Origin of the sequence: Streptomyces sp. NBC_01197 (assembly GCF_036010505.1) — a bacterium.
Lineage (GTDB): Bacteria > Actinomycetota > Actinomycetes > Streptomycetales > Streptomycetaceae > Streptomyces.
This window is the reverse complement of record NZ_CP108569.1, coordinates 3,522,044-3,579,479: the sequence shown is the minus strand read 5'-3', so window position 1 is coordinate 3,579,479 and position 57,436 is coordinate 3,522,044. Positions and strand designations below refer to the sequence as shown.

Genomic DNA, 57,436 nt, shown 5'->3' with positions numbered 1-57,436 from the left:
TCGGGCCCGGGCGGCTCATTCGGTGTCCGCGCTGTGCGCGGTTGCGGCATGCCGTGCCGGTGGGGCTTGAGCAGCAGTAGCCGCAGTGGGCCAGTAGTCGTGGCAGGGCGGCAGCAGCGGTAGTCCGTGCAGGCCGTCGGCAGGGCCGGCGGTGGCAAGATCAGCCGGGGCCGTAGGAGTGGCTTCGGTGCGGGTGCGTCGTCCGTGGTGCGGGGTGTGCGGGTCGGCCGATTGGGGCGGGGCCGCGCGGTCCCCGTATCCTCGGGGCGTGCTTCTCTCAGACAAGGACATCCGGGCCGAGATCGACGCCGGGCGCGTGCGCATCGATCCGTACGACGAATACATGGTGCAGCCCTCCAGCATCGACGTGCGGCTCGACCGCTACTTCCGGGTGTTCGAGAACCACCGGTATCCGCACATCGACCCCGCGGTCGAGCAGGCGGATCTGACGCGCAAGGTCGAGCCGGAGGGGGACGAGGCGTTCATCCTGCACCCCGGTGAGTTCGTGCTCGCCTCCACCTATGAGGTCGTCACGCTGCCCGACGATCTCGCATCCCGTCTCGAAGGCAAGTCGAGCCTCGGGCGGCTCGGGCTCGTCACGCATTCCACCGCCGGGTTCATCGACCCGGGTTTCTCGGGGCACGTCACGCTTGAGCTGTCGAACGTGGCGACGCTCCCCATGAAGCTCTGGCCCGGGATGAAGATCGGGCAGCTCTGCATGTTCCGGCTCGCCTCGCCGGCCGAGCACCCGTACGGCAGTGAGCGGTACGGGTCGCGTTACCAGGGCCAGCGCGGGCCGACCGCCTCGCGGTCCTTCCTCAATTTCCATCGGACCCAGGTGTGATATCCAGCCATGAGTGACGTACGCGAGAACCTGACATATGACGGTTTCGGGCACGCGGTGCGCGAGCTCGCGCAGACCATCGCCGACGACGGCTATGAGCCGGACATCGTGCTCAGCATCGCGCGCGGCGGAGTATTCGTGGCCGGTGGGCTCGCCTATGCCCTGGACTGTAAGAACATTCATCTGGTGAACGTGGAGTTCTACACCGGTGTAGGGACCACGTTGGAGATGCCGGTCATGCTGGCGCCCGTCCCCAACGCAATCGACTTCTCGGCCAAAAAGGTACTCATCACCGATGATGTCGCCGACACAGGGAAGACCCTCAAACTGGTCCACGACTTCTGTGTTGGTGCCGTCGCCGAGGTGCGCAGCGCCGTGATCTACGAGAAGTCGCAGTCGCTGGTGAAATGCGAGTACGTGTGGAAGCGCACCGACGAGTGGATCAACTTCCCGTGGAGCGTCGAGCCGCCCGTCGTGCGGCGCGAGGGCCAGGTGCTCGACGCCTGACGGCGGAATCGTAAATGCGGGGGAATGGTGAAGGATACGGGTGCTGACCGGCACTCGAATCCTCTCGCGGGGGCTCTCTCCGCCCCCCTCCGTCTCTGTTATGTCTCCGTTCTGTACCTGTTGTTTGTGGCGCAGTGGACTTGTTATTCCACCGGCGGGCTGCTCCGGGCCCTGAGTTCCGGCGGGTTTTGTCCGGCTTTCTGGTCTGATGCGGCCGGGATGCCGCACGGTTCGTGGAGGCAATACACCCCATCGGTCCGAGAGTTCACGGGTCTGCCGTCTCCGACCGCCCGGGGTGTGTAACGGGTCCGTTAGGGGCGTGTGAGAGGCTTTCCGGTCGGTGGTCGCCTTAATGCCGGGCTGTCCGTCTCGTGCCGATCTCGTGTAGACCCACGAATGCGGACGCACCATCAGCCAAAGGAGTGCGGACTCCGTTGATTCCGCCGGATCACGGTGTAACGCATCATGGTGTTCTGCGAGAACGTGAGGGGTTGGCCATGCGGACGTCATTAGATTCGACGGGACCTGAAGCCAGGATCCCGGTCGCCATCCACGCGTCCGACCCGCTCTCGCTGGCAGGAGCTACCACTCAGCTGCGCCAGCAGCCGGCCATCGAGCTGGTCGACGAGGCGAGCGGGCGGCCTGGAACGGTGGCGGTCCTGCTGGCGGACGCGCTGGACGAGCCCACCCTGTCGCAGCTGCGGCGGCTGGTACGGATAGACGGCACCCGGGCCGTCCTCGTGGCGGGTCTGATCCGCGAGGCGGAACTGCTTCAGGTCATAGAGAGCGGCGTCGCGGCCATTGTCTGGCGGCATGAGGCCACCGGGCACCGGCTCCTGCAGGCTGTCATCGCTGCCTCAAGGGGCGAGGGAGACCTCCCGTCCGATCTGCTCGGGCGGTTGATATCCCAGGTCGGTGCCCTCCAGCGCAAAGCCACCAGCTCGCCCGGGGCCCCCGCTTCGGGGCTCTCCTCGCGTGAGCTGGAGGTGCTGCAACTGGTCGCCGAAGGCATGGACACGGCTGAGGTCGCCCGCAAGCTCTCGTACTCGGAACGCACCGTCAAGAACGTGATGCACGGCCTCACGACCCGGCTGCACCTGCGCAACCGGGCCCATGCCGTCGCTTATGCCTTCAGGGAGGGCTATATCTGACCATTGTCGGACGGGTCCCGGCTGGTGGCGATCAGTCGGCCGGTGCCCTGCTGGTCATTCCCGTCGGTCCTCAAGGGCAAGCCTCACTTGCCCCTGGGGACCGACGGTGTTGTCCCCGGACCGTCCCTCCCATGCCTGGGGTGCCGGTGCGACCTGGGTGCAGGATGGCGGTGCGGACCCGCGACCCGGAGCGGGTGACGCCTGTGACACCGGCATCAGCGGAGGGCGCGACAGTGATCCACGAGGTGGACGAGGTCCTGAAGGGGCTGCTGTCCGGCGGCGCCCTGGCGGGGACCGGAGTGGACATCGCCTTCGAGGCCCCGACCCGCGACTGGGCGGCCCGGCGCAACTCACCGACGATCGACGCCTATCTGTACGACATCCGCGAGGACGTCAAGCGGCGTGAACGCGGCGCCATCGCGGTCAAGGACGAGCGCGGTGTGGTGCTGAAGCGGCGCCAGCCGCCGCGTTGGTTCCGGCTCTCGTATCTCGTCACGGCCTGGACCAAGCAGCCCCAGGACGAGCACCGGATGCTCTCCGCCGTACTGGCCACGCTGCTGCCCCGCGAGGTGCTGCCGCCGGAGGAGCTGACAGGGGCGCTGGCCGAACTCGGGCTCACCGTGCCCATGACGATCGCCGGGCTGCAGACCGATGCGCGGTCGTTCGCCGAGATCTGGTCGGCGCTGGGCGGCGAGCTCAAGCCGTCACTGGACCTGGTCGTGACCGCGCCCTTCCCGGCGTTCCCCGAGTACGAGGTCGGGCCGCCGGTCACCGAGGGCGCCGGGGTGCGGGTACGCGGCACGGACGGCACTCTCGACGACTCGCAGCGACGGGATCACCAGCCGCGCCACTTCGCCCGGACCGGCGCGCGCCGCCGGCCGGGCGCCGCGGGCGGGGCCACCAGTACGGACGCGAGTACAGGGACGGGCACAGGCACAGGCACGAGCACCGGCACAGGTACGAGCACCGGCACGGGAGCGCAGCCCGAGTGACGACGGACACCGATCCCGGCCGTGACACCGGGCGGGAAGCGGGGCTTCCTGATAGCACCGGCACCGGCACCCGCCCCGGTGCAGACGGGGCGGCCGACGCGCTGATCATCCGGCTGGCGCTGCTGCGGGAGCGGGTCGCGGAGCTGGTCGAGTCACGCAGCGCCACCGACCCGACCGCCGCCGATCCGCTGCGCGGGCTGTATCTCTCCGACGAGGCCGTCCAGCATCTCCTCCGGTCCGATGACAGGGCCGGTGACAGGTCCGGGGCCGCTGACGGGAGCACCGCCCTGGGCACCGGCCCGGGCCCCGGCGCGTCCGGCGGGGACGACCGGTTGCGCCGTCTCACCAGCCGGCTCGGGCTCGGCCCGCTGGACGAGGCGATCCTGCTGCTGGCCCTCGCGCCCGACCTCGACCGCAGCTTCGAGCCGTTGTACGGCTACCTCAACGACGACGTCAGCCGCCGCCGGGCGACTGTCGGGCCGGCCATCGAACTGTGCGGCCTGGCCGTGCACGACGCCGGCGCCCGTGCCCGCTTCCACCCCTCCGCGCCGCTGCTCGCCCTCGGGCTCGTTCAGGTCGAGGAGCCCGAACGCCCCTTTCTCAGCCGGTCGTTGCGGGTGCCCGACCGGGTCACCGCCCATCTGCTCGGCGACGACACCCCGGACGCCGCGCTCGCCGGACAGGTCACGCTGCTGGCGCCCCGCCCGGTGGAGTCCGCGCCGCCCGGCGGCTCTCTCGTCGAGCAGCTGGCCGGGCGGCTGACCGCCGGACGGCTGACGGTGTACCTCCGCGAGGAGCGGAACGGGGACGCCCTCTCCCTTGCCACCGCCGCGCTGGCCGCCGCGGGTCTGGAGGCCCTGCACTTCACCCCCGGACAGGGCCCTCCCGGCGCCACCGCCGCGACGGATCCGGCTGCCCCGTACCCGGCCCCGGGCGAGCAGGGCGCACCCGGGCTGCTCTCCGACCTGCTGCGCGAGGCGCGGCTGCGCGGGTGCCCCATCGTCGTGGCACCGGTACCGGAGAGCCCGGGACCACTGCTCCGGGCGCTGATGGCAGAGGGCGCAGCGCCGACCACGGCGCAGGGCACCTCGCATTCGCACGGCGTCTCCGTGCTGCTGGCCGGCGGGCGTCCGTACGATCCTGACTGGTGCGGCCGGGACCCGCTGGTCCTCGACGCCCCCCGGCAGCGCTCCGGCGATCTCGATGTCTGGTCGGCGGCCCTCGGGCCGGCGGACGGGCCGGGCTCCCTCGGCTTCGAGCTGGCGCCCGTCGTCGCCCCGTACCGGCTGGGCGGCGACCGTATCCGCCGTACCGCGCGCGCCGCGCTGGACCTCGCCGCCTTCGAAGGCGTGGAGCTGACCGCCGCGCATCTGCGGCTCGCCGCCCGGCAGCAGTCCGCGTCGGGGCTTGAGCAGCACGCCCGGCGGATCAGGCCCGACGTGGGCTGGGACGATCTGGTGCTGCCTGACCGGCCGTTGGCCCAGTTGCATGAACTGGCCCTGCGGGCCCGCCACCGCGACCGGGTGCTCGGCGACTGGCGGCTGAGTGCCGGCGGCGGGCGCGGGCGGGGTGCGCTGGCGCTGTTCGCGGGTGAGTCGGGGACCGGGAAGACGCTGTCCGCCGAGGTGGTCGCCGCCGAACTCGGCCTCGATCTCTACGTCGTTCAGCTCTCGTCGGTGGTCGACAAGTACATCGGCGAGACCGAGAAGAACCTGGAACGGATCTTCGCCGAGGCCGACCGTACGGACGCGGTGCTGCTCTTCGACGAGGCCGACGCCGTCTTCGGCAAGCGCTCACAGGTGACCAGTTCGAACGACCGCTACGCGAACCTGGAGAGCGCCTATCTGCTCCAGCGCCTGGAGTCCTTCGACGGCATCGTGCTGCTCACCACCAACCTGCGGGGCAACATCGACGAGGCGTTCACCCGGCGCCTCGACCTGATCATCGATTTCCCGTTCCCGGACGCCGCCCAGCGGCTGGCGCTGTGGCAGCACAGCCTGACGCATGTGCCGTGCGCGGAGGACATCGATCCGGGCCCGTGCGCCAAGGAGTTCGAGCTGGCGGGCGGTTCGATCCGCAGCGCCGTGGTCACCGCCGCGTATGCGGCCGCGGGCCGGAACTCCCCGGTCACATCAGCTGACCTGCTGGCGGGCGCGCAGCGCGAGTACCGCAAGGCCGGGCGGCTGGTCCTGGACGAGGGCGGCTGGTGAGCGGCGGCGCCGAGGTCGGCCGGTGACGCCCGGACGGTGAACGGTGGCGGGCGGCGGGTTCTCCCCCGCCGCCCCCTCTTTCATCACCCGCCGCTCACGGTTCGCCCGGCTCCGGACAGGACCGGACGGGATCACGAGTCCTTGAGGATCACGAGTCCTTGAGGATCACGAGTCCTTGGGGATCGCGATGAAGGACCATTCATGGGCGTCCGGGAGGTCGCACCGCCCGATCATGAGCTCGTTGTCGTCGTTGGTGCCCTGCTGGTTGTCCGGGCCGTTCTGAGTCGACTTCAGGCAGAGGTCGTTGCTCGCGTAGTTGCGGATCAAGTAGTGGTCGTCGCGCTGCTTGTCGAGCCACCACAGCTGGTTGTCGGCCTTGGTGCCGTCGCAGGTGAACTCGGCGAGCCCGGTGCCGGCCGGCCTGGGGCCCATCTCCCCCAGGTCCATGCAGAGGCGGTCCTTGATGTTGCGCATCTGGAAGAGGCTGTTGTTGTTCGGGCCGCCGTGCGGGTAGCGCACCTCCAGGTCCCAGATCTGGTTGTCCGCGTCCGTGGGGTTGCAGTCGTTCTCGATGACCCAGCCGTCGATCTGGCCCTTGTCCCGCCCGGGGAGTTCGGCGCAGAGCTTTGTCCCGTCGTTCTTGATCAGCACGTGTTTGGCGTTCGCCGGATCGGGCTTCTTCTTGGGTGCGCCGCCTCCGCCTCCGCCTCCGCCGCCTCCGTTTCCACCGCCGCTGTTGCCGGCGTCCGGGTTGGGAGCGGACGGGGAGGGCGGCGGGGGCTCGCTGGCCGCGGGCGGCGGCAGACTCGGCGTGGGGGTCGGGGCGGGGATGGCACCTGCCTGCTCGACCTTCGCCACGGCGCGGGTGGCGACGGTGGGCTTGTGCGTGAACCAGTACATGACGAAGACGATGGCGATGGCCATGAAGATCGCGAAGACGGTGGCGAGCCAGCGGGGGAGTACGCCGCGTTGGACGTAGAGGCCGTCGACGTCGTGGGGTTTGGTACCGGAGCGCTGGATGGCGAGGCGGTAGGGGCGGTCCTGTTTGCGGCCGAACCAGGTGATCTGGCGGGGGCGGAGGGTGGCGCGTACGAAGGCGGCGCGGCCGGGTTCGATCTGGACGTTGGCCGGGAGGATCTCGTACGAGAGCTGGTCACCGTTCTCGCTGCCGTTGACCGAGGCGGTGAGCTTGGTGTTGCCGAGGTTGTCGATCGCGAGCTTGGGGCGTCCGCGGAATCGGCCCTTGACGGTGTGGGGGACGAGTTCGGCGCGGATTTCGGAGAAGGGGGTGATGGTGACGTTGCCCTCGGGGACGGTGGTCGCCTCGGGGTGTTCGGTGGGGATGACCTGGACGCCGTACGGGTTGGGTCCGGCGATGGCGTCGGGGGTGCGTGGCGGGGCGAACGTGAGGTCCACGGTGCCGGTGGTGCCGGGGAAAAGTCGGATGGTCGGCGGTTCGACGGTCACGTACGGGGCCAGGTCACCGACGGGTACGCACCGGTACTCGTCGACGACGTCGCCCGTGTTGCGCAGCCGTAGCCGCACGGTGGCCGTACTGCCCGGGTCCACCGTGGTGGAAGCAGGCTCCAGAGAAGTCCAGATGCTCACGCGCCGGACACTAGTCAGCGCCATGATGCCCTGTCACCAGGCTGCGGGGCAGGACCATTGCCCCGGGCGGCATTTCCGGCTGCCCTTCGTGGCCGTCACGGGCACCGGTCGCGGCTCCACGGGCACCGGTTGTGGCTCCCGGGGGCAGCCGCACCGGGCAGCGGCCCGTGTCCGTGCGGACACCCTCGGTCCGGGCGGCCGGACCGAGGGTCGTGGGGACAGTATCGGGTGACGAGGGGGACAGCAACGGGTGACAAGAAGGCATCTGCCTGTAATCATCTGGCCGTTCACCCGTTGCCGCACCGTCACCGTGCGGGACCGCGCCACGGATCGGCGGCGGCCCCGCGAGCGCCCGGCTGCCCATCGGGGCATTCGCCATGCCCTCGGATAGGTACCGGCGGACGTTTCGTCGCCGGTTCCGGTCCCGCAGGGTGGAGAGCAGGTCGTGTCTCGTACCCCGAGGAGAGCTGAGAATGCCGTCTTACCTGTCACCAGGTGTGTACGTGGAGGAGGTGGCCAGCGGCTCCCGTCCGATCGAGGGGGTGGGCACCTCGGTCGCCGCCTTTGTCGGTCTCGCGCCCGTTGGGCCGCTGAACGAGCCGACGCTGGTGACCAACTGGACGCAGTACGTCGCGTCGTTCGGTGAGTTCACCGACGGCTATTACCTGGCGCACTCGGTCTACGGTTTCTTCAACAACGGCGGCTCGGCCGCCTATGTGGTCCGCGTCGGTGGAACCCCCGGCGGGATTCCCGGCGAGGAGGAGCAGAGCCCCGCGGCCGTCGCAGGACGTCGCGCGCCGGCCGCGCTGCCGCCGGGCGAGCCGAAGCAGCTCGGCACCTTCGCCGTGTCGGCGATCGCGCCCGGCGAGAGCGGCTCCATCAGCGTCGAGGTCGCGGACTCCGAGGGGCCCGCCGACCGCTTCAAGCTGATCGTCAAGGACGGCGAGAAGGTCGCGGAGTCCTTCGACGTGTCGGCCAAGAAGGGCAACCGCAACTACGTTGTCACGCAGGTCAAGGAGCGCTCGAAGCTGATCCTCCTCCAGGAGGACGCCGCTGCCGCGCAGGTCGCCAGGCCGGACAACCAGACGGTCGCGCTCGCCGCGCCGCCCGCCGCCCCGGCCACCCCGGCCCCCGTGGAGCAGCAGCAGACCGAGCAGGTGCGGATCGGCGACTACCTCGGCGACTCCGCCGACCGGACCGGCTTCGGCGGTCTTGAAGCGGTCGACGAGATCTCGATGGTCGCGGTCCCCGACCTGATGGCCGCCTACCAGCGCGGCGCCATCGACCTGGAGGCCGTCAAGGCCGTCCAGCTCGGTCTGATCGCGCACTGCGAGCTGATGGGCGACCGGCTGGCCGTCATCGACCCGCCGCCCGGCCTCAACGCCCGCCAGATCCGTGTCTGGCGCCAGGAGACCGCGGGTTACGACTCCAAGTACGCGGCCCTGTACTACCCGTGGATCAAGGTCTTCGACCCGGCGGGCGGCCAGACCCGGCTGATCCCGCCGAGCGGTCACGTCTCCGGCATCTGGGCCCGCAACGACTTCGAGCGCGGTGTGCACAAGGCGCCGGCCAACGAGGTCGTACGTGGCGCGGTGGACCTGGAGATGCAGATCACCCGCGGTGAGCAGGACCTGCTCAACCCGCTCGGCATCAACTGCATCAGGGCCTTCCCCGGCCGCGGTATCCGGATCTGGGGTGCGCGCACCCTCTCCTCCGACCCGGCCTGGCGCTACCTGAACGTCCGCCGGTACTTCAACTACCTGGAGGAGTCGATCCTCACAGGTACCCAGTGGGTCGTCTTCGAGCCGAACGACCAGGCTCTCTGGGCCAGGATCCGGCGGAACATCTCCGCCTTCATGGTGACTGAGTGGCGCAACGGCGCACTCTTCGGCGCTACGCCGGAGGACGCCTACTACGTGAAGTGCGACGCCGAGACCAACCCGCCGGAGTCGGTGGACCTCGGCCGTGTCATCTGCGAGATCGGTGTCTCACCGGTCAAGCCGGCCGAGTTCGTGATCTTCAGGCTGGCCCAGTTCTCCAGCGGTGGCGGAGAGCTGGAGGAGTAGCAGCGCCCGGACCCGGCGGCCAGGACCTGGCCGCCGGGTCCGGACCGCGCACCACCGGGCGCCCGCCCGCCACGGCCATCGGAGTCAGGGCGGACGGCACCGGTACCAGCACCACCGGCACTACCGACACCACGGACAGCGCGAACAGAAGGAACAGCGTCCATGAGCCTCATGCCTGGCGATTCGCTCACTTCACATAATTTCGGCCTTCAGATCGACGGCGTCATGGTCGAGTACCTCCAGGAGGTCAACGGCCTGGACATGACGCAGGACGTCATCGAGTTCCAGCAGGTCTCTTCGAACGGCCAGCCCATCACCAAGAAGCTGCCCGGCGTGAAGAAGGCGGGGGAGGCCACGGTCGTCCGCGGCATGACCCAGTCCAAGTCCTTCAACGACTGGATCAACGCCTCCGTACGCGGTGACATGGGTTCGGCCCGTAAGAACGCCTCCATCATCGTGATGGACTACCAGAACAGCCCCGTGAAGCGTTACCACCTCCGCAACGCCTGGTGCAGCAAGGTCTCGGCCAGCACGGTCAAGGCCGGCGAGGCCTCGGCCCTCACCGAGACCGTCACGATCACCTACGAAGAAATGATCATGGAGTAATGCGCAGGGGAGCAGTTGCCCAGCCCGCGCCCGCTGCCGCTTCGGTCACTCCCGAGGCGGCGGCCCCGGTCGCGGTACCGGCCGAACCACCTCCCGCACGCCGGGAGTTGCGCACCGAGTTCGCCTTCGAGCTGCCGCGCGGCTACGTGGACGAGGCGGGGAACGTACACCGCGAAGGTGTGATGCGCCTGGCCACCGCACGGGACGAGCTGATCCCGCTGCGGGACATACGGGTGCAGGAGAACCCCGCGTATCTGTCCGTCGTCCTGCTCGGCCGGGTCATCACCCGGCTGGGCAGCGTGACGCACATGCACGACGGCGTGGTGGAGAACATGTTCGCCTCCGACCTCGCGTTCCTGCAGGACTTCTACCGTCAGGTCAACGCCGAGGGCCACACCAGGGCCGGCGTGACCTGTCCGCACTGCGAGCAGCCGTTCGAGGTCGAACTCGGCGGGAGCCGCCTGGGGGAATCGTGACGTACGCGACCGAACGTGTCCACGAGGAGATCGCGTACATCGCCTACCACTTCCACTGGAGCCTGGAGGACATCCTGGACCTCGAACACCGCGACCGGCGCCAGTATGCAGAGCAGATCGCCACGCTCGTGACCCGCGCGTCGGCGGAGCGGTAAGGAGGCGGGAGCACCGTCATGGGATTCCTCGACCGGCTTCGGGGCCGTACGGACACGAGCTCGGACACGTCTGCGCGCAACGCTCAGGCGCCCTCCGGCCCGGCACCTTCCGGCCCGGTTTCTTCCGGCCCGGCTTCTTCTACGCCGACGCAGGCCGCGCCGGTCGCGGTGGGGGCTTCCGGGCGCGACTGGAACAACCTGCCCGAGATCCAGCGGGCGACCGACCGCACGGCGGGGCACGCCGTGGCGACCGCCGACTTCGCCTCCCGGCTCGCCACTTGGCAGAACCCGTCCTTCTCGGGGTCGCTCTCGCACGCCGTGCTCGACGGCGCTCCCGGCGGGCTGCTCCGTGACGCCCTGACGCCCGCGGCCGCTCCTTCCGGGGCCGGCTTCGGGCTGCCCGCGCTGTCGCTGCCGGTCGCGGCGTTCGATGACGGCGCCGACCTCGCGGACGCGGGGCCCAGCCCGTACGAGGGTTCCGGCCTGCTGCCGGGCTCGCCGGTCCAGCGGGCGGTCGCCGCCGCGCGCCCCGCCGGTCCTCGCGTCGCGCCCGTACAGAAGGCTGCGAGCCGCCGGGCTCCGCTGACGAAGGCGGCTCCGCCTGCGGTGCAGCGGCGGGTGCTGCCTGCTTCGGCAGCCCGTCCGGCGCAGGCGGGTGAGCCTCCCGCCAGGGAGGCGGAATCTCCGGCTCCGGCCAGGTCTGAGTCTTCGTCTGCTGAGTCTCCCAGGGCGGTTGGCGCTCCTGGGGCTCCTGCGTCTGCCAGGACTCCCGCGTCTTCCGAGGCTTCTCGGCCCTCCGGGGCTTCTCGGCCCTCCGGGGCTTCGCCCGTCCCCGCTCCGGGTCCGGGTCCGGGTCCGGCGGGGGGCGTCGACCCTGGTGCGCGCCCCGTCCAGCGCGCGAGCACTGCGGCCCGGCCCCCGGCGCGGGGTGCCGCCGGCCCCGCCGCTTCCGGGCAGGCCGGGGACGTGCCGGGAAGCGCGGCAGCAACGTCGGGAGCACCGGTACGACGGTCAGCGCCCGCGCCGTCCACGCCTGTGCCGTCCACGTCCGCGCCGTCCACGCCTGTGCCGTCCACGTCCGCGCCGTCCACGCCTGTGCCGTCCACGCCTGCGCGGCCTCCCGTACAGCTGTCGAAGTCGAAATCTCCGTCGAAGTTGCCGTCCCGGCCTGCCGGTTCGGCTGGTTCGTCTCCGGCTGCGGCGCCGTCAGGTCCGGCGGGTTCGGCGGGGCCTGTGCCGTCCTCCGCGCCGTCCGTGCCGCCCGCTGGTCCTGTCGGGCCGGTTGCCGGGGGCGCAGTGCCGAGGAGCACGCCCACGCCCGATGAGGCCGGCGTCAGTGGTACGGAACCGACCGGGAGCCCCGCGGCGGGAAGTGCCGTGCCGGAACGTGACGTTCAGCGGTCCATGGCTCCCGATCGTGCGGTAAGGGCGCAGACCGGTCCCGCCGCCGTTCAGCGCGCGGCGACCCAGGGGCCCGGCCGCGCCTCCGGGCTCGGTGCGCCGGTACGGAGTGGTGCGGGGGGCGGCCCGGGAGTGCCCGAGACGCCACAGCCGGTCCGCTCCAGCAGGCTCGGGCCGCCCACGTCGGCCCCGGAGCCGCAGCGTTCGACGCCGTCCGGCCCGCCGGTCGAGGCTTCCCGGCCCCAGTCCCAGGCCCGGCCTCAGGGCCGGCCGAAGGCCCAGAGCCCGGCTGACTCCCAGCCCCAGTCGCAATCGTCGTCCGTCCCCGTACAGAAGCGTGCGACCGGGAGCGGAAGCGGGGCCACCGGGACCGGCAGCGGGGCCGGCACTGCGGCCACGCCCGCCTCGCCGTCCTCCGCTCCCCGTCGCAGGCCGCTGCTCGGCGCGCCGCTGGCCGGGCCGCCGGACGGGGCTCGGCCGGTCGGGGGCGAGGTGAAGGGGCCAACTCCGTTGCAGCGTAAGCAGGGAGGCGCTCCGGGTGGCAATGCTGTTCCGGCGCCCGTACAGCGGTCGGCCACGTCCTCCGCTGCTCCGGCTCCGAGCCGTCAGGATGCCGGATCCGCCGGGAGCGGCGTGGGGGGCGCGGAGGTCGTAGCGCCAGCACCCGCGTCCGCACCGGCGCCCCCGTCCATGTCCGCTTCCACGCCCCCCTCCGCAGCTGTACCGGTTGGCCGGGCAGCCGCCGACGCGCCTTCAACCCCCGCCCCCGGCAACGATGTCGGGCCGGTAGCGGCCCCCCGGGTCGTGCAGCGCGCCGCCGGTGGGCCGACCCCCGCCGCCACCGCGCCGCCGGAGCGCCGGACCCCCAGTGCGCCCCGTCCGGCCGTACGCCCTCTGGCGTCAGCCCGCGCCGTGCGGCCGCCGGCCGAGCCGTCGGGCGCCGTGCAGCGTCGGAGCGCTCCGGGCGCCGCCGCCCCGCTCCGCTCCGTCGCGCCCGAAACGCGAGTCCCGGAACTCGCAGTCCCGGAACTCGCAGTCCCGGAACTCGCAGCCCCGGGCTTCCCTGTGCCGGGCCGCTCTGTCCCTTCCCTCCCTGTCCCGGCTCTCCCGTTGCCGGATGACCGCTCGGTGTCCGGCACTGCGCCGGCCGTCCAGCGTTCCGCCGCGCCCGGTATGCCCGTACCGCACGCCATGCCGGAGCCGAACCGTGCCCCGGTGCCGGAGCCGAACCGCGCCCCGGCGCCGGAGCCGAACCGGGCCCCGGCGCCCGGGAGTTCCGCAGCGGCTCACCCCGTGGTCCGGCCCACCCGCTCGGGTGAGCCGGTGGTCCAGCGCCGCGCCGTGTCCCTGCCGGGATCCGGTGGGACCGCACCGCTGGGCAGCGCGGCCGCTGCGGCCGACGTGCCTGCTGCGGGCGCCGCTACGACTCCCGTGGTTCGTCCCGTTCAGCGCTCGGCCGGTCTGTCGGGCCCGGTGCCTTCGGTGGCTCTTCCCGGTGGTCCGTCCGCCCGGCAGTCCGCCCAGCAGTCCGCCGCAGTGCCGGTGCCGCAGGCCCTGCAGCGCGCATCGGTTCCGGGCGGCCCCGTGACTCCCGTACCGCTGGGACCGGCGGCCGTGAGCCGTGCCCCGGACTCCGTCCGCCAGGAAGGTGCTCCGGCACGGCACGGCGTCGACGGCCTCGGGGCCGGCGGTGTCGCCCAGGCCCTCACATCCCTGCCCGTGCAGCGCGCGGCCGCTCCACAGAGCACCCAGAGCACACCCTCCGCACCCACCGCACCGGCCATGCCCGCACCGCCGGCCCCGCTCACGGCCCGGACCACGCTGCCCACGCCGGGGGCCGTACCGGTACCGGACGCCGCAGGGCGCCAGGCCGCCACGCGCGTGGTCGGTCTCGGCAGTGCGTCCGCCGGGCCCGCGTCCGCCGCGCTGCCGGTGCAGCGGGCGCCAGGCGGCCCTCCCGCACTGGTCAAGCCATCCGTGCCCGCGCCGCCGCAGCTTTCGGCCGTCAATGTCACTGCCCACAGCACATCGGGCGGCAGCGGCAACGGCGGCAGTGGCAGCGGCAACGGCGGTGGAGGCGCACCTCCGCCCCCGTACACCGAGCGGCCCGACAGCCCCCCGCCGTACAGTGCGGTTCCGCCGATCCTCAACAATGGTCCCCGCTGCGACGGTTCCACCGAGGCGTCCGGGAACAGGTTCGACGCACGGGAGTTGTCCGACGGCCAGGTGGACGAGCTCACCCACCGGTTGATGGGCCCGCTCACCCGGCTGCTGAGGACGGAGCTGCGCATGGACCGTGAACGGATCGGCAGACTCCGGGACCCCCGGCGCTGACGGCGACAGCAACCGCACCACTGAGGACCACAGCACCACCCGGCAGCACAGCAGCACCGCACCACCCGCACCGACCCGCAGGAAGGAAAGCCGCACCCGATGCCCCAGGACCAGGATCCCGGCTCCACCATCTTCTTCAGCCTGTCCATCGACGGAGAGAGCCTGGGCACGTTCAACGGCTGCGAAGGGCTCTCCTCCCAGGTGGAGATCGAGCAGCGGCAGGAGGGCGGCAACAACGGCTTCGTCTGGCAGTTGCCGTCCCGGGTCACTTTCTCCAACATCACGCTGACCCGCCCGCTCACCCCGGACACCTCGAAGGTCGCGGCCTGGATCTCCTCCATCACCACCGGTGTCACCCGGCCCACCGCGCAGATCTCCGCGCTGCGCGCCGACGGTTCGCTGGTGGCCCGCTGGGGACTGATCGATGTGCTGCCGGTGAGCTGGCGGGGTCCGTCGCTGAACCCGTCGAACCCTTCGGTGGCCGTCGAGACGCTGGAGATCACCCACCACGGATTCACGGACTAGGGGGCAGCGCAGATGGCGAGCACCGGAGGCAAGGGCGGTAAGGGCGGCGCGGGCAAGAGCCTGGTACGTGCGACGCTCGCGATCCACCAGCCGCCCGTCGGCTACAGCACCACGCCGGGCGGGCTGATCCGCACGTTCAACTTCGACTTCAACCCGTCCCAGCTGGCGCTGAGCCGCCGCGCCCAGTGGAAGACGACCCCCACGGCGGCGGTGCGCGACGGCGCTGTGCCGGAGTTCATGGGGCCCGAACCCCGTGAGATGACCGTCGAGGTGTTCCTGGACACCTCGGACGAGCCGGACAGCAACGACGTCCGCAAGAACGTCGAAGCGCTCTTCTCCTGCTGCGAGGTCACCTCGGCCAGCATCGCGGCGAAGCAGCCGTCGACACCGTGGGTGGTCTTCCAGTGGGGCGCTTTCTCCACCGCGCGCTTCACCGCGTACGTCAGCTCGGTCGACGCCTCGTACAGCCTCTTCAGCACCACGGGTGTCCCGATCCGCGCCACCTGCCAGGTGCATCTGCACGAGATCCCGAGCAAGACCGCCGGGCAGAACCCCACGTCGGGCGCGCTCACCGCACGCCGGGTGCACCGGGTCGTCGCGGGTGACTCGCTCCAGTTCCTCGCCTGGCGCGAGTACGGGGACGCCACCGTCTGGCGGACCATCGCCGAGGCCAACGGCATCGACGACCCGGGGCAGTTGAGCCCGGGCACCGAACTCATGCTCCCCGCCGCCGAAGAGGTCGGCCACTGATGACCAAGATCGGCTACTCCAATGTCCTCCATGTCACCATCGGCGGGGCGCCGTTGACGAAGGAGCTCGCATCGCTCCTCGTCGCCGGGTGGGTCGACTTCGGTGCGGGTGTGCCAGGCTCCTTCCAGCTCACCTTCCGCGACCCCAAGAAGAAGGTGCTCTCCGACTCCGGCGCCGACATCGGCAAAAAGATCGTCATCGCGCCGGTCGCCGACGGCCAGGGGGCCCAGTCCCCGCTGATCACCGGTGAGATCACCGGCCTGGAGGTCGACTACGACGGCACCGGCACCATGACGGTCATCCGTGGCTACGACGGCGGCCACCGGATGCTGCGGCAGCGGCGGGTGGTCGGGTACCGGAACATGACCGCGTCCGACATCGCGCGCAAGCTCGCCGGTCAGGACAGTCTGAAGATCGGCAAGATCGACGCCACGAAGGGCATCTACGAGTACATCACCCAGGCCAACGTCACCGACTGGGACTTCCTGTGCCGGCTCGCCGACGAGAACGAGCGGGTGATGTCCGTCGACTCCGAGGGCGAGTTCCAGTTCGCCAAGGCCGACAAGGCGTCCGGCGCCCCGCCGGTCAGCACGCCGAGTGAGAAGAGCCCGTACGTCCTGGAGTCCGGGGTCGACATCCTGCGCTGCCGCGCCGCTGTCACCTCCGCCGACCAGGTTGCCACCGCCGAGGCGCGCGGCTGGGACGTGACGGCCAAGCGCGACATCGTCGGCAAGTCGCCCGCCACGTCCAACCCGGGGATCTCCATCGGGACCACGCCCGCGAAGGCCAGCAGCAAGTTCGGGCCCGCGACCATCGTCGAGACGGACACCCCGTACGACAAGCAGAACGAGGTGAAGAACGCGGCTTCGGCCCTCGCCGACGACATCACCGCGGCCTTCGCCGAGCTGGAGGTGACGGTCCGCGGCAATCCCAAGCTGCGGCCCGGCGTCCCGGTCGCGCTCGCCGATGTCGGCGACCCGTTCGAGGGCAAGTACACGGTGACCGCCGCCCGCCACTCGTTCGGCGACGGCCGGCACTACGAGACGTTCCTGACGGTCAGCGGCCGCCAGTGGCGTTCGCTGTACGGGCTCACATCGGGCGGCCAGAGCCCGTCGGCCCGGCTGCCCAGCGTCGCCAACGCGCTGGTCACCGACATCAAGGACCCGCTGAAGCAGGGCAGGGTCAAGCTGCGCTTCCCGTGGCTCGACGACACGTACACCAGCGACTGGACCCGTACGGTGCAGTTCGGCGGGTTCAAGGGCGGCGGCATCATCGCGCCCGACGCCGGTGACGAGGTGCTGGTGGGCTTCGACCGGGGCGCCCTGGACCACCCGTTCGTGATCGGCGGCCTCTACAACGGCAAGGACAAGCCGGGCAGCAACGACGTCCAGCCGTACGACCGCACCAGCGGCCGGGCCACCCGCCACACGCTGGCCGACCGCAACCGCAACCGGGTCGACCTGCTCGACGAACGGGTGGGCGGCAAACGCGGGGTCCGTATCAGCAGCGGCGACGACCGGCTTACCATCAACCTGGACCGCACCAAGACCGAGATAACCATCGACAGCAAGGGCTCCGTCACCATCAAGGGCACCCGGTCGGTGTCCGTCGAGGCGGGCAAGGACCTTTCGTTGAAGGCGGGCGGCAAGATCTCGATCAGGAGCGGGGGCATCCTCGACATGCAGGGGTCGATCATCAATGCCAAGGCCGTCGGCGCGTTGAACATGGAAGCGGGAGGCGAGTTGGGCCTGAACGCCGTCGGCCTGGCCACCATCTCCGGTGAGGGCAGCCTCCAGCTCAGCGCGATCGCGAACATCGGCATCAAGGCCGCCACCGTGATGATGGCGGGCGTCGTCACCGCCAACGACCTGCCGGTGGTCTGACATGGCAGAGCAATTCGTCGGCACCGGCTGGGCGTTCCCGCTCCGTATCGGCCCCACCGGTGGCATCGCCATGGTCAGCGGGGAGCGCGAGGTCGAGGAGGCGATCCGGCTCGTCCTCGCCACCGCCCCGGGTGAACGGCCGATGCGCCCCGACTTCGGCTGCGCCATCCACGACATGGTCTTCGCCCCCGTCAACGAGGCGACGGCCGGCCGCATCCAGCACGAGGTGTACGTGAGCCTCGACCGCTGGGAGCCGCGCATCGAGGTGGAGGACGTGGAGGTCAGCGCCGGAGACCAGCAGGGCGTGCTCTTCATCGACGTCCGGTACTCGATCCGCGGCACCAACAACCCGCGCAGCCTGGTCTTCCCGTTCTACGTCATTCCCTCCCACGACGAGCCGTCCTCGGATGCGGGACCGGCCACCGAAAGCGAACGCTGATGGCACTGCCCTCTCCCCACCTCGACGACCGCCGCTTCCAGCAGTTCGTGGATGACGCCAAGCGCTACATCCAGCAGCGCGCCCCGGAGTGGACGGACCACAACGTGTCCGACCCCGGGGTCACGCTCGTCGAAACGGTCGCCCACATGGCCGACCAGATCGTCTACCGGCTCAACCGCGTCCCCGAGAAGAACCACCTCGCCTTCCTCGACCTGATCGGCATCACCCTCTTCCCGCCGTCGGCCGCGCGCACCGACGTCACCTTCTGGCTGTCGGCGCCGCTGGAAGATGCGGTACGGCTGCCCGTGGGCACAGAGGTCGCCACCGCCCGTACGGAGAGCGAGGAGGCCGTCGTCTTCGCCACCGAGCGCGAACTCACCATTTTCTCCTGCGAGTTGGCCTACCTGGTGGTCCACCGCACCGGCGAGACCGCCGTCGACCGTACGGACGAGCTGGCCGAGGGCAAGGACCTGCTCTGCTTCTCCGAGTCGCCGAAGCCCGGTGACTGCCTGATGTTCGGGCTCACTTCGGCCGTGCCGCACTGCGCCGTGGCGCTGACCCTCGACAGCCGCGTCGACGGTGTCGGTGTCGATCCCCGGCAGCCCCCGCTGGTCTGGGAGGCGTGGACCGAGGACGGCTGGACCGCCTGCGAGGTGGACCGGGACGGCACCGGCGGCCTCAACCGCCCCGGCGAGGTCGTCCTGCACATACCCGGTGGCCACACCAGGTCCCGCAGTGGGCGCCGCGAGGCGGGCTGGCTGCGCTGCCGGGTCACCGAACCCGTCACCGGGCAGCCCTTCTACACCACTTCGCCCACCGTGCGGTCGGCCGAGGGGTTCACCATCGGCGGCACCACCGGCGCCGTGCACGCGGAGACCGTGAGCGACGAGGCGCTGGGGGAGTCCACCGGGCTGCCCGGCCAGCGGCTGCGGCTCGCCGCCGCCCCGGTCGTCGGTGACGTACCGCCGCTGAACCTCCAGATCGCCGAGCGCGACGGCTGGACCGACTGGCACGTCGTCCCGCACTTCGCCGCGTCCGGCCCGGACGACCGGCACCTGACGCTCGACGCGGCCACCGGCGAGATCGCCTTCGGCCCCTCCGTACGCGAGGCCGACGGCACCCTGCGCCAGTACGGTGCGGTGCCGCCGAAGGGCGCAGTCATCCGTGCCCGCGCCTACCGGACCGGCGGCGGACGGGCCGGCAACGTCGCACGCGGTGCCGTGCAGGTGCTGCGCAACTCCGTCCCGTACGTCTCCGAGGTCATCAACCGCGAGGCCGCCAGGGGCGGTGTCGACGGGGAGACCGTCGAGGAGGCCAAGGCCCGCGCGCCGATCACGCTTCGCGCCCAGGACCGCGCGGTGACCCTGCGCGACTACGAGGAGCTGGCCCGGCGCGCGGCCCCGGAGACCGCCCGGATCACCTGCCTCGAAGGCGACTCCGACGAGCACGGCGCGCACGCCGTACGTGTCCTGGTCGTGCCGCAGGCGGTGCCGGACCCCGGCGGCTGGCTGCGCTTCGAGCAGCTCGTGCCCGGGGACGCGCTGCTGGAGCGGATCACCCGCTATCTGGACGAGCGGCGGCTGCTGGGCACCCGGCTGGCCGTGGGCCCGCCCTACTACCAGGGCATCACCGTCGTCGCGACCGTGCACGCGTTCCGCGGCGCCGACACCGACAAGGTCAGGCGGCAGGCGCACGAGGCGCTCTACCGGCACCTCGACCCGCTGACCGGCGGCGCCCACGGCACCGGGTGGCCGTTCGGGCGTCCGGTGCAGTCCGGCGAGATATTCGCGGTCCTGCAACGGGTGCCGGGCGTGGAGCTGGTGGACCAGGTGCTGCTGCACCCGGCCGACCCGCTGACCGGCAAGCGCGGCGACGCGACCGAGCGGATCGACCTCGAAGCCCCGGCGCTGGTCTTCTCGTTCGACCACCGGGTCCGGGTCATCGGGGACGGATCATGAGGGGCTCGGTCGACGGCCTTGGCTCCTCGGCGCCGCTGGGCCTGATGCTGCCCGCGGTCTTCGCCGACGACGACCTCGCGCAGCGCTTCGTCGCCGGTCTCGACGAGGTGCTCGCCCCGATCCACAACGTGCTCGACTGCCTCGACTCCTACTTCACCCCGTCGCTGGCGCCCATCGACTTCGCCCGCTGGCTCGGGGACTGGGTCGGCGCCGAGACGGAAGGCGCCGAACGCGCCGGAGGCCCGGAGGGCGAAGCCGTACTCCGGGCCGCCGTGGCCGCCGCCGCCCATCTGCACCGCATCCGTGGCACCCGGCGCGGTCTCGCCGAGGCGGTCCGGCTGACGTTCGGCGTCGAGCCGGTGATCACCGAGAGCGGCGCGGCCGACTGGGACGCCCGCCCGCTCGGGCCCGTCCCCGGCGGCCGGCGTCCGAGCCTGCGCGTGTCGCTGGTGCTGCCCGACCCGGCCCCCGGCGACCAGCACCGGCTGGAGAGCCTCGTAGAAGCCGCACGCCCCGCCCATATGCCCTTCACGGTCCAGGTGACCGCGGCCGAAAGGACCCCCGGCAAATGACCACTCAGCCCCCAGGCGCCGACCCGGGACAAATGCGGGAGCGGACCCGCACATGCGCCGAGTGCGGTACGCCTTCGACTCCCGGCCACTCCTTCTGCGAGGGCTGCGGCGCCGTCCTCAGCTGGTCCCCGGGCGAACGGGCAGCCGCCGCCGCGGACCCGCCCCCGGCCGCTGCGGCCGACGACGACGATGAGCCGAGCACCCTGCCGACCCCGGCCGTACGGGATGGCGGCAGCGCGCGGCAGGACGCACCGGGCACGCCCGGCGCGGGTGACCGTGCGGCGTCGGACGACCGTGGTGCCCAGGGTCCGCCCGCACCGGCCGGCGGGATCCCGTCCCAGGGAGCCCCGAGCCAGGGAGCCCCCTCCCAGGGCGCCCCCGACTACGCGGCCCCGCACAACGCAGGTGCGGCCACCGCGGGCCAGGTCCCCCCGGCGCCCGGCCCTGACGCGCAGGCCCCCGCCTGGGACCCGCACGCCGCGCAGGACGAGGCGGCCCGGGCCGCCGCGGAGGCGGCCGCGAACGAGCGCGCCCGCGCCCTGCTCATCCCGGTCGCCGACCCGGAACGGCGTACGCCGGGGGCACCCACCGTCTCGCCCGTGCTGCCGGGCCGCCCGGAGGCCGCGCGGCCGCTCGTCCAGGGGCCCGCCGCCGCGCCCGACGGCGACGGCGGCTACGGCTGCCCCTGGTGCGGCACCGGCAACCGGCCCGACCGGCACTTCTGCCGCCGCTGCGGTATGAGCATGGCGGAGCGTCCCGAGGGTCCGGCCAGGCTTCCGTGGTGGCGCAGGCTGTTCCGCGGGAACCGCGAGGTGCCGTGGGCCGGTGACCGGCCCAGGCTGCGCAGCGGGTTCGGCTGGATCCTGCGCTGGCTGGCGGGCGCCGCCGCCCTCGGGCTCATCATCTGGGGCGCGCTCAACACCGGCACGGCGGTCCAGGCGATCGGCGACCACTTCGCCAAGCGGGCCCCCCTCACCCCCGACTCCTACAGCGCGTCCAAGTCCTTCACCGGCCACAGCGCGTCGAAGGCGTTCGACGAGCTCAACAACACCTACTGGGAGCCCGGCGTCTCGCAGGACGGCAGGGGCGAGTGGCTCCAGGCCGGCTTCCAGAACCCGGTCCGGCTGCTCGACATCATCATCACCCCCGGCATCTCCATCCAGGCCGCCGACCTCGCGCACTCCGCCCAGCCGCACCGTCTGGACGCGTACATCACCCAGGCGAACGGCAAGATCGCCGAGCGGCACATCAACCTCGACCAGGGCAGCGGCCCGCAGCACATCGAGTTCCGCGTCGGATCGGTCTCCGCGGTCCGCTTCGTCCTGCGTACCGGCTACGGGATCTCGGCCAAGAAGCAGGTCGCGATCGCGGAGGTCGAGTTCTTCGGACGCGCCAGCTCCGGCTCCTCCGACTCCGCTTCCTGAAACGCTCCGTACCAGCACCGACAGCCGTAACAGCACTGAGGCCACCCGGAGCGGTACCGGGTGGCCTCAGTGGTGAGCGGGCAGGGCGAGAGCCCTCAGAGCGTGCCGAGCTTCAGCAGCGACAGCAGCGCGATCAGCTGGATCGACGAGGCGGCCAGCGCCTTCGGCCAGGGCAGGTCGTGCGACTTGCTCACCATGGACGTGAACAGCGCGCCCGCCGCGATCCAGGTCGCCCAGCCGAGCACCTGGACGAAGCCGTTCTCGCCGCCCAGGAAGACCGCGAAGAGCAGCCGCGGTGCGTCCGTGATCGACATGATCAGCATGGAGAGGCCCACGGTCGGCTGCCACGCGCCGTCGCCACCGAGCTGGCGGGCCAGCGTATGGGTCACCACGCCCAGCAGCAGAGCGCCGATGACGAAGGCGACACCGGTCGTCAGGACGTACGGGACGGCGTTGGACAGCGTCGCGTGGACGGCGTCCTCACGGGCCTGGTCGAACCCGAAGAGCGCGAGCAGCCCGTAGATGAACGTGACGGTGAGCGCGGGGCCCCACATCTTGTGGTCGCGCATCTGCCAGAAGGTCGGGCCCGGGCGCATCACGATGCCCCGCAGCAGTTCCTTCCAGTGCAGGCGCGGACCAGCGGGCGGGGCCGCGGTCTGCCCGGCCCGGTAGGTGTTGCCGTCGCCGTACGGGTCCTCGCCGATGCTGAAGGCCTGCGTGTGACCGGGGTTGTCCGCGCTGTTCGCATACGGACCCGCGGGGGGCCCGCCGTACCCGGCCTGCCCGCCCTGGTACGGGTCACCCGGCCCCTGCCCCTGGTACGGCTCTCCGAAGTACTCCGGCTCGCCGTAAGGCTGCTGGGCCTGCGGGGGCCACTGGTGCTGCTGCGCACGCTGAGGCGACGGCTGGGGCGCCGTCGGGCCGCCGTACGGCGGAGGCGGTGCCTGCCTGCCGTACGGCTGCTGCTGCGGTCCCCGCTGCTGCTGCCGCTGCGGGTGCTGTTGCGACGTGCGGTTGTCCCGGCCGCGTCCGATCCTGAATCCAGCCACGCTTTCGAACGTACCTGCTTCCGGTGGGCGGGGTGCCGGACCTGGGAGAACAGGCCGGGCTTTGCGGCCGACCTGTGACATCCCCTAAGGGAGAACCCCCCGGGGCCGGGCGGGGTCAGCCCGCCATTCCGAAGCCCAGCAGAGGAGTACCCGCTGCCGACACCTTGGCCGCGGTCAGGCCGTAGCCCTTGCCGGTGGCGGCCAGCTTCGTGCCGTCCGAGTTGAACGTCACGAGGTAGCCGTCCCCGTTGTTCTCGTGCGGGGTACCGACCGTCAGGTCCGCCTTGCCGTCGTTGTTGGTGTCGGCCAGGTAGATCTCCTCGCCGAAGCCGTCGCCCTTCTCGTTGTCGCCCGGGACGCCGGGGCTGTCCTGGGCCAAGGACTGGGCGCCGGTGGCGGCGAAACCGTCCGTGGAGCCGTAGAGGACGGTCACCATGCCGGCGTCGGCGATGCCGTTCAGGTCCTCGCCGGGGGCGCCCACCACGACGTCGTCCTTGCCGTCGCCGTTGATGTCGCCGAGCGAGAGCTCGTAGCCGAACGCGTCGTTGGTCTCACCAGCTCCGGGGACACCGGGGGAGTCCTGGTTGACCGAGTCCTGGCCGCCGTCCGGGCCGCCCGCGGTGCCGTAGACGACCTTGACGACGCCGCCCTTGTGCGCGCCGGGGATGTCCTTGTCCCAGTGGGCGCCGATCACGATGTCGCCGTAGCCGTCACCGTTGACATCACCGATGTCGGAGATGATGCCCGCCGGAAGCTTCTGGACGCCGGTGCGCGTCAGCCCGGACGCGCTGCCGGGAAGGTAGTAGTTGGCGTTCCACCCCTCCTGGCTGTCGGTCTCGTACCCGTCGACGACGAGGTCCGTGCGGCCGTCGTGGTTCACGTCGCCGGGGGTGAGGTTGTAGAAGTCCGTACCCGGGACCTTCCGAACCGGTGCGGTGACGGCGTAGTGGCCACCGGTGCCGCCCGTTTTCGTGAAGCCGCCGCGGTAGATGTCGACCACGTTCTGGTCGGACCCGATGGCGAGGTCGGCCCTGCCGTCGCCGTTGTAGTCGCCCGCCGCGATGAGCATGCCGAAGTGGTCATGGCTGCCGCCCGACGGGTCCTTGACGTTGGTGCCGCCGGAGAGACCGCCGCTCGTGCCCCAGAGGATGGTGACCGAGCCGCCGTCGACGTCCGAGCCCACGTCCTCGCCGTGCGCGCCGACCGCGAGGTCCGCGTACCCGTCGCCGTTGAAGTCACCGGCCGAGACCGCCCCGGCGAAGGTGTCGTCCTTCTCGGCCGTGCCGGGGACCCCGGCGCTGTCCTGGCTGACCGTCTGGATCTTGGCGGCGCCGGCGCCGGCCTTCGAGCCGTACAGGATGGAGACGGAGCCCGCGCCCGACTTGCCGTTCACGGTGGCGAGCGGCGCGGTCACCGCGATGTCCCGGTAACCGTCGCCGTTGAAGTCCCCCCGGGTGCCCGAGGGCGTGGCCGCGGTGGCGGTGCTCGCGGTGACCACGAGCAGCCCGCCGGTGAGAGCGGCGGCCGCGGCGGTGGCAAGGGCGGTACGGAGCTGTCTGTGCATGCGGGTCTTCTTCTCCTGCGCCATACGGGGTGCGCGGTGCACCGAGTCGGAAGGGGCGCGGACCCCCGTGCCGGAAATGCGGCAATAACCGCTGTGGGTACGGGTGTTCGGCAGAGGGAAGGCCGCCGGTGGGGTCGCATGGTTGTACGGGATGCGGGGGAGATGTGATGCGGGAGTGGCCTCATGGTGAATACCGGGCCCGGGGATACCGCGGGGTGGGGCGGGAACAGAGAGGGCCGGGAACAGAGAGGGCCGGGACCGCCCAACGGCGTTCCCGGCCCTCTCCGCGTACTGCGTCCTCCGTACCGCGTTACTTCACCGGCTCGGGCTCCGGTGCGTCCTCGTCGGCCGGGTCGTCGGCCGGGTCCGCGGGGAGCTTCACCGAGTCGAGCAGCAGCTGCGCCACGTCGACGACCTGGAGCGACTCCTTCGCCTTGCCGTCGTTCTTCCTGCCGTTGACCGAGTCGGTCAGCATGACGAGGCAGAACGGGCAGGCGGTGGAGACGATGTCCGGGTTGAGCGAGAGCGCCTCGTCGACGCGCTCGTTGTTGATGCGCTTGCCGATGCGCTCCTCCATCCACATCCGCGCGCCGCCGGCCCCGCAGCAGAAGCCACGCTCCTTGTGCCGGTGCATCTCCTCGCTGCGCAGGCCGGGCACCTTCGCGATGATCTCGCGCGGCGGTGTGTAGACCTTGTTGTGGCGGCCCAGGTAGCAGGGGTCGTGGTACGTGATCAGACCCTCGACCGGGGTGACGGGGATGAGCTTGCCCTCGTCGATGAGGTGCTGGAGCAGCTGGGTGTGGTGGATGACCTCGTACTCGCCACCGAGCTGCGGGTACTCGTTCGCGATGGTGTTGAAGCAGTGCGGGCAGGTGGCGACGATCTTCTTCGTCGCCTTGGGCTTCTTGGCCGACTCGTCTTCCCCTTCCTCACCTGGGGCGGACTCGCCGTACGCCATGTTCAGCATCGCGACGTTCTCCTGGCCGAGCTGCTGGAACAGCGGCTCGTTGCCCAGGCGGCGGGCGGAGTCACCGGTGCACTTCTCGTCGCCGCCCATGATCGCGAACTTGACGCCCGCGATGTGCAGCAGCTCGGCGAAGGCCTTCGTGGTCTTCTTCGCGCGGTCCTCCAGGGCGCCCGCGCAGCCGACCCAGTACAGGTAGTCGACCTCGGTGAGATCCTCGACGTCCTTGCCGACGATCGGGACCTCGAAGTCGACCTCCTTGGTCCACTCGACGCGCTGCTTCTTGGCGAGCCCCCAGGGGTTGCCCTTCTTCTCCAGGTTCTTGAGCATCGTGCCCGCCTCGGACGGGAACGCGGACTCGATCATCACCTGGTAGCGGCGCATGTCGACGATGTGGTCGATGTGCTCGATGTCGACCGGGCACTGCTCCACGCACGCACCGCAGGTGGTGCAGGACCACAGGACGTCCGGGTCGATCACGCCGTTCTCTTCGAGCGTCCCGATCAGCGGGCGCTCGGCCTCGTCCAGCGCGGACTGCGGAACGTCCTTGAGCTGCTCGGCCGTGGCCTGCTCCTCGCCCTCCATGTTCTTGCCGCCGCCGGCGAGCAGGTACGGCGCCTTGGCGTGCGCGTGGTCGCGCAGCGACATGATCAGGAGCTTCGGCGAGAGGGGCTTGCCGGTGTTCCAGGCCGGGCACTGCGACTGGCAGCGGCCGCACTCCGTGCAGGTGGAGAAGTCCAGCAGGCCCTTCCACGAGAAGTGCTCGACCTGCGAGACGCCGAACACGTCGTCCTCGCCCGGGTCCTCGAAGTCGATCTCCTTGCCGCCCGAAGTCATCGGCAGCAGCGCGCCGAGGGCGGTGCCGCCCTGCGCGTCGCGCTTGAACCAGATGTTGGGGAAGGCGAGGAAGCGGTGCCAGGCGACGCCCATGTCCGTCTTGAGCCCGACCACGATCATCCAGATGAAGGACGTACCGATCTTGGCCATCGCGGTCAGGTAGATCATGTTCTGCAGCGTGCTGACGCTGGTGCCGCGAAACGCCGCGACCAGCGGGTACGAGAGGAAGTACGCGGCGTCGTAGCCGTGCACGCCGGCCAGCGCGCCCTCAAGTCCGCGCAGCGAGTAGATCGCCAGGCCGATGATGAGGATGACGGCCTCGACGAAGTACGCCTGGCCGAAGTTGGAGCCCGCGAAGCGGGACTTGCGGCCCGGCCGGTCCGGCTTCGACAGCTGGCGGATGGTGATCAGGACGAGGATGCCGAGCGTCGTCATCACACCGATGAACTCGACGAACATCTCGTACGGCAGCCAGTGACCGATGACCGGCAGCACCCAGTCGGCCTTGAAGAGCTGGCCCAGGGCGTTGATCAGGGTCAGTACGAGCGAGAAGAACCCGACCGCGACGAACCAGTGCGCGAACCCGACGATGCCCCAGCGGTTCATCCGGGTGTGGCCGAGGAACTCCTTGACCACCGTGATCGTCCGCTGGACGGGTTCGTCGGTGCGGGTGCCCGCGGGCACGTTCTGACCGAGTCGCACGGAGCGGTAGATCTGGGCGATGGCTCGGGCGAACAGCGCGACACCGACCACGGTGAGTACCAGCGACACAATGATCGCGGCGAGTTGCATGGGGGCTCCTCGGGCCTGCGAGGTGGGGATCCAGCGGTTAACGGGTGATTCTCAAGTGATTACTAAGCAGTAACTTAATGCAGTTCCTGCTGAGGGTACCCACATATCGCACTGCGATGTACCAGATCAAGCGGTGATCTGCGTCGCTCAGGGTCTCCTCATCGGATGTCTTCCGTCCAATCGTGTTATTCGCCGCATAGTGGTGCATAACGAACTAGCTTGTGGATCGTTCGAGCTGGATGCCCCGGTGGCATCACCCCGATACCGCAACCGATGGGCGGCGCATGAGCCAGGCGATCCCCCGTACCCACGGCCATCCGGCCCCGCCCGCCGACGGCCTGCCCCGCCCGGTCCGCTGCGCCGGTATCCCGCTCACCCCGCTCGCCCCCGGGCCGGCCGCGGATGCGCTCGTACGCCTCGCTCTGCGGGGTGCGGCAGCGGACATCCACCTCTGCGGCGCGGACACCCTCGCGCACGCCGTTCGCGTCCCCGGGCTCCAGCGGCTGCTGCGCTCGGCGACGCTGAACCTTCCTGCCGGGCGCGGCCCGGCCCGGGCGGCGCGGTCCGGCGGACGGCCGGAGGCGCAGGTGTACGGACCCGATCTGCTGCTCGACACCGTCCGGGCCGCACAGCGCGAGGGACTCAGCCACTATCTGCTCGGAGCGGAGAGCGGCGGGACGGGCGGACCAGCCGCGGGCGCCGGACGGCCGGGCGAGGAGCTGACTGCCGGACTGCTGACCGCCGAGCTTCTGGTCCGCTACCCAGAAGCGCGGGTCGCGGGCGCCGAGCCGCTGCCCGGCCGGGCGGCCACCGCCGACGTATGGATGGCGCTGGCGGCCCGCATCAGGGAGAGCGGTGCCCGGCTGGTCTGGATCGGCGGGTCCGGCGGTGCCCGGCAGCACAGCGCGGCCGCCCGTCTCGCCGCCGCGCACCCCGCGGTGTACGTCGCGGCGGGCCCGGCCTTCGCCCTCATCCGCGGCGGCGCCCGCCGCGGGCGGTTGCGCGCACGGTGGCAGCGGTGGCCGACGGGGGTGTGGGGCTACGCGCGCTTCCTGCGGGCAGCAGCGCGGGAGCGGTGCCGGGGCCGCGGCCCGTACCACGAGCTCGTCCAGCTGCTGGCCGACGCCGAGGTCGACCTCGTCCTGGACGCGGGCGCGGACGCCGGTGGATATGTGGCGGGGCTGCGCCGGGCCGGGTACCGCGGGCGCGTGGTCTCGTTCGAGGTGCGCCCCGGGCCGCGCGCGCATCTGCTGCGGTGTGCGGCGGACGACCCCGGGTGGTCCGTCCTGCCGTACGCGCTGGGCGACGGGAACGGACCCGACGGGGGGTGCCGGCTCGACGCGCTGTGGCACGCGGTGACCGCGCCGGGCGAGCGGCTGTTCGTACGACTGCGGGCACCCGGCCATGAGGAGCGGCTGCTCGCCGGCGCCGGGCGGTACGCGGCGGAGTGCGTCGGCCTGCAGACAAGGGGGGAGTGGGGTGGCCCGCCGCCCGGGTACACGGCGGCGCCGCCGACGGTGCCCGGCGACGTGGTGCTGTTCCGGCGTAGGTGAGGCACCGGGCCCCCGGGCACGGACCTGAAGAAGCCCCGGAGGCAGCTCGCGCTGCTACCGGGGCCACTTCAGTGCTCCACCAGGACGTCAGTGTCCGGAGGTCGGAGGAGCGGCGGTGATCAGCGGCCGTTCCCGGCGCCGTTGCCCGAGAGGATCGGGATGTTGTCCAGGAGGTGCGACAGCGCCTCGTCACCCTTGGCCTGGGTGGAGTTCTCGGTGCACTGCTGGGTCTGCGGCGAGGACAGGATCGGGATGTCCTGGACGGAGATCGGGACCACGCCGATGAGGGAACCGACGTTGGCCTTGGCCGGCAGGGCGATGCAGGGCTTGTTCAGCGAGCCCTGGATGAGGCCGATCTGCGGGCTCATGTTGCCGTACGTGGCGGAGTTGCCGAACGCCTGCTGGGCACCGTTGCCACTCAGCGACGTGGTGCCGCCGTCGTGGCCGACTGCCATGGCCGGAGACGCCATCATCGCGCCCGCGCCTGCCATCGTGAGGGTGGCCGCCGCAGTGGCCACAGCCTTCTTGATCATATCGCGTCCTTCTGTTGTCGCACGAGTGCCCGCTTCCGGAGCGCTCTGATCAACTGCCGGACCGGCGATTGGTTCCGGCGCTTCACTCATATGGCTTCCTTGTCGCAGGCGCGCGACAAGCGGGTTGACGCACCTGGCGGCCGGGGTCCTTGTCCATTGGGCCGAACAGGTTCCTTGGGCCACCCGGCCGTGTCGCTGCCGCCCACCGTTCGTTGCGAATCGAGTGAGTCCTGATTCAGGGCACAACATCGAAGAGAAGGTGCAACTCCCATGAACACTGCCAAGAAGGCAGCTCTCGTCCTTGCCACCGCGGGCCTCGCCGCCGGCGGCGCCGCCGGCTCCGCGTTCGCCGACGCCGGCGCCGAGGGTGCGGCCGTGGGCTCGCCGGGTGTCCTGTCGGGCAACCTGGTCCAGGTCCCGGTCCACGTTCCGGTCAACGTCTGCGGCAACACCGTGGACATCATCGGTCTGCTGAACCCGGCGTTCGGCAACACCTGCGTCAACCACTGACGTTCTGATCCGGCTCGTCCGGTGAAGCCCGGTCCCCGGACCGGACAGCAGAAGTGGCGGTATCCGCGGATGATGCGGGTACCGCCACTTTCGCGTCGCGGCAGGATGCCGGGGCTGCTACTGGCCGCCCAGCTGCACGCCGCCCAGCATCGGGGTGGCCTGCCGGGCGAGGCCCATGACCTTCTCGGGGGCGTCGGCCTTGCCCGTCACCACGCTGGTCGCGGTGTCGGCGAGCGCGGCCACCGGGACCGCCGCCCCCTGCTGAAGTGACTGCGTGGCCTGGTCGAGTCCGCCGTTGAGGCTCATGGGGGGCATGGCGGGCGGCTCGGCGGCGAACGCGGGGGAGGCCGCGGCCGCGCCCGCGCCGATCGCCATCATGGAACCGGCGACGACTGCGGCGGCCTTTGCGTACTTCATGTCGAATACCTTTCTCCGGCGGCGCTGTTCACAGCTGCGACTCTCGCGCCACGGCACCGTCAAAGAGGGGTACCGGTGCGCCGCCTTCACCGTGGCTAACGATCGCTCCCCGTGCGGGAAACCCCGGGGTGGTGAACGTTTCTGCGCCTGTTCAGCCGACTGCGGGGAAGTGGGACGCACAACGAAGTGGCCCCGCCGGTCCGTGCGAGACCCGGCGGGGCCACTTCAACGACTCGCCCTTGCGGGAGAGCCGTACGTCACTTGTTGACGCAGGTGTTCCCGAACGCCGGGTTCAGCAGCGCGATGACGTTCACAGTGTTGCCGCAGAGGTTCACCGGAATGTGAATCGGAACCTGGATGACGTTTCCGGAGAGGACGCCGGGCGAGCCGACGGCCGCACCCTCCGCGCCCGCGTCGGCCATGGCGGGCGCAGCGGCGCCCAGGGCCATCATGACGCCGGCGGCGAGAACAGCAGCCTTCTTGAACTTCATGTCGATCCTTCCCGCAGCGGTGTCTCCCGCATCCACGACCATCGCGACGCGTGTCCAGTTGCCTTTTCATGAACACCACTGCAGGACTGCTAACGACCGGTACGCCCTGGGGAAACTCCGTTCGCGGTGCCCGACGCCAACTCAACCCGAATGCTTTCCGGAACGGGAACGGGAACCCGTCGGGGTGCGGACACACGCGTGGCCGCCGCAACGTCCTGTCTGCGGCGGCCACGTGGGAGCAGCGAGGCGATCAGCCCTCGTTCGCCGCACCGTTGCCCGAGAGGACCGGGATGTTGTCCAGGATGTGCGACAGGGCCTCGTCGCCCTTCGCCTGGGTGGAGTTCTCGGTGCACTGCTGGTTCTGCGGCGAGGACAGGATCGGAATGTCCTGGACGGCGATCGGGATCAGGCCGATGAGGGAGCCCACGTTGGCCTTGACCGGCAGGCCGACACACGGCTTGTTCAGCGAGCCCTGGACCAGGCTGAGCTGCGGGCTCTGGTTGCCCTTGGTGGCCGAGTTGCCGAAGGCCTGCTCGGCGCCGTTGCCGCTGGCGGAGTTGGTGCCGTTGTCGTTACCGACGGCCAGGGCCTGCGGGGCCAGAGTCGCGCCGGCGCCGACGATCGAGGCGGTGACGGCGGCGGTGGCCAGAATCTTCTTGATCACTGTGGTCCCTTTTCTGCATTTTTGCCCGGAAGTGGAGCACCCTGATCAACTCCAGGGGTCGAGTTTGGTTCCGCCTGTTCACTCGATTGCCGTAGCGCACGAGTGCGGTGGTCCGTCGGAGTGAGCCCCTTGCGCGCGGGGTGCGCCGTGCTGTGCGGGTTCCGCCGGCGGCGGCTGCTGCTACGGGGGGAGCGGGCTGCTCGTCGTTCGGTTCGGCTTCTGCATTCGCGTGGTCCCGTATTTCCCCGTCGTTTTCCGCACGCGTTTAACGAATGCCTCTCCCGCGGGGTACGCGCCGTCACCCATTGGGGAGCTTCGTGGGTCCTTCCCGAGGACACAACCCACTGCCACAAGGGAATTCGACGCATTCGGTTGATCCGCCGTACGGCGGTATGCGCGCGGACAGCATGATTTCCACCCTGCTTTCTGACAAAGTGCACTCCTGCTTGGGCCGCTTGGGCCGCTTGGTTGCAATTGTCATGTTGAGACGGGAGGGCAGTCATGCGAAAGACGACGGGTCTCGCTGTGCCGTACGGCTCGGGCGCACCACCGGGCGCGGTGCGTTCCTTCATCTCTCTTCCGGCGGGCCGCGTCTCCGGTGCATTCGGTCCGAAGCCCGTACTCGCCTGGGGCGCCGGCCGGCCGGACTTCCAATTCGCCGACGAAAGCCGCGGGTCTTTTCCCGGCGTGCTCCTCGTGCAGACGGATTCGCGTCGCTGAGCCTTCCGCTCCGCGCACCCCGGGGAAACCGATCTCCGGGTCAGGTACGAAGAGAGCCGCACACGTGCTGCCAGAAAACATTTCCCCCGGACGCCGGCTGACGGTATTCCACCTCGTTCAGCCGGTGGAAGGCGGAGTCGCCCGCGTGGTCACCGACCTGGTGCGGGCGCAAGTGGCCGAAGGAATCAGAGCAGTTGTGGCCTGCCCCCCCGGCGACGGTCTGGCGTCGGCGCTCGCGGGGTCCGGCGCGCATGTCCGTCCCTGGCGGGCCGGCCGGGCGCCGGGGCCCGGGCTGGCCGCCGAGACCGCTGCCGCCGCCCGGCTGATCCGGGCATGCCGCCCCGACGTGGTGCACGCGCACAGCTCCAAGGCCGGTCTGGCCGCACGGCTCGCCGTGCGCGGGCGCGTGCCGACGGTCTTCCAGCCGCACGCCTGGTCGTTCGACGCGGTCGCCGGCGGCACCGCACGGCTCGCGCTGGCCTGGGAGCGGTACGCGGCCCGGTGGGCCGAGCGCGTCCTGTGCGTCAGCGAGGCCGAGCGGCGGGCCGGTGAGGCGGCCGGGATCGCCGCCCGGTGGGAGGTGATCCGCAACGGCGTCGATCTCGGTGAGTTCAGCGCCGACTGCGGCTCCGGGCCCGAACCGGGCTCTGGCGTAAGGCCGTTGGGCCCCGGCCCGGTCGTCGTCTGTGTCGGCCGGTTCTGCCGCCAGAAGGGGCAGGACGTACTCCTGCGGGCCTGGCCAGAGATTCTCCGTGCGGTGCCCGGGGCCCGGCTGGTGCTGGTCGGGGACGGCCCCGACCGGGCGGCCCTGGCCAGGACCGCGCCGCCCGGTGTGCTGTTCACCGGAGCGGTCGACGGGCCGCGCGACTGGCTGCGGGCCGCCGACCTCGTCGTCCTGCCGTCCCGCTGGGAGGGCATGGCGCTGGCCCCGCTCGAAGCGATGGCCTGCGGGCGGCCCGTCGTCCTCACCGACGTGAACGGCGCCCGGGAGAGCCTGCCGCCGGGCCATGACCGGCACGGGCTCGTCCCGCCGGACGACCCGCACGCGCTGGCCCGCGCGGTCGGGAAGCTGCTGGCCGACGCCCCGCTGCGGGACGCGCTCGGCCGCGAGGCCGGAGCCCACGCGCGCGCGAACTTCGATGTCCGGCACACGGCCACCGCGGTCTCGGAGCTGTACCGCCGGCTCCTCGGCCTGCCCCGACCCACGACGAGGGAGCGCACACGCCGATGACGATGGACAGCGCACATGCTCCCCATGCGGGCCACGGCGTTGGCCCCGCGACGGCCGTGCAGCGGCCCGCGCCTGCGATCCACCCGCCGCGCAGCGCGGACGGACCGCGGCCGGAACCGGTACGGCCGGCGGGGCTGCGGCGGGGCCGCGGCGCGGCCCCGCTGATCGCCGGTGACACCCTCGCACTGGTCGCCACCGGTGCGCTGGTGCCGGGGCTGCGGCCGGATCCCCTGGTCCTCGTACCGCTCCTCGCGCTGCATCTGATCCTGCACCTCCGCGGCGGGCTCTACCGGCGGCGCCTCTCCCCGTCGGCGCTGCTCGAACTGCCCGCGCTGCTCGGCCACGCACTGGTCCTGTGGTGCACGGCGGCCGCGTGCCTCGCGGCCGTCGGGCCCTGGCGGGTCCTCGACTGGACGGCGCTGGCCACCGCGGTCACCGCGCAGACCCTCACCGGCTGCGCGGTCCGCGGCGCGGTCCACCAGCTGGTGCGTATCACCGCCGCCCGGCGCGGCCACTCGGCGCTGATCGTCGGCGGTGGCGCCGCCGCCCAGCAGATCGGCGCCGCGCTGTACGCGCACCCGGCGTACGGCATGAGGCCGGTGGGCCTGGTGGAGACCGGCGCCGGTACCGGTACCGCCGCCGAGACCGGATCCGTTGCCGGGGACGGGAGTTCCGTACTGCCCGTGCTGGCGACCCACGAGGACATCGGCCGGGCCGTCATCCAGAACGCGGTCCGCCACGCGCTGTTCGTCGGCCCCGGCCGGGCCGCCGCCGACGATCCCGCGCTGGTACGGCTGCTCGGCGGATACGGCGTGCGCCTGTGGCTCGTCGACGCGTCGGGGCCCGGGTGCCGGAGGGACTCGGCCGACCATCTGTGGGGGTTCGCCGTCCGCCCGCTGGCCGTTCCCGGACACCGGGTGGGCCGCTGGGGCAAGCGCGCCCTCGACGCCTCCCTCGCCTGCCTCGCGCTGCTCGCGGCGGCGCCCGTGATGGGGCTGTGCGCGCTGGCCGTACGGATCTCCGACGGGCCGGGCGTCCTCTTCCGGCAGGAACGGATCGGCTTGGACGGGCGGGCCTTCACACTGCTCAAGTTCCGTACGCTGCGCCCGGCCGACGACCACGAGTCGGCGACCCGGTGGAGCGTCGCGACGGACCACCGGATGCGCGCCGTCGGCAGCCTGTTGCGCCGGACCTCGCTCGACGAGCTGCCGCAGCTGTGGAACGTACTGCGCGGGGACATGAGCCTGGTCGGGCCGCGGCCCGAACGCCCGTACTTCGTGACGAAGTTCTCCGGCAGCCACCCCGGCTACCGCTCCAGACACCGGATGCCCGCCGGGATCACCGGGCTCGCCCAGGTCAGCGGATTGCGCGGGGACACCTCCATCGAGGACCGGGCCCGCTTCGACAACCACTACATCGACAGCTGGTCGCTCTGGCAGGACATCTGCATCCTGGTCAGGACCGCGGGCTCGCTCTTCCGGCTTGGGGGCAGCTGACCGTGACGGTCCTCACCCCGGCCCCCGCGCTGCCCCGGCCGCGTACCGGACCGCCCGCCCCACCGCTCTCCGGGCGGCTCGCCCGCTGGTGGCCGGTGCTGCCCGCGGCCGCGCCCGTCGTGCTGCTGGCCGTGCCCTTCGAGTACGGGAACGGGTCCAGCACCTCCACCAACATCTCGGTGTCCGACGTGGCTTCGGCGTTCCTGGTGCTGTTCTGCGCGGTACGGCTGCTGCGCGGAAGGACGCGTCCGCTGAGCCCGGCCGCCGCCGCTGTACTGGGCGTACCGGTGGTGGGGCTGGCCGTCGCCACCGTGACCGCCGCCGACCCGGTGGCCGCGCTCCCCGGTTTCGTGCGCTACCTCCAGGTGTTCGTGCTGGTGCCGGCGGCCGTCGTACTGGTGCTCAGGGACGCCCGCGACTTCCGGTTCGTGGCCGGGGCGTTCGTCGTACTCGCCCTGGTCCAGGGCGGGTTCGGCGTCTGGCAGTACGCGACCCGCACCGGCGCCTCCTACATGGGCTCCGACATCCGGGCCGTCGGCACCTTCGGCCCCACCGACGTCATGGGCATGGCCACCATCGTGGCGTTCGGGATGGTCGTCACCACCGGGCTCGCGCTGCGCCCGCCGCCCGGCGCGCCCCGCTGGTCCCGCCCCGCCACGCTCGCCGCCGCGATGGCGCTGGTGCCGCCCCTCGCGTTCTCCTTCAGCCGCGGCGCGTGGATCGCCACAGTGGTCGCGGTGCTCGCCGTGGTGCTGCTCGCCGGGTTGCGTACGGCCGTGCGCGCACTGGCCGCCGTGGTCGCCGCAGCCGTGGTGCTGGTCGGCGGGTTCGGGGTCGGCTCTCAGCTCATCACCGAGCGGCTCGGCTCGATCACCCAGGTCACCGCCGCCCCCGACCAGTCGGTCACCGACCGGTACACGATGTGGGCGGCGGCGGTCGGCATGTGGCGCGACGAGCCCGCGACGGGCGTCGGCCTCAAGGGATTCCCCGCCTACCGTGACGGACACGCCTCGCTGGGCCTCTCGTCGGGCTCCGACACGGCGGGCGCGGGCCACGCCTTCCAGCGTCAGCCGCTGCTCTCGCCGCACAACATGTATCTGCTGGTCCTCAGCGAACAGGGCCTCGTCGGGATCACCGCGCTGGCCGGCAGCTGGGCCGCTCTCCTGGCGGGCGGGGCGCGCCGTCTGTACGTGGCGCGGAGACGGCGCGCAGCGGCCGCCGACTGCGGGCTCGTGGCGGTGGGACTGATGCTCTGGCAGACGGTCGACTTCCTGTACGCGGACATCGGCGGTCCCTCCACCGCACTCACCGGCATCGTCTTCGGCCTGATCGCCTGGTGGGCACTGGCGGGGCCGGTACCGGGCCCGGCGGTTCCCGGCACCGCCCGGACGCCCGGCTCCGTACGGCCGGGCGCCGTATGAACCGAATGAACGAGACGGCCACCGGCACCGGCCCGCGCGCAGAGGCCCGTACCGCTGTGCCGGTACCGCCCGTCGCGGTCCACGCGCCGCCAGTGCCGCAGCAGGGACCGCCACGGCTCGGTAAGGTACTGGCCAGGGCCGCCGCGATCACCGCGGCGCTCACCGTCGCCGGGTCGGTGCTCGGTCTGGTCCGGGACCAGAGCATCGCGCATCTCTTCGGCGCGGGCAGCGACAGCGACGCGTTCCTGATCTCCTGGACCGTGCCGGAGATGGCGTCCACGCTGCTCATCGAGGACGCGATGGCACTGGTGCTCGTACCGGCCTTCAGCCACGCGCTGGCCCGGCGCGCCGCCGGGGAGCACCCGGACCCCGTACGGAGTCTGGTCTCGGCCACCCTGCCGCGCCTGCTCGTGCTGCTCGGCTGCACCACCGGGGCCCTCGTGCTGGGCGCCCCGCTGATCGTGGAGCTGCTGGCGCCCGGCCTCGCCGAGCCACAAGTGGCCGTCCAGTGCACGCGGTTGACCGCCCTCACCGTGGTCTCGTTCGGGATCACCGGCTATCTCAGCGCTGCACTGCGGGCGCACCGCAGCTATCTGCCGCCCGCCACGATCTATGCCGCGTACAACGTCGGCATCATCGTCACCATGCTGGTGCTGCACTCTCTGTGGGGGGTGCGCGCCGCCGCGGCCGGAGTCGCCGTGGGCAGCGTCCTGATGGTGCTGGTCCAACTGCCCGCCTTCGTACGGCAGCTGGCCGTACGCCCGATCGACGGCGGTGCCCTGCTCACCGGCACGACCCCCGCCGCACGGCCCGCTCTGCTCGGCCTCGGCGTGCTGGCGCCCGTCATCATCTTTACCGTCTGCCGCCAGTCCCAGGTGCTCGTCGAGCGGTTCCTGGCCGCCTCGCTGCCCGCCGGGGCGATCTCGCATCTGAACTACGCGCAGAAGATCGCGCAGGTGCCGATGATGCTGTCGCTGATGATCTGTACGGTCACCTTCCCGGTGGTCGCCAAGGCCGTCGCCGACGGCGAGGGCGATCAGGCGCGGCGCCGGGTCGAACGCGATCTGGCGCTGGCCGGGGTGGTGGTGCTGGCCGGCACGGCGGTCGTCGTCGCCTACGCGCCGCAGATCGTCGAAGTCCTCTTCCAGCGCGGTGCGTTCAGCGCGGCCGACACCGCGACCACCGCCTCCATCATGCGGGTCTACGCCCTCGGGCTGCTCGGGCAGTGCCTGGTCGGCGCACTGGGCCGGCCCTTCTTCTCGACGGTGCGCCCCACCTGGTTCCCGGCCGCCGCGATGGCCGCGGGACTCCTCGTCAACGGGGTCGCCGGTGCGCTCGCCGTCGGCCCGTGGGGGGTGTACGGCATCACCGCGTCCAATGCCCTGGGGATCACCGTCACCGCCGCGCTGCTGCTCCGCGGGCTCGGCTCGCGGGTCGTCTCCATCCATGTACGAGGTGTCGCGCTGACGCTCGCCAGGCTGTCCGCGGCGGCCGTCGCCGCCTGCGCTGCGGGCCTGTTCGCGGCGCCGCTGATCCGCTGGGCTCCGGCGAGCCTGGCCGTCGGCTGCCTGCTGGTGCCCTGTGCGTTCGCGGCGGCGGCACTGGCGCTGCGTGCCCCCGAAGTCGTCGGCCTGTTCGATCTCACCAAGCGAAGGTTCCGCCATGTCCGCTGACACCGCGTCACGTGACGCCGCCCCGCCCGCGCCCCGGTCCCGTATCCAGCCGTGGATCCTGATGTACCACTCGGTGGCCGACCCGGCCGACGACCCGTACGGCATCACCGTCTCGCCCGAGCGTCTCGGCCACCAGCTGCGCTGGCTTGAGCGGCGCGGGCTGACCGGCGTCGGGGTCGGGGCCCTGCTGCGGGCCCGCGCCGAGGGGCGCGGGCGCGGTCTGGTCGGGCTGACCTTCGACGACGGCTACCGCGACTTCACCGACCACGCGCTGCCGCTGCTGAAGCGCCACGGGTGCACGGCCACCGTGTTCGTGCTGCCCGGCAGACCGGGCGGCGAGAACGCCTGGGACGCGCTCGGCCCGCGCAAGCCGCTCCTCACCGAGGACGGCATCCGGGCCGCCGCGGGGGCCGGCATGGAGATCGGCTCGCACGGCCTGTACCACCAGGACCTCACCGAGGCGTCCGACGAGGAGCTGAGCCAGGAGACCCGGGGGAGCCGCGAGCTGCTCCGCCGGATCACCGGGGCGGCACCGGAGGGCTTCTGCTACCCGTACGGCACCTTCGACCCGCGGACCGTCGAAGCGGTGCGCGACGCCGGGTACGCCTATGGCTGCGCCATCGCCCCCGGGGCGGCGGCCGGCGACCACGCGCTGGCCCGCACCCACATCAGCCATGCCGACCTGGGCCTGCGGCTGGGCACCAAACGGGCGCTGCACCAACTGCGCCAATTGCGCCAATCACGGCAGCTGACGCCGGGAGGCAGCCGGTGAGGGTCCTGCACATCATCACCGGGCTCGGTGTGGGCGGCGCAGAGCAGCAACTACGGCTGCTGCTACGCCGGTTGCCCGTCGACTGCGACGTGGTCACCCTCACCAACCCCGGCCCGGTCGCCGACGGGATGCACGCCGACGGGGTCTCCGTCACACACCTGGGGATGAGCGGCAACCGTGACCTCACCGCGCTCCCCCGGCTGACCCGGCTGATCCGGCGCGGCCGTTACGACCTGGTCCACACCCATCTGTACCGCGCCTGTGTGTACGGCAGGATCGCCGCCCGGCTGGCCGGCGTCCGCGCCACGGTCGCCACCGAACACTCGCTGGGCGAGCGGTACATCGAGGGCCGCCCGCTCACCCGGTCGACCCGCGAGCTGTATCTGCGCACCGAGCGGCTGGGGTCCGCGACGGTCGCTGTGTCCGCGACGGTCGCCGACCGGTTGCGCGGCTGGGGCGTACCGGCGCGGCGTATCCATGTCGTACCGAACGGCATCGACGGAGCGCGGTTCAGGCACGACTCGCAGGTACGGGCCGCGACCCGGGCCCTGCTGGACATCCCGTCCGGCGCGTTCGTGGTGGGCGGCGTCGGCAGGCTGGTGCCGGGCAAGCGGTTCGACCTGCTGGTACGGGCGGTCGCCGCGCTGCCCGGGGTCCGGCTGCTGCTGGCCGGGGACGGGCCCGAGCGGGGGGCGCTGCGGGCGCTCGCCGGGCGGCTCGGGGCCGGTGACCGCGTCCACTTCCTGGGCGAGTGCGACGCGCTGCCCGACGGGCCGCACACCGGTCCGACCGTCCCCGCCGTCCTGGACGCGGTGGACGTCTTCGTCTCCGCGTCCGATGAGGAGTCCTTCGGGCTCGCCGTCGTCGAGGCGCTGGCCGCTGGTCTTCCCGTCCTGTACGCGGCCTGCCCCGCGCTCGACGACCTGCCCGCGGAGGCGGTGCCGGGCGCGGTGCGGGTGCCGGGCGGCGCCCGGGAGGTCGAGGCGGCACTCCGCCGCCAAATCGCCCTGGGTGTACGTCGGTTGGAGCCACCGGCGGTGGTCGGCCGCTACGACATCGCGCGCAGCGCCGACAGTCTGCTCGGGGTGTACGCCCGCGTCGTCGCGGCCGCACCGGTGATCCCTCGCGTACGCCCTCCGTTCGTGATGCCAGTTCCGTGAGCCCCGTTCCGTAAGCCCCTTCCCACGAAGCCACCCGGCGCAGACCCCGACGAAGAAGTGAGCCCCATGCCTGATTCGCCCCGCGAAGAGCACCACGCCATCTCCCGGACCACAGGACGGACCACAGCACGGACCACAGGCCGGATCGCCGGGCGGGCCATCCGCCGCCGCGCTGCCGCGCTGCCGGCCTGGTGGCCGCTGCCGCTGTGCGCACTCGTCGGTGTGGTCGGCGGTGCGTCGTACGGAGCGCTCGCGGCGCCCGACTACGCCGCCACCAGCTATGTCGTCGCGGCGCCCGCCAAGGGCACCGACCCCGCAACCGCCCTCGGCTTCGCCCAGGCGTACGGCCGTATCTCCACCAGTACGTCGACCCTCGCCGCGGCGCACGCAGCGGCGGGCGTCCCGGTGCGGACGCTGGGGCGACACGTCCGGACGGAGACCTCGCCCGAGTCCCCGATGATCGGCGTCACCGGCACCGCGACGCGCCCCGGCACGGCCGCCGACATCGCCAACGCGGTGGCCGCAGCACTCACCACCGGCGCCAACAGCGCGGCGGAAAGCACCGGCGTCCGCCTCGTCATGTTCTCGAAGGCCGTCGCGCCGTCGGCTGCCGTCTCGCCGTCGGTGCCGGTCAGCGTCGCCGTCGGCGGCTGCGCCGGCGGCCTCGTCGGTGCCCTCGCGCTGCTGGTCCGCCCGCGCCGCAAGCAGTGGCACACCGGCACCGCGCTCCCGGCGCCCGCCCAGGCCACCGGGTCCGACGCGCTCGCCGAGCCCGCTCAGCCCGCTCAGCCGAAGGAACACGTCTGATGGCGGTGGCCACCGGGACTGCGGCCGGAACTGCGGCCGGGCCCGGGGCCGGGCCCGGCCTGTCCGCGACGCTGTGCCGTGACGAACGGCAGTTTGCCGCGCTGGAGACCCAGTGGACGGCGCTGCACCGCGGCTGCGCCACCGCCACCCCGTTCCAGAGCCACTCCTGGCTGCACTCCTGGTGGCTCTCGTACGGCACAGCGGGGCGGCTGCGGGCGGTGCTCGTACGGCGCGGCGGGCGGCTGGTGGCAGCCGCCCCGCTGATGCTCGTCCACCGGCCGCTGCCGCTGCTGGTCCCGCTGGGCGGCGGCATCTCCGACTTCTCGGATGTCCTCATCGACGGCTCGCAGCCGCCCGGTACGCTCACCGCGCTCGCCGAGGGGCTGCGCCGGGCCGCCCGGCACGCGGTGATCGACCTGCGCGAGGTACGGCCGGGAGCCGCGGCCGAGCAGCTCTACGCCTGCTGGCCGGGGGCGCGGCGCAGGCTCAGCGACTCGGTCTGCCTCGAACTGCCCGCCGAACCCATCGACGAGCTGGTGAAGCGGCTGGCCTCCGCGCGGGCCCAGCGGGCCCGTGCCAAACTGCGCAAGCTCGACGCGCTGCGGATCGAGGAGCGCGCCGTCGCGGAGCACGAAGTGCCCTGCGCCGTCCGGGAGTTGCTGCGGCTGCACGAGCTCCAGTGGCGCGGGCGCGGGGTCACCCCCGAGCACCTCAGGCCCCGGTTCGCCGAGCACCTGACGCGCGCCACCCAGCGCATGGTGAGGGACGGCGACGCGGCGCTCACCGAGTACCGGCTGGACGGCGCGGTGGTCGCCGCCAATGTCACGCTCCAGTCCGCACAGCTCAGCGGCGGCTATCTGTACGGGGCCGACCCCGAACTCCGTAAGAAGAAGGTCGACGTGACGACGATGCTGCTGCGCCGCGACGCCCGGCACGCCGCGGAGAGCGGCCGGACCGTCATCAGCCTGCTGCGGGGCACCGAGCCGTACAAGAGCCACTGGCGCCCTGACGTGGTGACCAACCAGCGGATGCTGCTCGCACCGGCCGCGCTCGCCCCGGCGCTGAACCTGTACGCGGCCCAGCTGGCGGTCCGGGACCGGGCGGCCGACGTGGTGCGCTCCCTCGGGCCGGTGGCGCGCGAGTGGCGCATCCGGGTCGGCGGCCGGGCGGGCGACGGCGGCCGGTGACCGCCCCGCCCGCCCCGCCGGTCCGGCCGGCCCGTCAGTCCTTCGGCAGGGTCCAGCAGATCTTCCGGGGTTTGAACCAGGTGCTGGCCCAGTCGCCCAGGTCGATCCGGACGCACCACCGCTTCTCACCCGCCGGCTCCGGCTGCGCGGGCGGTTCCACACCCGGCTCGGTCGGCTTCGGCTCCGTGCTGGGCTGCGTACTCGGCTCGGTGCTCGGCTCGGTGCTCGGGCTGTTCGGCTCCGGCTCGGTCTCCTGGGACACCGTGGTCCGGAAGATCTTCGACGCGTCGGGGTTCTCGTCGCACTGCCACACACCGTGCGGGCAGTAGTCCGTGATGGTCTGGTACAGCGGTTTGTGCGCGTCGAACCAGGCCAGCATCCCGCGCATGTAGTCCGCGTTGTCGCCGTTCCGGTAGAGCCCCCACTCGGGGTAGGAGATCTGCTTCTTGTGCGCGGCGGCGAAGTCGACCTGCGCCTGGAGCCCGTACGGACCCTTCACCTGGTCCTCGAAGGTGTCGCCGGGCGGCTGGTCGTACGAGTCCATCCCCACGATGTCCACTGTGCGGTCGCCCGGGTAGCACTGCGTCCAGGGGATGTCGTCCCGGCCGCGGTTGGGGGTGAAGTCGAACTTGAACTTCTGGCCGGGGACGGAGCGCATCGTGGTGACGATCCGGTTCCAGTACGTCTTCCATCCCTGCGGGTCGGGACCGCAGCGCTGGGTGTACGTCGTGCCGTTCATCTCCCAGCCCAGCACGATCACCGTGTCGGGCACCCCCAGCTGCACCAGCCGGGTGGCCAGCTTGCGGTAGTGCTCGTCGAAGTCGCCGCGGGCGCCCTGGCCGATGAGGTCCCGGACCTCGTCATCCGACAGCTGGTCCTCGTTGTGCTCCTGCATGGGCACGTTGAGCACGAACATCCGGTCGGGGCGGGCGCGACGCCACTTCGCCCAGGAGCTGAGGAAGTCGGGCTGCCCCTCGATGTTCGACCAGACATCACCCGGCAGGTAGGTGTGCCCCACCCGCAGCTCCGCACCGCCGAGCCAGCGCGAGAGGTCCGCAATCCGTGCGACGCCCTTGGGGCCGTAGTCCAGATACGCGCCCACCGCGGGCACGGAATCCTTCTGCGCCGCGGGCAGCGGGCTCTTCGGCACAAGGGGTACGGAGTCCTTCGGTACCGCGGGAGCGGGCCCGGTGGGAGACGGGGGGGACGGCGCGGGAGCGGGCCTGGCCGTTCCGTACGCGCCCCCCGCACCGGTCAGGAGAAGACCGGTGGCCACGCCCGCGATGCAAGCGCCCCTCAACCGACGGCGTGGATGCGGCATTGGCCTCTCCTCGTGAACTCGTGAACTCGTGAACTCGTGAAAGTTGTGAACTCGTGAAGATGACGGAATACGCGGACTCCTGAGCGATTGGTCAAACCGTCCACCCGATGGGCCGCACGGGCGCGCTGCGCTGGGCCATCAGGGCGGTCGGTGACCCCCAGTCAGCTCCATCCAGGTGAAAGACGCGACGTCCTGCCACCGGGCCGGGGCCGGTGACGAATGCGCCGGGAGGTCGTTGACCACTGCGTCGCACGGGGAACGAACGTTTCCCAGCCGACTGCCCAGGACCCGCCAGGGCCTGGGCAGTCCGGTCCCGCCGCCGTACGCCCCGGCTTACGCCCTGACTGATGGTTTGCGGCGCCCGGTTCAGCCGTCCGGGTGAACGACCACCGTGGGCGCCCGGGCCCGCCACTAGGGTGCCGAGCCATGACCGCATCCCACACCGCCACAAGCAGTGTCCAGCGCGACCATTTGGGCACCCTCTCCGTGCTCGCCTGGTCCGGAGACCCCGAAACGAACAACACGCCCTATCTGCTGGCCTATTCACTCGGTGACGGCAAGGACGGTGCCGAGGGGGGCGAGGCCGCCGTACGCACACTCTTCGGCGAGCTCGGCATCCCGCTGGGCAGCTCGCTGGCCGACGGCTCCCGGCCCGGCTTCCCGGTCAGGCTGCTCGTCGAGGGCGGCCAGGCCGCAGTCAACATGCCGTATCTGAGCGCCCAGTGCCCGGTCCCGCCGGAGTGGCTCCGGGCCGTGGCCGAGCGCGGCGAGGTGCACTTCATGTTCGCGACCAAGCCGTGGCCGCAGGCCGTGCCGGGCAGGCCCGTCTCCGAGGAGGTCCTCAGCGCCTTCGTCGGCGACGCGGACATGCTCTCCACCGCGGCCCACTGCATGCTGCCGGTCACCCAGCTGCGGCAGTAGCCCGCGGCCGCAGGGCCGACGGAGCGGGGCGGGGGAGGTACGAATCCCCGGCCCCGCCCCGCTGTCATGCGCTGGTCTTCGGCCCGCCGGCTGTCACTGCGCGGGCGGGTCGAAGGCGAACCGAAGCGCCCGCACCCTGTTGTCGAAGTTGGAGCCGGCCAGCTCGGGGAGACCCACCGCGCGGAGCGCCACCGGACGGCTCAGCAGCTCCCGGAAGAGCGCCTTGATCTCCTGCCGCGCCAGGTGCGAGCCCAGGCAGAAGTGCGGACCGCCGCCGCCGTACCCCAGATGCGGGTTGGGGCTGCGGGTGATGTCGAAGGCGTCCGGGTCGGTGAAGACCGCCTCGTCGCGGTTGGCCGACGCGTAGTAGAGGACCACCTTGTCGCCCGGCCGGAAGATGCGCCCGCCCAGCTCGTACTCGGTCCGTACCGTCCTGCGGAACTGGATGATCGGCGTCGAGTGCCGTACGACCTCGTCGACCGCCCCGTCGGCGTACCGCTCGAAGTCCGACGTGAGCAGGGCCCGCTGCTCCGGGTTCTCGGTCAGCAGCGTCAGCGCGTGGGTGATCGCGTTCCGGGTGGTCTCCACCCCGGCCACCATCAGCAGCGAGAAGAACGAGCCGAGGCTGCGGGCGCCGAGCCCCTGTCCGTCGACGTCGGCGCGCACCAGCGCGGAGATCAGGTCACCGGTGGGCCGGCGCCGCCGCTCGCGGCCGAGTGCCGCCATCATCAGATGCATCCGGGCCAGCGCCCGCAGCCCGCGCCCGGGGTCGCGCAGCCGGGCGCCGATGCCGCGCTTCACGCCCGCGTTCTCCGACGCGTGGTCGACACGGCCCGCGATGTCGGCGCGGTAGCGCTCCGGGATGCCCATGAGGTTGCAGATGACCTCGAACGGCATCCGCGACGCCACCGACGCCACGAACTCACCGGGCCGCTGCGCGATCATGTCGTCCACGACGCGCCCGGCGACCCGGCGGATGTCCTCGTCGGCGGCGGCGAGCAGCCGCGGTGTGAAGGCCCGCGAGACCACCCGGCGGAGCTGGGTGTGGTGCGGGGCGTCCAGGTTGACCATGGACTCGCCGAACAGGAACCTGACCCAGCGGGCGGGCTCCGGAGTGGTGACACCGGGGGCGCTGGCGAACACCTCGGGCAGCCGGCTGGCCCGCACCACGTCGGCGTGGCGGACCAGTGCGTAGAACCCCTGCTCGGGACGGTGCCAGGTGGCGGGACGCTCGATGAAGTACGCGGGCCGGTCCAGCTTCCGGAGCGCTGCGAAGGCGTCCAGCCGTACGGTGCGGGGCAGTTGCCAGAACGACGGGGCCGCGAGATCCGCCTCCGCGGGGTGAACCGTGTGCCGCACGGCCGACTGTGCCGGGACCCTCATCCGTCGATGTCCTTCCCCCGGGCCGAACGGCCCTGGTCCGGCGGTCATCGTGGCGCATCCACGGCGACGCCGGCCGTCCCTGCCGGGCCGGGCGGGCAAGTTACCGCCCCGGCGCTGGACATTCCCCCCGTACGGCCGAACGGCCGCCGGTCCGGGAGCAGCGGAGTGAGCCGGAACGGCTGGTCGGCGCGCCGGTGCGGTCACTTGTCTGAAGAACTGTTTCCTCGTGCCGTCGTTGTCACCGAGGCGCGGCCCGGCGCGCATCACGCGTGGCGGGCCGCCCTGACCAGCGGGGTGAATCGGAGGAGCCAGCATGAGAACGTCCACGCGCGGCACGGCGGGGAGGGAGCGGTGGGGAGGGCGAGTACAGCCGGGGCAGGCAGGACCGGCCGACCCGACGGAGCGACCGGGGCCTGTGAACCGGCCGGGGCCGGAGCTGCTGTCCCGTCGCGGTGCGCTGCGCGCCCTGTTCGCGGTGGGGGCGGTCGGCGGTACGGCGGTGGCGCTGGCCCCGATCGTGCGGTCCGCTGCCCCCGACCGCGAGGGTGACGACGGGAAGGGCAACCCGTCGCCGAGGCCGCCGCAGGAGCCGCGGGACGTGTTCGACGAGGTGTACCGGGGCCGGCGCATCCGGGGCGGCACGGTGGGCCACGAAACCGAGGTGACCGTCGACGGCAGGCCGCTGCACCTCATGCGGCGGGCCGACGGCAGCTATCTCAGCATGGTCGACCACTACGAGTCGTACCCGACGCCCCTTGAGGCGGCGCGCGCGGCGGTCGATGAACTGGGCGCGGCGCAGCTGTCGTTGACATCCATCCCGCAGCTCTGACCGGAGAGGTTCCTGTCCGTGTACACCCGCAAGAACCAGAAGAACCTCACGGCCTCCGAGAAGAGGCGGTTCGTCTCCGCCGTCCTGGAGGTCAAGCGCTCCGGCCAGTACGACGACTTCGTCCGGACGCACGGCGAGTACTACGTGCCGGACGGTTCGCGGGGGAAGCGGGTCGCTCATATGGCGCCCACCTTCTTCCCCTGGCACCGGCGCTTCGTGCTGGAATTCGAGCGCGCCCTGCAGGCGGTCGACCCGGGTGTCACCGTGCCGTACTGGGACTGGACGGTCGACAACACCCCGGCGGCCGGGCTCTGGGGCGACGACTTCCTCGGCGGCAACGGCCGGAGCTCCGACCAGCAGGTGATGACCGGGCCCTTCGCGTACCGCGAGGGGAACTGGGAGGTCAGTGTCGGCGTGACCGAGAACCGGTTCCTGACCCGCGACTTCGGCCGCCCCGCCCGCCCCGTGTCGCTGCCGAGCCGGGCCGATCTGGCCCGTGCGATGAGGGAGCCGCTGTACGACGCGGCCCCGTGGGACTCCACCGTGCCGAACGGGTTCCGCAACACCTTCGAGGGCTGGTCGGTCGGCGACGGCCCGGCCTGGCGCAACCACAACCTGGTGCACCGCTGGGTGGGTGGCGCGATGAACACCGCGACCTCGCCCAACGACCCGGTGTTCTGGCTGCACCACTCCTTCTGCGACCTGGTGTGGGACCGCTGGCAGAAGGCGCATCCGCACGCCGGGTTCGTTCCCGCGAGGAAGCTCGCTCCGGGTGATCCGCAGCGCGGCCGGATCTCCAGCCTGGACGAGCCGATGGAGCCGTGGGGGGTCAGACCGTCGTCGCTGCTGAGCCACGCGTCGCTCTATCGGTATGCGTGATGCCGGTACGCCTGCGATGCCCGTACGACTGAGACTTCGGTACACCCGGGACTTCGGTACGCCTGAGACTTCGGTACGTCCCGGACACACCTGCGGCCACCCCCTCCGAGGGGGTGGCCGCAGGTCGCGGGGGGCGTTGCCTCCCGCCGTTTCAGCTGGGTCGGACCGGTGAACCGGTCTCTCAGTGGCCGTCGTCGCCGTAGCCGCCGTGACCGTGGTCGCGGTCGTGGTGGTCGGCGTTGACGCAGGTATTGCCGAACGCCGGGTTCAGCAGGCCGATGACGTTGACGGTGTTGCCGCAGAGGTTCACCGGGACGTGCACCGGGACCTGGACCAGGTTGCCGGAGATGACACCCGGGGAGCCGACAGCGGCACCGTGGGCTCCGGCGTCGGCGGCGGCCAGACCGGCGGAGCCGGCCAGGACGGCGCCGGTGCCCGCGAGTACGGCAGCGGCCTTCGCGATACGCGACATTGCGTTCTCCTTGGAACATTGGAACGGGAACATTCAGGGCCAGCCGCAGCGATTCACGGTCTGACGTGTCGTTCAACGCCACAGCGCACCGGCGGTAACGGATGACGATCAAAGTCACCGGGGTTCGGACGCGGGACCGGCGGTCCCGGCGGAAGCGGAGTCGGACCGGGCGACGGCCCATTCCGGGCTATAGGCTCATTCGTGACATCCGCGGTGCCGTCCGCGGTGCCGTGCTTCTCCGGGGCTCCCCCGTGCCGGGCCCCCGTGAGCCTCCGTCGAGCCCGGCCGCACCCGCTCCCACCAGGACCTCTTCTGCATTGCGCATAAGGTCGGGATAAAAGTTGAGCGGCCTCGACTCAGGTCGGTTGACTCCCCGGGATCTGTCGTGCACTCTTGAGCCAGTTCCACTCAAGTCAGCTGGAGGATTCACCATGGCACGTGCGGTCGGCATCGACCTGGGCACGACTAACTCCGTCGTCAGCGTTCTCGAAGGCGGCGAGCCCACCGTCATCACCAACGCCGAAGGCGCCAGGACCACGCCGTCCGTCGTCGCCTTCGCCAAGAACGGCGAGGTGCTCGTCGGCGAGGTCGCCAAGCGCCAGGCAGTCACGAACGTCGACAGGACCATCCGGTCGGTCAAGCGCCACATGGGCACCGACTGGAAGATCGACCTGGACGGCAAGAGCTTCAACCCGCAGCAGATGAGCGCCTTCATCCTGCAGAAGCTGAAGCGTGACGCCGAGTCGTACCTGGGGGAGAAGGTCACCGACGCGGTGATCACCGTCCCGGCGTACTTCAACGACTCCGAGCGCCAGGCGACGAAGGAGGCCGGCGAGATCGCGGGTCTGAACGTCCTGCGCATCGTCAACGAGCCGACGGCCGCCGCTCTGGCGTACGGGCTCGACAAGGACGACCAGACCATCCTCGTCTTCGACCTCGGCGGCGGCACCTTCGACGTGTCGCTCCTGGAGATCGGTGACGGCGTGGTCGAGGTCAAGGCCACCAACGGTGACAACCACCTCGGTGGTGACGACTGGGACCAGCGCGTCGTCGACTACCTGGTGAAGCAGTTCGCCAACGGTCACGGCGTGGACCTGGCCAAGGACAAGATGGCTCTCCAGCGTCTCCGCGAGGCCGCGGAGAAGGCGAAGATCGAGCTGTCGTCCTCGACCGAGACCACGATCAACCTGCCGTACATCACGGCATCGGCCGAGGGCCCGCTGCACCTGGACGAGAAGCTCACGCGCTCGCAGTTCCAGCAGCTCACCGCCGATCTGCTGGACCGCTGCAAGAGCCCCTTCCACAACGTCATCAAGGACGCGGGCATCCAGCTCTCCGAGATCGACCACGTCGTTCTCGTCGGTGGCTCGACCCGTATGCCGGCCGTCGCGGAGCTCGTCAAGGAGCTCACCGGTGGCCAGGACGCCAACAAGGGTGTGAACCCGGACGAGGTCGTCGCGATCGGCGCCTCGCTCCAGGCCGGTGTCCTCAAGGGCGAGGTCAAGGACGTCCTGCTCCTCGACGTGACGCCGCTGTCCCTCGGTATCGAGACCAAGGGAGGGATCATGACGAAGCTCATCGAGCGCAACACCACGATCCCGACCAAGCGTTCCGAGATCTTCACGACGGCCGAGGACAACCAGCCGTCCGTGCAGATCCAGGTCTACCAGGGCGAGCGCGAGATCGCGGCGTACAACAAGAAGCTCGGGATGTTCGAGCTGACCGGTCTGCCGCCGGCCCCGCGCGGTGTGCCGCAGATCGAGGTCGCCTTCGACATCGACGCCAACGGCATCATGCACGTCGCTGCCAAGGACCTCGGCACCGGCAAGGAGCAGAAGATGACCGTCACCGGTGGCTCCTCGCTGCCGAAGGACGAGGTCAACCGGATGCGCGAAGAGGCCGAGCAGTACGCGGACGAGGACCACAAGCGCCGCGAGGCCGCCGAGTCGCGCAACCAGGGCGAGCAGCTCGTCTACCAGACCGAGAAGTTCCTCAAGGACAACGAGGACAAGGTCCCGGGCGACGTCAAGACCGAGGTCGAGGAGGCCCTCACCGAGCTGAAGGAGAAGCTCAAGGGTGAGGACACCGCCGAGATCCGTACGGCCACCGAGAAGGTCGCCGCGGTCTCGCAGAAGCTCGGCCAGGCGATGTACGCGAACGCCGAGGGCGCCGCTGCCGCCGGCGGTGCGCCGGGTGCCGAGGGCACCGAGCAGGCCACCGAGGCTCCTGACGACGTGGTCGACGCCGAGATCGTGGACGACGAGAAGGACGGCCGTCAGGGAGGCGCCGCATGACGGAGGAGACTCCGGGCTTCGAGGAGGAGCCCGACGTCCCCTCCGGCGCGACCTCCGAAGACGCCGCGTCGAAGGCCGCCGGGCCCGACTCCGGGAAGGAGTCGGAGCCGGCGGCCCCGGCAGGGGACGCAGAGAGCAAGCAGAACGGCCAGGAGACAGCACTCACCGCCCAGCTGGACCAGGTCCGCACCGCGCTCAGCGAGCGCACCGGGGACCTCCAGCGGCTCCAGGCCGAGTACCAGAACTACCGCCGCCGGGTGGAGCGGGACCGGGTCCAGGTCAAGGAGGTCGCCATCGCGGGCCTCCTGTCCGAACTCCTCCCGACCCTCGACGACATCGGCCGCGCCCGGGAGCACGGCGAGCTGGTCGGCGGCTTCAAGTCGGTGGCCGAGTCGCTGGAGACGGTGGCGGCGAAGATGGGTCTCCAGCAGTTCGGCAAGGAGGGCGAGCCCTTCGACCCGACGATCCACGAGGCCCTGATGCACTCGTACGCGCCCGACATCACCGAGGACACGTGCGTGGCGATCCTGCAGCCGGGGTACCGGTTCGGCGAGCGCACCATCCGCCCCGCGCGGGTCGCGGTGGCCGAGCCCCAGCCGGGCGCGCAGGCCAAGGACGACGCGCCGGACGAGGAGAGCGGTGGCCCGGACGAGGGCTGACATCAGTAAGGGCTGGCATCAGTATCAGTAGCGACCGGAAGGAGGGACGTCGGGGATGAGCACCAAGGACTTCGTCGAGAAGGACTACTACAAGGTTCTCGGCGTCCCGAAGGACGCCACCGAGGCCGAGATCAAGAAGGCGTACCGGAAGCTCGCCCGCGAGCTGCACCCGGACGCCAACAAGAGTGACGCCAAGGCCGAAGAGCGGTTCAAGGCGGTCTCCGAGGCGAACGACGTCCTCGGCGACCCCAAGAAGCGCAAGGAGTACGACGAAGCGCGTGCTCTCTTCGGCAACGGCGGCTACCGGCCAGGGCCCGGCGCCGGCGGCGGCTCCTTCAACTTCGACCTGGGGGACCTCTTCGGAGGCACCCCGGGCGGAGCGGGGCAGCCGGGCGGCGCGGGCGGTTTCGGCGGCGGACTCGGGGACGTGTTCGGCGGGCTGTTCAACCGGGGCGGCGGTCCCGGTACCACCCGCACCCAGCCGCGCCGCGGCCAGGACATCGAGTCCGAGGTGACGCTCAGCTTCACCGAGGCGGTCGACGGGGCCACGGTCCCGCTGCGGATGTCCAGCCAGGCGCCGTGCAAGGCCTGTTCGGGTACCGGCGACAAGAACGGCACCCCCAGGGTCTGCCCGACCTGCGTCGGCACCGGCCAGGTCTCGCGCGGCAGCGGCGGCGGTTTCTCACTGACCGATCCGTGTGTGGACTGCAAGGGCCGCGGGCTCATCGCCGAGAACCCCTGCGAGGTCTGCAAGGGCTCCGGGCGGGCCAAGTCCTCCCGGACCATGCAGGTCCGGATCCCGGCCGGGGTCTCCGACGGCCAGCGGATCAGGCTGCGCGGCAAGGGCACCCCGGGCGAGCAGGGCGGCCCGGCCGGTGACCTCTATGTGATCGTCCATGTCGACGCCCACCCGGTCTTCGGCCGCAGGGGCGACAACCTCACCGTCACCGTGCCCGTCACCTTCACGGAGGCGGCACTCGGCGGCGAGGTCAAGGTACCGACGCTCGGCGGGCCCCCGGTCACGCTGAAACTGCCCGCGGGTACGCCCAACGGCCGTACGATGCGGGCCCGGGGCAAGGGCGCCGTACGCAAGGACGGCACCCGGGGGGACCTGCTGGTCACCGTCGAGGTCGCCGTACCGGCGGATCTCAGCGACAAGGCACGGGAGTCGCTGGAGACGTACCGCGAAGCGACCGCGGGGCACGACCCGCGCGCGGAGCTCTTCCAGGCCGTGAAGGGAGCTTGAGATGAATGGCCGCCGAGGACGCCGTGACCCCGCCATGGGTTACGAACTGACCGACGAGACCCCCGTGTACGTCATCTCGGTCGCCGCTCAGCTCTCCGGCCTGCATCCGCAGACGCTGCGCCAGTACGACCGTCTCGGCCTGGTCTCACCGGGCCGGACGGCCGGCCGGGGCCGGCGGTACTCGGCCCAGGACATCGAGCTGCTCCGTACGGTGCAGCAGCTCTCCCAGGACGAGGGCATCAACCTCGCGGGCATCAAACGCATCATCGAGCTGGAGCACCAGGTCGCCGCGCTCCAGGCCAGGGTCGCCGAGCTCTCGGCGGCGGTGGACGGCGCGGCGGTGGCCATGCAGCAGCGCGAGGCGCAGGTCCACGCCTCGTACCGGCGCGACCTGGTCCCGTACCAGGACATGCAGCAGACCAGCGCACTGGTGGTCTGGCGGCCGCGGCCGAAGCGGTCGCCGGAGTAACAAGCACGATCACGAACGCGGAGGGCGGCCCACCGGCACTGCTGGTGGGCCGCTTTGCGTGTTTCCGGGGCCGCAGCCAGGGGCCAGGGCCGGATCACGGATCGAGGATGCCGGACCGCGCGATGAGGTAGCCGAGCTGGGCGCGGCTGTTGCTGCCCAGTGCCGAGCTGAGTTTCGCTATGTGCGCCCGACAGGTGCGGACGTTCATCCCGAGCCGGCGGGCGATGGCTTCGTCGACGTGCCCCTCGACGAGCAACTGGGCGATGGACAGCCGGACGCCCGATATCCCCTCGGGGTTGGAGTGGTACGGGATCGGCTCCTGCAGCGGTACGCCACGTCTCCAGAACTGCTCGAAGACCTTGACGAGGTACTCGACCATGCCCGGGTGGCGGAGCTCCAGCGCGATCTGGCGGTCGTCGGTGGCCGGAATGAACGCCACGGTGTGGTCGAAGATCATCAAGCGCTCTATGAGCTCTTCGAGTGTGCGGATCTCCACCTTCCCGTCGGCGACGAGGTCCACGTACGCCAGCGTGCCGCGGCTGTGCCTGACCGTGTGCTGGTACAGCGTCCGCATGCTGATGCCGCGGTCGAGCAGCGGCCTGCCGCGCTCCAGGGCCTGAGTGAGTTCGTGCTCGCTGCGGGCACCCCCCGGCTGGATCGTCAGCACTTCCGTCTGGCACGCCGCGGTGGCGAGATCGAGCGCCGCGTTGATCCTCCCGAAGCCCTCCAGCACGGTGATGGCGTGAGTGGGGGGCGGGTTCTGCGCGCTGATGGTCATGAACGGCTCGAAAGTGTCGGTCAGTTCCACCGAGTGTCGTCTACGGTCCTGAATCTCCCGCTCGATCGGGTGGAGACGCTGCGTGAGCGCGGCCGACGGCGGTACCGGGCGGAGCCAGCCCGCGTCGTCGGGGTCGGGGTGGAGCAGCGCGAACTCCAGCAGACACGGGGCGGGGCCCACCTCACTGCGCGGGATCTTGCCAAGACTCAGCGCGCTGGCGTAAAGCCGCGCACCCTCGTCGCAAAGTTCGGTAATGGCGTGAGGATGTGTCATGTTTGCGTAGCTTGTGGTCAATTCTCCACCCCCCAGGAACATGAATGTGCAGGAACATGATGCATCGTCCCTGTGGCGTTGACGTGCCTGGATGAGCAATCGTCTAGGAACGCGGGGGAGAGGAAAACATCAAGTGAGGACGAAGCCCACTATGAAGAAAAAGATGCTTCGCTCGGTGCTTGCGGCAGTCTTCTCCGCAACTGTGCTTTTTGGTGCAGTAAGTTCTGCAGATCTTGGGTGGGGCAGTGCGCAGGCTGCTGCCGTTCCTTCGGATCTCGGCTGGGGAAGCGTGCACATGGCGGCCCCGCTCGACCTCGGCTGGGGCAGCACTTCGGCATCGGCGAGCGCATGACCGTCCCACCGGATGACAGAGTCTTCCAGCGCGAGATGGCTGTCGCCTACCGCTCCGGGTGGCATTTCATCGACCTCGTCACGGCGATCCCGCACCGTGGTGACTCGTTGATGGTCACCCTGTTCGGTGAGCCGGTGGTCGTCGTACGCGAGGACGACGGTGACGATGGTGACGTCCGCGCCTACCGGTGTCTGCGCAAGCCCCGGGGCGCCCCACAGCCTGTTCGCTGCGCCGTTCGCTACGGCATGGTGTTCGTGAACCTCGACCGGCGTGACCACCAGTTGTTCGACGCCGAGCCGACCGCAGCTATCCCCCGCAGTGCCTGACGCGATTCCCCCGTCGTAACAGATCGCTCAGGTGCTTCCCCCACACAGCGGCGCCACCGTGACCTGAACACGGTGGCGCCGCTGTGCTGTGTACGTGAGCGATGCGTACGTGAGGGTCGCGTACATGAGCCGCCGCCGCCGGTCAGGCGCGGCCCATCGCCCGCTCGACGGTGATCTCGATCAGGACCCGGTCCGGGTTCTCGGTCGGTGTGCGCCCGTAGCGCTCCGCGTAACGGCGTACCGCGTCGGCGATGACGTCCGGCTCCGTACGTATCCTCGCGCGCCCTTCCAGCGTCGCCCAGCGCCCGGGTGCCACCTGGCAGACCGCGACCCGTGCGCCGTCGGGCCCCGCGGCCAGGATGTTGGCGACCTTCCGCGACTTCTTGTTGGTGATGACCCTGGCGATCCCGGCCTCCGGTTCCCACGTCACGCCGACCGGCACCAGATGCGGTGAACCGTCCGGGCGCGGGGTCGTCAACGTGCAGCGATGGAATTCGCGCCAGAAGCTGAGGTAGGGCGGATCGGGGTTACGTGGGTCAATGGCCATGGGCGCGAACCTACCCGGGCCCCGCCGTCCCGCCGTTCCGGGTGTGGCAGAGATCCTGTCGGCCATGGGGTGGCGGCCCTGTCCAAGACATGTTGAGTGGAATAGACTCAACTTTTATGCACGTTGCCTGAGTCTAGGCAGACTGGGCCCCTGCGCCAGGTCACCACCTGGTCGTGGCGCACAGTCATCGCACCGAGTCACTGCAGGGACGGACCCGCCCCGCGAGGAGGAGAGCGCACACGTGGACGCCGAGCTGACCAACAAGAGCCGGGACGCGATCACCGCGGCGAACAGCCGCGCCGTGTCCGACGGCAACCCGGACCTGACTCCCGTACATCTGCTGCTCGCTCTGCTGGAGGGGCAGGACAACGAGAACGTCGTCGACCTGCTGGCCGCCGTCGAAGCGGACCAGGCGGTCATCAGGTCCGGGGCCGAGCGGCTGCTCGGCGGGCTGCCCAGCGTGACCGGTTCGACGGTCGCGCCCCCGCAGCCCGACCGCGAGGTGCTCGCCGTCATCGCGGACGCGTCGCAGCGTGCAAAGGATCTGGGGGACGAGTACATCTCGACCGAGCATCTGCTCATCGGGATCGCCGCCAAGGGCGGCCACGCGGGTGAGCTGCTGACGCAGCAGGGCGCCGGCGCCAAGGAATTGCTGGAAGCGTTCGAGACGAGCAGGGGAGGGCGCCGGGTGACCACACCCGACCCCGAGGGTCAGTACAAGGCGCTGGAGAAGTTCGGTACGGACTTCACGGCCGCCGCACGTGACGGCAAGCTCGACCCGGTCATCGGGCGGGACCACGAGATCCGCCGGGTGGTGCAGGTGCTGTCCCGGCGGACCAAGAACAACCCGGTGCTCATCGGCGAGCCCGGGGTCGGCAAGACGGCCGTCGTGGAGGGCCTCGCCCAGCGGATCGTCAAGGGCGACGTGCCGGAGAGCCTCCGGAACAAGCGGCTGATCGCACTCGACCTGGGGGCCATGGTCGCCGGTGCCAAGTACCGCGGTGAGTTCGAGGAGCGGCTGAAGTCCGTCCTGGCCGAGATCAAGGAGAGCGACGGCCAGGTCATCACCTTCATCGACGAGCTGCACACCGTCGTCGGCGCGGGCGCGGGCGGCGACTCCGCCATGGACGCGGGCAACATGCTCAAGCCGATGCTGGCCCGCGGTGAGCTGCGCATGGTCGGCGCGACGACCCTGGACGAGTACCGCGAGCACATCGAGAAGGACGCCGCCCTGGAGCGGCGCTTCCAGCAGGTGCTGGTCGCCGAGCCCTCCGTCGAGGACACCATCGCGATCCTGCGCGGGCTCAAGGGCCGGTACGAGGCCCACCACAAGGTCCAGATCGCGGACGCGGCCCTGGTCGCCGCCGCGACCCTCTCCGACCGCTACATCACGTCCCGCTTCCTGCCCGACAAGGCCATCGACCTGGTGGACGAGGCCGCGTCCCGGTTGCGGATGGAGATCGACTCGTCCCCCGTCGAGATCGACGAGCTCCAGCGCTCCGTCGACCGGCTGCGGATGGAGGAGCTGGCCCTCAAGAACGAGTCGGACGCCGCGTCCAAGCAGCGCCTGGAGAAGCTGCGCCGCGACCTCGCCGACCGCGAGGAGGAGCTGCGCGGACTCACCGCACGCTGGGAGAAGGAGAAGGAGGGCCTCAACCGCGTCGGTGAGCTGAAGGAACGCGTCGACGAACTCCGCGGCCAGGCCGAGCGCGCCCAGCGCGACGGCGACTTCGACACCGCGTCCAAGCTGCTGTACGGGGAGATCCCCGGCCTGGAGCAGGAGCTGGAGGCGGCCACCGAGGCCGAGGAGGAGGCCGCCAAGACCGCCGACACGAAGAGCACCATGGTCAAGGAGGAGGTCGGCTCCGACGACATCGCCGATGTGGTCGGCTCCTGGACCGGCATCCCGGCCGGCCGTCTCCTGGAGGGTGAGACGCAGAAACTGCTGCGTATGGAGGACGAGCTGGGCCGGCGCCTGATCGGCCAGACCGAAGCGGTCCGCGCGGTCTCCGACGCCGTACGCCGCACCCGCGCCGGCATCGCCGACCCCGACCGGCCCACCGGCTCGTTCCTCTTCCTGGGCCCGACCGGCGTCGGCAAGACCGAGCTGGCCAAGGCGCTCGCCGACTTCCTCTTCGACGACGAGCGGGCCATGGTCCGTATCGACATGAGCGAGTACGGCGAGAAGCACTCGGTGGCCCGGCTGGTCGGCGCGCCTCCCGGCTATGTGGGGTACGAGGAGGGCGGCCAGCTCACCGAGGCGGTGCGCAGGCGCCCGTACAGCGTGGTGCTGCTCGACGAGGTGGAGAAGGCCCACCCCGAGGTCTTCGACGTGCTCCTCCAGGTCCTGGACGACGGACGCCTCACCGACGGCCAGGGCCGCACGGTGGACTTCCGCAACACCATCCTGATCCTGACCTCGAACCTGGGCAGCCAGTACCTGGTCGACCCGCTGACCAAGCCCGATGAGAAGAAGAAGCAGGTCCTCGGTGTCGTACGGGCCTCCTTCAAGCCCGAGTTCCTCAACCGCCTCGACGACCTGGTGGTCTTCTCCGCGCTCTCGGGCGACGAGCTGGCGCACATCGCGGGCCTCCAGATCGACCGCCTGGCCGCGCGCCTCGCCGACCGTCGGCTGACCCTGGACGTCACCCCCGAGGCGCTGGCCTGGCTGGCCGAGGAGGGCAACGACCCGGCGTACGGCGCCCGGCCGCTGCGCCGCCTGATCCAGACGGCGATCGGCGACCGGCTCGCGAAGGAGATCCTCGCGGGCGAGGTCACCGACGGCGACACGGTCCGGGTCGACCGGGTCGGTGACGGGCTGATCGTGGGGCGCGCGGAGTCCCCGGTCGAGCGGGTGGGCTAAGCCCGGAGCGGATACTGGCCGATAGTGCGGGGCGGGGCTTGCCATGCCCCGCCCGCCATGGGAGAGGATGGTGGAACTCGTA

50 protein-coding genes are annotated in these 57,436 nt (G+C 71.2%); 37 read left to right on the top strand and 13 right to left on the bottom strand.

What is annotated here, in order from left to right; genetic code table 11:
* Positions 1–268 precede the first annotated feature (268 nt).
* From dcd to OG452_RS16240, 5 genes are all read left to right on the top strand, one after another.
* Complete coding sequence (dcd, locus tag OG452_RS16260; protein WP_327296315.1) at positions 269–844, top strand: dCTP deaminase; 576 nt, start codon at positions 269–271, stop codon at positions 842–844.
* A 9-nt stretch (positions 845–853) separates the two neighbouring features.
* Positions 854–1,351, top strand: a complete 498-nt coding sequence (locus tag OG452_RS16255; RefSeq protein WP_327296314.1) for a phosphoribosyltransferase — start codon at positions 854–856, stop codon at positions 1,349–1,351.
* A 497-nt stretch (positions 1,352–1,848) separates the two neighbouring features.
* Positions 1,849–2,502 carry a helix-turn-helix transcriptional regulator gene (locus OG452_RS16250; protein ID WP_266855038.1) on the top strand — a complete coding sequence of 218 codons (654 nt, stop codon included), beginning with the start codon at positions 1,849–1,851 and terminating at the stop codon, positions 2,500–2,502.
* Between the two features lie 233 nt (positions 2,503–2,735).
* A complete protein-coding gene (locus OG452_RS16245; RefSeq protein WP_327299657.1) occupies positions 2,736–3,494 on the top strand; it encodes a DUF4255 domain-containing protein in 759 nt (252 codons plus the stop codon).
* Entirely contained in the window at positions 3,491–5,704 is a 2,214-nt protein-coding gene (locus OG452_RS16240; protein WP_405562013.1) for an ATP-binding protein, read from the top strand. The genes OG452_RS16245 and OG452_RS16240 overlap by 4 nt, the downstream gene beginning before the upstream one ends.
* Positions 5,705–5,869: 165 nt before the next feature.
* Here OG452_RS16240 and OG452_RS16235 read toward each other — a convergent pair whose 3' ends face one another.
* Positions 5,870–7,312: an RICIN domain-containing protein gene (locus tag OG452_RS16235; RefSeq protein WP_327296313.1), complete on the bottom strand. Its 1,443-nt coding sequence runs from the start codon at positions 7,310–7,312 to the stop codon at positions 5,870–5,872.
* A gap of 473 nt (positions 7,313–7,785) precedes the next feature.
* On the opposite strand from OG452_RS16235, the gene OG452_RS16230 reads away from it, so the two are divergent.
* From OG452_RS16230 to OG452_RS16175, 12 genes are all read left to right on the top strand, one after another.
* Positions 7,786–9,378, top strand: a complete 1,593-nt coding sequence (locus OG452_RS16230) for a phage tail sheath family protein (RefSeq protein WP_327296312.1) — start codon at positions 7,786–7,788, stop codon at positions 9,376–9,378.
* A gap of 162 nt (positions 9,379–9,540) precedes the next feature.
* Entirely contained in the window at positions 9,541–9,984 is a 444-nt protein-coding gene (locus OG452_RS16225; RefSeq protein WP_327296311.1) for a phage tail protein, read from the top strand.
* Positions 9,984–10,460 (top strand): hypothetical protein, encoded by a 477-nt coding sequence (locus OG452_RS16220; protein ID WP_327296310.1) that lies wholly within the window; start codon positions 9,984–9,986, stop codon positions 10,458–10,460. Before OG452_RS16225 ends, OG452_RS16220 begins: the two co-directional genes overlap by 1 nt.
* Positions 10,457–10,615, top strand: a complete 159-nt coding sequence (locus OG452_RS16215) for a DUF6760 family protein (RefSeq protein WP_327296309.1) — start codon at positions 10,457–10,459, stop codon at positions 10,613–10,615. Before OG452_RS16220 ends, OG452_RS16215 begins: the two co-directional genes overlap by 4 nt.
* A gap of 2,529 nt (positions 10,616–13,144) precedes the next feature.
* Positions 13,145–14,350: a hypothetical protein gene (locus OG452_RS16210; RefSeq protein ID WP_327296308.1), complete on the top strand. Its 1,206-nt coding sequence runs from the start codon at positions 13,145–13,147 to the stop codon at positions 14,348–14,350.
* A 99-nt stretch (positions 14,351–14,449) separates the two neighbouring features.
* Positions 14,450–14,875 (top strand): phage tail protein, encoded by a 426-nt coding sequence (locus OG452_RS16205; RefSeq protein ID WP_266855031.1) that lies wholly within the window; start codon positions 14,450–14,452, stop codon positions 14,873–14,875.
* Positions 14,876–14,887: 12 nt separating this feature from the next.
* Positions 14,888–15,625 (top strand): CIS tube protein, encoded by a 738-nt coding sequence (locus tag OG452_RS16200; protein WP_327296307.1) that lies wholly within the window; start codon positions 14,888–14,890, stop codon positions 15,623–15,625.
* Positions 15,625–17,508, top strand: a complete 1,884-nt coding sequence (locus tag OG452_RS16195) for a VgrG-related protein (protein ID WP_327296306.1) — start codon at positions 15,625–15,627, stop codon at positions 17,506–17,508. Before OG452_RS16200 ends, OG452_RS16195 begins: the two co-directional genes overlap by 1 nt.
* A gap of 1 nt (position 17,509) precedes the next feature.
* Complete coding sequence (locus OG452_RS16190; RefSeq protein ID WP_327296305.1) at positions 17,510–17,947, top strand: GPW/gp25 family protein; 438 nt, start codon at positions 17,510–17,512, stop codon at positions 17,945–17,947.
* Positions 17,947–19,905 (top strand): putative baseplate assembly protein, encoded by a 1,959-nt coding sequence (locus OG452_RS16185; protein WP_327296304.1) that lies wholly within the window; start codon positions 17,947–17,949, stop codon positions 19,903–19,905. The genes OG452_RS16190 and OG452_RS16185 overlap by 1 nt, the downstream gene beginning before the upstream one ends.
* The gene (locus OG452_RS16180) at positions 19,902–20,477 is read left to right on the top strand and encodes a phage tail protein (RefSeq protein WP_327296303.1); all 576 of its coding nucleotides are present in this window, start codon (positions 19,902–19,904) and stop codon (positions 20,475–20,477) included. The genes OG452_RS16185 and OG452_RS16180 overlap by 4 nt, the downstream gene beginning before the upstream one ends.
* Positions 20,474–21,901, top strand: a complete 1,428-nt coding sequence (locus OG452_RS16175) for an NADase-type glycan-binding domain-containing protein (RefSeq protein WP_327296302.1) — start codon at positions 20,474–20,476, stop codon at positions 21,899–21,901. Before OG452_RS16180 ends, OG452_RS16175 begins: the two co-directional genes overlap by 4 nt.
* 95 nt (positions 21,902–21,996) lie before the next feature.
* Here the strand turns inward: OG452_RS16175 and OG452_RS16170 are convergent, their stop codons facing one another.
* The 3 genes from OG452_RS16170 to OG452_RS16160 form a co-directional block, all read right to left on the bottom strand.
* A complete protein-coding gene (locus OG452_RS16170) occupies positions 21,997–22,950 on the bottom strand; it encodes a Yip1 family protein (protein ID WP_327296301.1) in 954 nt (317 codons plus the stop codon).
* 115 nt (positions 22,951–23,065) lie between these two features.
* Positions 23,066–24,514 (bottom strand): FG-GAP-like repeat-containing protein, encoded by a 1,449-nt coding sequence (locus OG452_RS16165; protein WP_327296300.1) that lies wholly within the window; start codon positions 24,512–24,514, stop codon positions 23,066–23,068.
* Between the two features lie 310 nt (positions 24,515–24,824).
* Positions 24,825–27,107, bottom strand: coding sequence for a (Fe-S)-binding protein (locus OG452_RS16160; protein WP_327296299.1), 2,283 nt, complete (start codon positions 27,105–27,107; stop codon positions 24,825–24,827).
* Positions 27,108–27,391: 284 nt separating this feature from the next.
* Here OG452_RS16160 and OG452_RS16155 point away from each other — a divergent pair, with 284 nt between their 5' ends.
* Positions 27,392–28,660, top strand: a complete 1,269-nt coding sequence (locus OG452_RS16155) for a WecB/TagA/CpsF family glycosyltransferase (protein ID WP_327296298.1) — start codon at positions 27,392–27,394, stop codon at positions 28,658–28,660.
* Positions 28,661–28,779: 119 nt separating this feature from the next.
* Here OG452_RS16155 and OG452_RS16150 read toward each other — a convergent pair whose 3' ends face one another.
* The gene (locus tag OG452_RS16150) at positions 28,780–29,193 is read right to left on the bottom strand and encodes a rodlin (RefSeq protein ID WP_266855011.1); all 414 of its coding nucleotides are present in this window, start codon (positions 29,191–29,193) and stop codon (positions 28,780–28,782) included.
* Between the two features lie 270 nt (positions 29,194–29,463).
* Here OG452_RS16150 and OG452_RS16145 point away from each other — a divergent pair, with 270 nt between their 5' ends.
* Complete coding sequence (locus tag OG452_RS16145; RefSeq protein ID WP_327296297.1) at positions 29,464–29,703, top strand: chaplin; 240 nt, start codon at positions 29,464–29,466, stop codon at positions 29,701–29,703.
* Positions 29,704–29,820: 117 nt separating this feature from the next.
* Here OG452_RS16145 and OG452_RS16140 read toward each other — a convergent pair whose 3' ends face one another.
* From OG452_RS16140 to OG452_RS16130, 3 genes are all read right to left on the bottom strand, one after another.
* Entirely contained in the window at positions 29,821–30,120 is a 300-nt protein-coding gene (locus tag OG452_RS16140; protein ID WP_327296296.1) for a hypothetical protein, read from the bottom strand.
* A gap of 257 nt (positions 30,121–30,377) precedes the next feature.
* On the bottom strand, positions 30,378–30,611 hold the full coding sequence (locus OG452_RS16135; protein WP_405562019.1) for a chaplin: 234 nt from the start codon (positions 30,609–30,611) through the stop codon (positions 30,378–30,380).
* Positions 30,612–30,861: 250 nt separating this feature from the next.
* Positions 30,862–31,275, bottom strand: a complete 414-nt coding sequence (locus OG452_RS16130; RefSeq protein WP_327296295.1) for a rodlin — start codon at positions 31,273–31,275, stop codon at positions 30,862–30,864.
* 501 nt (positions 31,276–31,776) lie between these two features.
* Between OG452_RS16130 and OG452_RS16125 the strand changes: the two genes are divergently transcribed.
* From OG452_RS16125 to OG452_RS16085, 9 genes are all read left to right on the top strand, one after another.
* The gene (locus tag OG452_RS16125) at positions 31,777–31,995 is read left to right on the top strand and encodes a hypothetical protein (protein WP_327296294.1); all 219 of its coding nucleotides are present in this window, start codon (positions 31,777–31,779) and stop codon (positions 31,993–31,995) included.
* A gap of 64 nt (positions 31,996–32,059) precedes the next feature.
* The gene (locus OG452_RS16120) at positions 32,060–33,226 is read left to right on the top strand and encodes a glycosyltransferase family 4 protein (protein WP_327296293.1); all 1,167 of its coding nucleotides are present in this window, start codon (positions 32,060–32,062) and stop codon (positions 33,224–33,226) included.
* A complete protein-coding gene (locus OG452_RS16115) occupies positions 33,223–34,722 on the top strand; it encodes an exopolysaccharide biosynthesis polyprenyl glycosylphosphotransferase (protein ID WP_327296292.1) in 1,500 nt (499 codons plus the stop codon). The genes OG452_RS16120 and OG452_RS16115 overlap by 4 nt, the downstream gene beginning before the upstream one ends.
* Positions 34,719–36,143, top strand: a complete 1,425-nt coding sequence (locus OG452_RS16110; RefSeq protein ID WP_442810156.1) for an O-antigen ligase family protein — start codon at positions 34,719–34,721, stop codon at positions 36,141–36,143. The genes OG452_RS16115 and OG452_RS16110 overlap by 4 nt, the downstream gene beginning before the upstream one ends.
* 5 nt (positions 36,144–36,148) lie before the next feature.
* On the top strand, positions 36,149–37,816 hold the full coding sequence (locus OG452_RS16105) for a lipid II flippase MurJ (protein WP_327299653.1): 1,668 nt from the start codon (positions 36,149–36,151) through the stop codon (positions 37,814–37,816).
* Positions 37,806–38,588: a polysaccharide deacetylase family protein gene (locus tag OG452_RS16100; RefSeq protein ID WP_327296291.1), complete on the top strand. Its 783-nt coding sequence runs from the start codon at positions 37,806–37,808 to the stop codon at positions 38,586–38,588. The genes OG452_RS16105 and OG452_RS16100 overlap by 11 nt, the downstream gene beginning before the upstream one ends.
* A complete protein-coding gene (locus tag OG452_RS16095; protein ID WP_327296290.1) occupies positions 38,585–39,748 on the top strand; it encodes a glycosyltransferase in 1,164 nt (387 codons plus the stop codon). Before OG452_RS16100 ends, OG452_RS16095 begins: the two co-directional genes overlap by 4 nt.
* Before the next feature lie 66 nt (positions 39,749–39,814).
* Complete coding sequence (locus OG452_RS16090; protein ID WP_327296289.1) at positions 39,815–40,555, top strand: lipopolysaccharide biosynthesis protein; 741 nt, start codon at positions 39,815–39,817, stop codon at positions 40,553–40,555.
* A complete protein-coding gene (locus tag OG452_RS16085) occupies positions 40,555–41,742 on the top strand; it encodes a GNAT family N-acetyltransferase (protein WP_327296288.1) in 1,188 nt (395 codons plus the stop codon). The genes OG452_RS16090 and OG452_RS16085 overlap by 1 nt, the downstream gene beginning before the upstream one ends.
* Before the next feature lie 34 nt (positions 41,743–41,776).
* Here the strand turns inward: OG452_RS16085 and OG452_RS16080 are convergent, their stop codons facing one another.
* Positions 41,777–43,063, bottom strand: a complete 1,287-nt coding sequence (locus OG452_RS16080; RefSeq protein ID WP_327296287.1) for a glycosyl hydrolase — start codon at positions 43,061–43,063, stop codon at positions 41,777–41,779.
* Positions 43,064–43,489: 426 nt separating this feature from the next.
* Here OG452_RS16080 and OG452_RS16075 point away from each other — a divergent pair, with 426 nt between their 5' ends.
* Positions 43,490–43,984, top strand: a complete 495-nt coding sequence (locus OG452_RS16075; protein ID WP_327296286.1) for a DUF5949 family protein — start codon at positions 43,490–43,492, stop codon at positions 43,982–43,984.
* Between the two features lie 93 nt (positions 43,985–44,077).
* On the opposite strand, the gene OG452_RS16070 is transcribed toward OG452_RS16075, so the two are convergent.
* The gene (locus tag OG452_RS16070) at positions 44,078–45,367 is read right to left on the bottom strand and encodes a cytochrome P450 (RefSeq protein WP_327296285.1); all 1,290 of its coding nucleotides are present in this window, start codon (positions 45,365–45,367) and stop codon (positions 44,078–44,080) included.
* A 313-nt stretch (positions 45,368–45,680) separates the two neighbouring features.
* On the opposite strand from OG452_RS16070, the gene OG452_RS16065 reads away from it, so the two are divergent.
* Both OG452_RS16065 and OG452_RS16060 read left to right on the top strand, forming a co-directional pair.
* Positions 45,681–46,196 (top strand): tyrosinase family oxidase copper chaperone, encoded by a 516-nt coding sequence (locus OG452_RS16065; protein ID WP_327296284.1) that lies wholly within the window; start codon positions 45,681–45,683, stop codon positions 46,194–46,196.
* Positions 46,197–46,214: 18 nt separating this feature from the next.
* Positions 46,215–47,075 (top strand): tyrosinase family protein, encoded by an 861-nt coding sequence (locus OG452_RS16060; RefSeq protein WP_327296283.1) that lies wholly within the window; start codon positions 46,215–46,217, stop codon positions 47,073–47,075.
* Between the two features lie 181 nt (positions 47,076–47,256).
* On the opposite strand, the gene OG452_RS16055 is transcribed toward OG452_RS16060, so the two are convergent.
* On the bottom strand, positions 47,257–47,547 hold the full coding sequence (locus OG452_RS16055; protein ID WP_327296282.1) for a chaplin: 291 nt from the start codon (positions 47,545–47,547) through the stop codon (positions 47,257–47,259).
* 431 nt (positions 47,548–47,978) lie between these two features.
* Between OG452_RS16055 and dnaK the strand changes: the two genes are divergently transcribed.
* From dnaK to OG452_RS16035, 4 genes are read left to right on the top strand one after another with little or no spacing between them, the layout of a single operon-like run.
* The gene (dnaK, locus tag OG452_RS16050; protein WP_327296281.1) at positions 47,979–49,841 is read left to right on the top strand and encodes a molecular chaperone DnaK; all 1,863 of its coding nucleotides are present in this window, start codon (positions 47,979–47,981) and stop codon (positions 49,839–49,841) included.
* Positions 49,838–50,500, top strand: coding sequence for a nucleotide exchange factor GrpE (gene grpE / locus OG452_RS16045; RefSeq protein WP_327296280.1), 663 nt, complete (start codon positions 49,838–49,840; stop codon positions 50,498–50,500). The genes dnaK and grpE overlap by 4 nt, the downstream gene beginning before the upstream one ends.
* 55 nt (positions 50,501–50,555) lie before the next feature.
* A complete protein-coding gene (gene dnaJ / locus OG452_RS16040) occupies positions 50,556–51,746 on the top strand; it encodes a molecular chaperone DnaJ (protein ID WP_327296279.1) in 1,191 nt (396 codons plus the stop codon).
* Between the two features lies 1 nt (position 51,747).
* On the top strand, positions 51,748–52,215 hold the full coding sequence (locus tag OG452_RS16035; protein WP_327296278.1) for a heat shock protein transcriptional repressor HspR: 468 nt from the start codon (positions 51,748–51,750) through the stop codon (positions 52,213–52,215).
* A gap of 94 nt (positions 52,216–52,309) precedes the next feature.
* Here the strand turns inward: OG452_RS16035 and OG452_RS16030 are convergent, their stop codons facing one another.
* Positions 52,310–53,266 carry a helix-turn-helix transcriptional regulator gene (locus tag OG452_RS16030; RefSeq protein ID WP_442810026.1) on the bottom strand — a complete coding sequence of 319 codons (957 nt, stop codon included), beginning with the start codon at positions 53,264–53,266 and terminating at the stop codon, positions 52,310–52,312.
* Positions 53,267–53,614: 348 nt separating this feature from the next.
* Between OG452_RS16030 and OG452_RS16025 the strand changes: the two genes are divergently transcribed.
* Positions 53,615–53,944: a (2Fe-2S)-binding protein gene (locus OG452_RS16025; RefSeq protein WP_327296276.1), complete on the top strand. Its 330-nt coding sequence runs from the start codon at positions 53,615–53,617 to the stop codon at positions 53,942–53,944.
* A gap of 142 nt (positions 53,945–54,086) precedes the next feature.
* Here OG452_RS16025 and OG452_RS16020 read toward each other — a convergent pair whose 3' ends face one another.
* A complete protein-coding gene (locus OG452_RS16020) occupies positions 54,087–54,491 on the bottom strand; it encodes a pyridoxamine 5'-phosphate oxidase family protein (protein ID WP_327296275.1) in 405 nt (134 codons plus the stop codon).
* A 241-nt stretch (positions 54,492–54,732) separates the two neighbouring features.
* On the opposite strand from OG452_RS16020, the gene clpB reads away from it, so the two are divergent.
* Positions 54,733–57,354: an ATP-dependent chaperone ClpB gene (gene clpB, locus OG452_RS16015; RefSeq protein ID WP_327296274.1), complete on the top strand. Its 2,622-nt coding sequence runs from the start codon at positions 54,733–54,735 to the stop codon at positions 57,352–57,354.
* The last annotated feature ends 82 nt before the right edge of the window (positions 57,355–57,436 follow it).

Excerpts from the sequence above, each read along its gene's own strand:
- OG452_RS16185 (WP_327296304.1), top strand. The coding sequence starts at position 17,947 with ATGGCACTGCCCTCTCCCCACCTCGACGACCGCCGCTTCCAGCAGTTC.
- OG452_RS16195 (WP_327296306.1), top strand. The coding sequence starts at position 15,625 with ATGACCAAGATCGGCTACTCCAATGTCCTCCATGTCACCATCGGCGGG.
- OG452_RS16105 (WP_327299653.1), top strand. The coding sequence starts at position 36,149 with ATGAACGAGACGGCCACCGGCACCGGCCCGCGCGCAGAGGCCCGTACC.
- OG452_RS16070 (WP_327296285.1), bottom strand. The coding sequence starts at position 45,367 with ATGAGGGTCCCGGCACAGTCGGCCGTGCGGCACACGGTTCACCCCGCG.
- dnaK (WP_327296281.1), top strand. The coding sequence starts at position 47,979 with ATGGCACGTGCGGTCGGCATCGACCTGGGCACGACTAACTCCGTCGTC.
- OG452_RS16090 (WP_327296289.1), top strand. The coding sequence starts at position 39,815 with ATGCCTGATTCGCCCCGCGAAGAGCACCACGCCATCTCCCGGACCACA.
- OG452_RS16115 (WP_327296292.1), top strand. The coding sequence starts at position 33,223 with ATGACGATGGACAGCGCACATGCTCCCCATGCGGGCCACGGCGTTGGC.
- OG452_RS16145 (WP_327296297.1), top strand. The coding sequence starts at position 29,464 with ATGAACACTGCCAAGAAGGCAGCTCTCGTCCTTGCCACCGCGGGCCTC.
- OG452_RS16255 (WP_327296314.1), top strand. The coding sequence starts at position 854 with ATGAGTGACGTACGCGAGAACCTGACATATGACGGTTTCGGGCACGCG.
- OG452_RS16080 (WP_327296287.1), bottom strand. The coding sequence starts at position 43,063 with ATGCCGCATCCACGCCGTCGGTTGAGGGGCGCTTGCATCGCGGGCGTG.
- OG452_RS16180 (WP_327296303.1), top strand. The coding sequence starts at position 19,902 with ATGAGGGGCTCGGTCGACGGCCTTGGCTCCTCGGCGCCGCTGGGCCTG.
- OG452_RS16100 (WP_327296291.1), top strand. The coding sequence starts at position 37,806 with ATGTCCGCTGACACCGCGTCACGTGACGCCGCCCCGCCCGCGCCCCGG.
- OG452_RS16020 (WP_327296275.1), bottom strand. The coding sequence starts at position 54,491 with ATGGCCATTGACCCACGTAACCCCGATCCGCCCTACCTCAGCTTCTGG.
- OG452_RS16155 (WP_327296298.1), top strand. The coding sequence starts at position 27,392 with ATGAGCCAGGCGATCCCCCGTACCCACGGCCATCCGGCCCCGCCCGCC.
- OG452_RS16165 (WP_327296300.1), bottom strand. The coding sequence starts at position 24,514 with ATGCACAGACAGCTCCGTACCGCCCTTGCCACCGCCGCGGCCGCCGCT.
- grpE (WP_327296280.1), top strand. The coding sequence starts at position 49,838 with ATGACGGAGGAGACTCCGGGCTTCGAGGAGGAGCCCGACGTCCCCTCC.
- OG452_RS16230 (WP_327296312.1), top strand. The coding sequence starts at position 7,786 with ATGCCGTCTTACCTGTCACCAGGTGTGTACGTGGAGGAGGTGGCCAGC.
- OG452_RS16035 (WP_327296278.1), top strand. The coding sequence starts at position 51,748 with ATGAATGGCCGCCGAGGACGCCGTGACCCCGCCATGGGTTACGAACTG.
- OG452_RS16030 (WP_442810026.1), bottom strand. The coding sequence starts at position 53,266 with ATGACACATCCTCACGCCATTACCGAACTTTGCGACGAGGGTGCGCGG.
- OG452_RS16160 (WP_327296299.1), bottom strand. The coding sequence starts at position 27,107 with ATGCAACTCGCCGCGATCATTGTGTCGCTGGTACTCACCGTGGTCGGT.
- OG452_RS16125 (WP_327296294.1), top strand. The coding sequence starts at position 31,777 with ATGCGAAAGACGACGGGTCTCGCTGTGCCGTACGGCTCGGGCGCACCA.
- OG452_RS16025 (WP_327296276.1), top strand. The coding sequence starts at position 53,615 with ATGACCGTCCCACCGGATGACAGAGTCTTCCAGCGCGAGATGGCTGTC.
- OG452_RS16055 (WP_327296282.1), bottom strand. The coding sequence starts at position 47,547 with ATGTCGCGTATCGCGAAGGCCGCTGCCGTACTCGCGGGCACCGGCGCC.
- OG452_RS16140 (WP_327296296.1), bottom strand. The coding sequence starts at position 30,120 with ATGAAGTACGCAAAGGCCGCCGCAGTCGTCGCCGGTTCCATGATGGCG.
- OG452_RS16085 (WP_327296288.1), top strand. The coding sequence starts at position 40,555 with ATGGCGGTGGCCACCGGGACTGCGGCCGGAACTGCGGCCGGGCCCGGG.
- OG452_RS16190 (WP_327296305.1), top strand. The coding sequence starts at position 17,510 with ATGGCAGAGCAATTCGTCGGCACCGGCTGGGCGTTCCCGCTCCGTATC.
- OG452_RS16200 (WP_327296307.1), top strand. The coding sequence starts at position 14,888 with ATGGCGAGCACCGGAGGCAAGGGCGGTAAGGGCGGCGCGGGCAAGAGC.
- OG452_RS16135 (WP_405562019.1), bottom strand. The coding sequence starts at position 30,611 with ATGAAGTTCAAGAAGGCTGCTGTTCTCGCCGCCGGCGTCATGATGGCC.
- OG452_RS16220 (WP_327296310.1), top strand. The coding sequence starts at position 9,984 with ATGCGCAGGGGAGCAGTTGCCCAGCCCGCGCCCGCTGCCGCTTCGGTC.
- dnaJ (WP_327296279.1), top strand. The coding sequence starts at position 50,556 with ATGAGCACCAAGGACTTCGTCGAGAAGGACTACTACAAGGTTCTCGGC.
- OG452_RS16205 (WP_266855031.1), top strand. The coding sequence starts at position 14,450 with ATGCCCCAGGACCAGGATCCCGGCTCCACCATCTTCTTCAGCCTGTCC.
- OG452_RS16075 (WP_327296286.1), top strand. The coding sequence starts at position 43,490 with ATGACCGCATCCCACACCGCCACAAGCAGTGTCCAGCGCGACCATTTG.
- OG452_RS16065 (WP_327296284.1), top strand. The coding sequence starts at position 45,681 with ATGAGAACGTCCACGCGCGGCACGGCGGGGAGGGAGCGGTGGGGAGGG.
- OG452_RS16225 (WP_327296311.1), top strand. The coding sequence starts at position 9,541 with ATGAGCCTCATGCCTGGCGATTCGCTCACTTCACATAATTTCGGCCTT.
- OG452_RS16250 (WP_266855038.1), top strand. The coding sequence starts at position 1,849 with ATGCGGACGTCATTAGATTCGACGGGACCTGAAGCCAGGATCCCGGTC.
- OG452_RS16175 (WP_327296302.1), top strand. The coding sequence starts at position 20,474 with ATGACCACTCAGCCCCCAGGCGCCGACCCGGGACAAATGCGGGAGCGG.
- OG452_RS16150 (WP_266855011.1), bottom strand. The coding sequence starts at position 29,193 with ATGATCAAGAAGGCTGTGGCCACTGCGGCGGCCACCCTCACGATGGCA.